Genomic DNA, 49,136 nt, shown 5'->3' with positions numbered 1-49,136 from the left:
GCGCGCCGACGAACCAATCATAAGGGGGAAAACTGTTACCTATGTATCCGGTTCAAACTGTTACCCATCTATCGGCTGGACAGCTCTCACCGTCGATTTCGCCAATAGCCAACCTTGCGGAAAAGGCGCCAGCGCTGCGGCCAGCCCCCCTCGCCCCGTTTACGGGGAGAGGATGCCGGCAGGCAGGTGAGGGGCGGCGCCAACGTTTGGAAAGGATGTGCGCAGCGCACCAGCCCTGAAGCGCAGGCCCTGCACGAAAACTGCACACGCTTGGGGAAAACCTCCTCGGATCCGCCCTGCCGTTTCCCAGCCGGCCTGCGAGACAGGCGGCATGCACAAGCGAGAAAAACCCCCTCTGCCTTACCGGCTGCGCAACGAAGGATGGTGGCTGGTCGATCAGCCGCGCGCGACGGTGATCCTCATCCCCTTTGCCCGCAGAGCCCGTCGGCAATCCGGCTGGGAGCCATCAGGAAAGCCAGGTCATGACATCGTTGTTCGCTGCCGCGCCGAGCTATTGCAGCCGCCTTGGTGTCGCCATCCTGGTGTGCGCGGCAGCGACGAAGGCTGGTATCGTACCCTCCAGCAGAACTGGCGGGCCTGGAGCTTTCGCGACTGGCGGCTGCTCGGGTATCTCGACAGCAAGGGGCCGTTCGTGGTTCCTCACCGTATCGAACCTTACCTGCCGGGCCGCTGATCGATGCCGCATCACATCCTCGTCGCCGACGATGATCCGCATATCCGCGAGGTGATCTGCTTTGCGCTGGAAAAGGCCGGCATGCGGACGCAGGCGGTGGCCGACGGTGCCGCCGCTTTGCAGGCGATCGGACGGCGGGCACCTGATCTGATCGTGCTCGACATCGGCATGCCGGAGATGGACGGGCTGGAGGTCTGCCGGCGGCTGCGGCACACATCCGATGTGCCGGTGCTGTTCCTGTCGGCGCGTGACGAGGAGATCGACCGCATCCTCGGCCTCGAAATGGGCGGCGACGACTATGTGACAAAACCGTTCAGCCCGCGCGAACTAGTCGCTCGCGTCAACGTCATCCTGCGGCGCGCCCGCCCGGCGTCGCCCCAACCGGCCGACGACAGGCAGTTCGCGCAGGGCAAACTGGCCCTGGTACCTGCCAGCCATGCCGCCAGCTTCGACGGTAAGCCGCTTGCCCTGACAGGGATAGAGTTCTCGATCCTGAAAGGGTTTCTGGCGCGGCCGACGCATGTGCTCGACCGCGACGCGGTGATGGCCAGTGCCTATGCAGGCAACATTCATGTCGCCGGCCGCACCGTCGACAGCCATATCCGCAACATCCGCGCCAAGCTGGCGGCGGTGGGTTGCCTGGATGCCATCGAGACGGTGCATGGCGTCGGCTTCCGGCTCGGCCGATGCGGCTGACGACTTCGCGAAAATGGATCGGCCGCAAATGGCGGCCTCGCCTCGCCACGGTCGTCGTCGCCATCCTGATCATGGTGATGGCCTTGCCACTGGTCGGCCTGTTCTTCTTCCGGCTCTACGAGAACCAGTTGATCCGCCAGACCGAGGCGGAGCTGATCGCGCAAGGGGCGGCCATCGCCGCCATCTATGCGCGGGAAGTGCGCGACGCCGGCATTGCACCGGACAAACTCGGCGCACCGATGCCGCGGGCGGGTGGGAGTTCAAGCCGAACTGCCGATTTGGACCCGCTGTACAGGCCGATCGAGCCGCGGCTCGATCTGGCCTCGGATTATGTGCTTCCGACCCGGCCGGCGGCGGTGGCTGCAACCGCCGATCCCGCCTTCGCGGCGATCGGGGTACGCCTGTCCGGCGTTCTCGACGCCACGCAGAAAACCACGCTGGCCGGCTTCCGGCTGCTCGACCCCCGAGGCGTCGTCATTGCCGGACGCGGCGAGGTCGGGCAGTCGCTTGGCGCGGTCGAGGAGGTGCGCGAGGCACTCAGCGGCCGCCACGCCAGCGCGCTGCGGCTGCGCATCCCCGACCAGCCGGCGCCGCCGCTCTATTCGGTCAGCCGGGGCACCAAGGTGCGTGTCTTCGTCGCCTTGCCGGTGGCCGTCGATGGCAGGGTCGCCGGCGTCGTCTATGTGTCGCGGACGCCCAACAACATCATAAAACATCTCTATGGCGAGCGCGGCAAGGTGACGTTGGCGGCCATCGCCATTCTCGGCGGCACGCTGCTCATCGGCCTGGTTTTCCTGCGCACCGTCAGCCGGCCGATCTACGCGCTGATCGACCGCACCGAGCGCATCGCAGCCGGCGACCGCGCGGCGATCCGGCCGCTCGACCACCACGGCACATACGAGATGGCGGAGCTGTCCGCCGCCTTCCTCGACATGGCCGAAAAGCTGCAGGCGCGCTCGGACTCCATCCAGACTTTTGCCACCCATGTCTCGCACGAGCTCAAATCGCCACTGACGGCGATCCAGGGCGCGGCCGAGCTGCTGCGCGATTCAGACAGCGCGATGGACGATACGGAGCGGCGGCGTTTCTCAAACAACATCGTCACCGACGCGGGGCGGCTCAATCTGCTGGTGCGGCGCCTGCTTGACCTGGCGCGCGCCGAAAACCTTGCGCCGAGCGGCGAAAGCACCTCGATTGGCGCGGCACTGGCGCTGCTTCCCGTCGACAACAGGCTGGCGGTTCGCGTCGAGGCCGGCGGCGATCTGGCTTTGCGCATATCGGCGGAGAACGCTGCAATCGTGCTTGCCAATCTCATCGACAATTCCGCCAGGCACGGCGCGACGCAGGTTTCGGTCACGGCAGCGAGCGCCGGTGGCAAGGCAACCATTCAGGTCGGTGACGACGGTGCCGGCATTTCGCCGAGCAACCGGGCGCGCATCTTCGAGCCGTTCTTCACCACGCGGCGCTCTACCGGCGGCACCGGCATGGGCCTCGGCATCGTGCTGGCCCTCCTGAAAGCGCATGATGGTATGATCGCGCTGGTTGACTCCGAGCGCGGCACGCGCTTCGAGATCATCTTGCCGGTCGCGTGAGGACGCGGGCAGAGGATCGGAGAAAAAAGTGCGCTACGACATCGTCATCATCGGCGGGGCCATCGTCGGATCCTCGGTCGCCTATTATCTGCGCGAGGAAGGGTTTTCCGGCTCGATCGCCTTGATCGAGCGCGATCCGCGGTTCGCCCACGCGGCAACGACGCTGTCCATGGCCTCGATCCGCCAGCAATTCTCGATCCCCGAAAACATCCGCCTGTCGCAGTTCACGCTAAAGCTGTTCCGGCGGCTGAAGGAAGAGTTCGGCGCGGACGCCGATATCGGCTTTCGCGAAGGCGGCTATCTCATCCTGGCCGGCGAGGACGGCTTGCCGATCCTCAAGAGCAATCACGAGGCGCAGATGGCCGAGGGCGCCGACATCGTTCTCGAGGACGCGGAGCAGCTGGTGCGCCGCTTCCCGTGGCTGTCGGCCGAGGGCATCACCGCCGGCGCCTATGGCCGGACAGGCGAGGGCTGGTTCGACGCGCACGCGATGCTGATGCTGTTCCGCAAGGCGCTGCGCGAGAAGAAGATCGATTTCATCACCGCTGATGTCACCGGCATTGCGCGCGACGGCAACCGCGTTACCAGCGTCAGCCTCGACAATGGCCAGACGCTGGAGGCCGGCATCGCTGTCAACGCCGCCGGGCCGAACGCCGGCAAGGTCGCTGCGATGGCCGGGCTGGCGCTGCCGGTCGAGCCGCGCAAGCGCAACGTCTTCGTTTTCGAGGCGCGCGAGAAATATGCCGACATGCCGCTGTTGGTCGATCCCTCCGGTATCTATGTGCGCCCGGAAGGCTCGGTCTATCTCACCGGCGGGGCCGAATCGGAAGAGGGTGACGGCCCGGCCGCCCCCGGGGATTTCGAGGTCGATTGGCCGCTGTTCGAAGAGGTGATCTGGCCGGTGCTGGCGACCCGCATTCCAGCCTTCGAAGCGATCAAGCCGACGCGGGCCTGGGCCGGCCACTACGACTACAACACACTCGACCAGAACGCGGTGATCGGCCCGCATCCCGAGGTCGGCAATTTCCTGTTCGCCAACGGATTCTCCGGCCACGGCCTGCAGCAGGCGCCGGCGGTCGGCAAGGCGCTGGCCGAGCTGATCGTGCATGGGGGTTATCGCACGGTGGATTGTTCCGCGTTCGGCTATGACCGGATTGCGGAAGGGCGGGCGTTCCGGGAATTGAATGTGATTTGAGCGAGGTGTTGCGGAACTGAACCTGTTCCGAAGCGATCCTTCCCGTCTCAGGCTGTTGCAAGTCAGGTGACTCCTTGCGGCCGAAAACCGGAGCCAATTTCGGGTGACATCCATCGTGGCTTGCGTCACCGCGCACAAACAGTTGCCTTTTATTTGCCGCCGGCTTTGTGTAAACCGGCGTCAGCAAATTCCCCCGCAACGAAAATACGGGCAAAAGCCATGGAAAAATTCACCAAGCTCACCGGCGTCGCCGCTCCGCTGCCGATCGTCAATGTCGACACCGACATGATCATCCCGAAGGATTATCTGAAGACGATCAAGCGCACCGGGCTCGGCACCGGCCTGTTCGCCGAAATGCGCTACAATGACGACGGTTCGGAAAATCCGGATTTCGTGCTCAACAAACCGGCCTATCGCAAGGCGCAGATCCTGGTCGCCGGCGACAATTTCGGCTGTGGCTCGAGCAGAGAGCACGCGCCGTGGGCGCTGCTCGACTTCGGCATCCGTTGCGTCATCTCGACCTCGTTCGCCGACATTTTCTATAACAACTGCTTCAAGAACGGCATCCTGCCGATCACCGTCAGCCCAGAGGATCTCGAGAAGCTGATGGACGACGCTTCGCGCGGCTCCAACGCCACGGTGTCGGTCGATCTCGAAGCCAAGGAAATCCGCGGACCGGATGGCGGCGTGGTCACGTTCGACCTCGACGACTTCAAGCGGCACTGCCTGCTCAACGGGCTCGACGACATCGGCCTGACCATGGAGAAGGCCGGCGCCATCGCTTCGTTCGAGAAGAAGAACGCCGAACAGCGCCCGTGGGCCTGAGCGGCACGCTCCAGGCGGATAGGCCCCGGCTGCTTTCAAGCCGGGTTCGTTGCGACTGAGTGGAGGGACGGTCATGACTCGTTCGCTTCTTGCCGGCACCTGCGGGCTGGCGTTTCTTCTGCTGACTGCCGTGGGCCACGCCCAGACACAGACGCCCGCCGCGCCGGCGGCCGAAAAGCCTGCCACGGATCAGGGGACAGACGCCGCCGACGCTTCGGATGACGACAAACAGGCGCCTGTGCCATTCGAGGGCGGCCAGCTGACCATCACCCAACCGGAGCAGGACGGTGAGAAGGTGCTTGTCTTCGACGGCAAGCAGCTGGCCACCAACTATGACGTCTTCTTCGACAGAATAGTCGAGGTCGGCGGCGTCAAGGTGGCGCTGTTCGATGTCGGCGATGGCGGCAATCAATGCGGGCCGGCGACAGTGATCGTCTGGAAGCCGGAAGGCGGCACCATCCAGAGCACCACGGTCGAACAGGACCAGTGCGGTGCGCCGCCATCGGCGGTGTCCGACAACGCCATCTATTTCGTGCCCTATCTGTTGCCGGGGGATCAGAAGCCGGCCTTGCAGTGGTCGCCGACGGACGGGCTGACGATTTCGGGCAATCTGAGCTACATGCCGGAACCCGGCACGGACTGGAAGGACATCGATCCGGAAAAGTACCAGAACATCATCGACGCCTTCCACAACGAGGCTGTCTACAAGGAAGCCGAAAAGCTGCTGGGCAAGGACATGCCCGACATGGCGACCAGCCTGCTGGTCGGCGGCGGCACGGAAAAGACAGCGTCGGGCGCCTTCTACGCCAGCGGCTGCGTGCCGCATGACTGCGGCGGCAATGACGGTTTCATGGCGGTCGACCCGGCCAAGCACAAACTCTATTTCGCCCGCCGCGGCGACGATGCCGAGCCGAACGCCTGGCCGCCGGTTGCGACATGGCCGGCCGATGTGAAGGAGGCGCTGGACAAGGCGCAGGGGTCGGCGAATTAGGTATTTTGCGCGACGGCGGCCGCACCGTCGTCGTGTTGCGGAAAGGAATTGTCCGCCGTGACCCTTCACACCCCCCTCTGCCCTGCCGGGCATCTCCCCCGCAAGGGGGGAGATTGGCAGCTTCGGCGCTCTGCCATCTCTGCAACGTTGGTAATTGGCGAAAGCATTCATGATATGCGATCTCCCTCCTTGCGGGGGGAGATGGCCGGCAGGCCAGAGGGGGGTGCTGCCCCGCCGGCATTGAGGTTTGCACCGCCGATCCCTCTGCGTTGGCCCATGGCCGGAATGGCATCTTGCCTGCAGAATGGCCGCCACAATTCTGTGAGGACACCCATGCGAAAACTGATCTCCACCGGCTCGCCGTTCGAAAAAACCGCCGGTTATTCACGCGCGGTGGTGCAGGGCGACTGGTGTTTCGTGTCCGGAACGACCGGCTACGACTATGCGACGATGACGATGCCGGATACGGTCGAAGCACAGACGCGCAATTGCCTGGCGACGATCGGCAAGGCTCTCCAAGACGGCGGCTTCGAAATGGCCGACGTGGTGCGGGCGCATTACTACATCACCGACCAGGCCTTCGTGGATATGGTCTTCCCGATCCTCGGCGAGACGTTCGGCGACATCAGGCCGGCGGCGACGATGATCGTCTGCCAGCTCAACAGACCGGAAATGAAGATCGAGATCGAAGTGACGGCGTTGCGGCGCACGGCATGAAAGGCGGGCGGATGAAAGTCCGGCGTATCGTCGCCAACATCGAGACACCTGATATCGCCGCGGCGAAGCGCTTCTACCAGGACGTGCTCGGCCTCGATGTGCTGATGGACCTTGGCTGGATCGCCACCTACGGTTCCGATGAAAAGATGCAGGTGCAGGTCAGCTTCATGGCGCAAGGCGGCTCCGGCACGCCGGTGCCGGATCTCTCGATCGAGGTCGACGATGTCGATGCGGCGCTCAATGCCATGAAGACCGCCGGCTTCGCCATCGAATACGGACCGGCCGACGAGCCCTGGGGTGTGCGGCGCTTCTATGTGCGCGATCCGTTCGGCCGGCTGGTCAACATTCTCTCGCATCGGTAGCCGGGCCACAGGACTCCCCGACGCTGGCGGGACAGCACCCCCCTCTGTCCTGCCGGACATCTCCCCCGCAAGGGGGGAGATTGGCAGTTTCGTCGTCCTACCCATTTCCACGCCAACGATTGGCGAAGGCCGAAGTAACATTCGATCTCCCCCCTTGCGGGGGAGATGCCCGGCAGGGCAGAGGGGGGTGTGAAGGATCTCGGCGCTCGTCCCCTTGCGCACGGGCCGCCTGGCGTTTAGCAAGGCCGCGGTTCAAATTCTTTCTGGGACGGTTCTCCATGGCAACGAAGCATCTTTTCCTGCTCCCCGGCGACGGCATCGGTCCGGAGGCCATGGCCGAGGTCAAGAAACTGATCGCCGTCATGAACGACAAGCTCGGCAGCGATTTCTCCACTGACGAGGGCCTGGTCGGCGGGTGCGCCTACGACGCGCATGGCGCGGCGATCTCCGATGCAGACATGGCAAAGGCAATGGCGGCCGACGCGGTGCTGTTCGGCGCCGTCGGCGGTCCGAAATGGGACGCCGTGCCCTACGAGGTGCGCCCCGAAGCCGGCCTGCTGCGCCTGCGCAAGGACATGGAGCTGTTCGCCAATCTGCGCCCGGCCATCTGCTATCCAGCACTTGCGGCGTCCTCCTCGCTCAAGCAGGAGGTGGTCGAGGGTCTCGACATCTTGATCGTGCGCGAGCTGACCGGCGGCGTCTATTTCGGGGAGCCGAAGCAGATCATCGATCTCGGCAATGGCCAGAAGCGCGGCATCGACACGCAGGTTTACGACACGTTCGAGATCGAGCGCATTTCGGGCGTCGCCTTCGAACTCGCACGCACCCGCAAGAACCACGTCACCTCGATGGAAAAGCGCAATGTGATGAAGTCGGGCGTGCTGTGGAACGAAGTCGTCACCCAGACCCACAAGGCGCGCTATTCAGACGTCAAGCTCGACCACATGCTGGCCGATGCCGGCGGCATGCAGCTGGTGCGCTGGCCGAAGCAGTTCGACGTCATCGTCACCGACAATCTGTTCGGCGACATGCTGTCCGACATCGCCGCCATGCTGACCGGCTCGATCGGCATGCTGCCGTCGGCCTCGCTCGGCGCGCCTGATGTGAAGACCAAGAAGCGCAAGGCGCTGTACGAGCCGGTGCACGGCTCGGCGCCCGACATTGCCGGCAAGGGCATTGCCAACCCGATCGCCATGATCGCCTCCTTCGCCATGTGCCTGCGCTATTCCTTCGGCATGGTTGATGAGGCCGACCGTGTCGAAGGCGCGATCGCCGCGGTGCTCGACGCAGGCCTGCGCACCAAGGATATTTTCTCCCCCGGCATGACCGAGGTTGGCACTGTCGAGATGGGCGACGCGATCATCGCCAAATTCCTGGGCTGATCCTATGGCGGTCGACGTCCGCTGGGCGACGATCGAGGACGCCGCGGCACTCGCGGCCATACTGTGCGAGATGGCGGAGCATTACCGGCAGCCGCCTCTCGATGCCGACCGGGCCCTATCTGCTGCACGCAAATGGCTTGGCGAGGAAAGCCCGGCCTATCCGCATTTCGCGCTCGCCTTCGTCGACGGCGAGGTCAGCGGCTTGGCGTCGGTGGCGATCGCACATCCAGGTATCGATCTTGAGCGGCTGCTGTTCCTCAAGGACCTGTTCGTGCGCGACAACATCCGCAACGCCGGCGTCGGCCGAGCGCTGATCGGCTTTCTCGCAGATCATTGCCTCAGCCACGGTATTGGCCGTATCGACCTGACCACCGAAGATTGGAACGAGGGCGCGTTGCGTTTTTACGAGCGGCTCGGCGCCCAACGCCACGGCCAGAAGGTATTTCTCAGGCTTTCGAACGACGACTTGAAGGCGATCGCCCCTAGACCCTGACGCCTGCCGGCACCTGGCCCCAGGGGTTTTCGCCCACCTGGGACTCGATCAGCCCGAAGACCAACAAGACCGCTTCGCCGATAACTGGGATGAAGCAGATCAAGACAAGCCAGCCACTCAGGCCGATGTCGTGAAGACGCCGCACGGTAAGCGCGATCCACGGCAGGCCGAATGCCAGGAGGAAGACAACGGCAGGTAGGAATCCGATCGACGTCCTGCCCGCATTGATGCCGAAGCCGTTGATGGCCAGATTGACGAGTATCCCGAAGCCAAGCAGCGTCACCAGCACAAGATTAAAGCATAGCCAAAAGCCCCAGAATTCCTTGCGGCGGGCGCGTCCGTTGAAATTGAAATAGTTCAGGCTCACCGTGTTCCCGAAGTATGCCCACAGTCCCGTGGAACGAGTGGACTGGTTTTCGTCGGTACGGCCGAGCTGGCCGCCGGGGGATGACGAGATCGTGGTCGAACTCACGGCCACGATATTGCGCGCCGTGCCGTCATCCGGCTGGAATTCGACGAGGGTGCCGCTGACGAGGGCCGCCCCCTGATTCAGATCGTTACGGACGAAGAAGTAACGCTTGCCGTCGACTCCATTGATGTAGCCGTAGTCCTGATCCTTGTCGTAGTGAAGCACCGCGCCCCGCATGCCCTACCCACATCCATGCCGCGATGAGAATACTATCCAGGGTTGCGATAGATTGCAATATGCACGCCAGATCAAACTCGGACGCCCGTGGGCACCGGCCCCCACTGGTTTTCCCGGGCCTGCGTCGGGATCAGCGCGAAGACCAGGATGATCAGGCTGCCGATGGTCGGGATGAGCACCACCAGATAAAGCCAGCCCGAAAGCCCGATGTCATGGATGCGGCGGACGGTCATGCCGAGGCTGGGCAGGAGGGTCACCAGCACGAAGGTGCCGCAAAGGCCAACGGTTACAGCCGCCGACACGCTGCTGTCGAAATTGCCCATTTCGTTGTCGGCGAAAAGGCCGATACCGCCGATGATCAGCAGCGAGACCACCCAGAACAGGAAATAGCCCCAATATTCCTTGCGGCGGGCCCGGCCGGCGAAATTGAAATAGTTCTGCGTCACGCCGCGCCAGAAATAGCCCCAGAGATCGGTGGGCTCGGCTGGCTCTGATGAGCGGCCGAAATGCCGCGCCTGGAAAGCGGAAGCTGCCGGTGCGTTGCCGGCTTGAGTCGATGCGGTGTTGATTCCGGCCTTCGGGGTCGGGGCCTCGGTGACGGTCTGGGCGCCAATCGAAAAGACGTCGCGCGCCTGGCCGCCACCCGGCTGGAACTCGACGACCGTGCCCTTGGGCATGGCGGTTTGCCGGCGCAGGCTCTCGCGGGTGAAGGTATAGCGGTTGCCATCGGCTCCGGTGATGAAGCCAAAAGCCTGCTCCTCGTCATCAAAAGCCTGCTCCTCGTCATAATGAAGCACTTCGCCGCGCATAGGCCACCCCTCTCGCCACGTCCCGGCCAAGGTGTGGCACACTGCCGAGCCGATGGGCAAGACCGGGCAGCATGGCTACCGTCTAGGCGGCAAATGAAGCATAAGACATCAAGTGCAACCGCCTTCGCCAAAGGCAGACCCAAAAGCAGATAATGACAGTCGAGCGTTCCGATGCCAGCGTCGTGACTGAGGACAAAGAGGTCACAAGGCCTCCGAGACTGGCCATCGATGCCACCGGCCTGATGTTCTGGCCGCCCGGCGAGGGTCTGGCAGGCATCCCACGGGTGGAAAGCTTTCTCATCAACGCGGCCCTGGCCGATCCCGACCCTCGCGTGGAGGTGGTGGCGTTCAGGTCGGGCCGGTTTCGGCCTCTGGCGCCTTTCGAACAGGAGCATGTCGCGACGGGCGAGATCTCGCCTTGGCGCGTCAAAAAATGGCCGGGAAGACGCATAGCGCTATCGGAAGCTTTCGAGGCGGTGAGGCAATATCCGTGGGGCAAGCGCGATACCGACCGTCACCTCGCCAGGACGGTGACCAACGGCAGGAAGGGAATTGGGTTCCAGGCGACAAGGCTGCTGATCTTCGCCTATCGCCTGTACCGGCGGGTCGGGTTGGGCTTGCGACTGGAGGCTGAGCCCCTTGCCGCGCGGGCGGAGCCGGGTCCGGTGCTCATCAGCCATCACATCCTGACCTCGGAAGACCGATCCGCCGTCTCGGGTGGCGCCGGCGACGTTGCTTTCCTTTGCCACGATCTCATCCCGGCATTGCGCCCGGACCTGCTCGGTGCGGGCACGCGCGAGACCCGCTTCGGATCCTATCTCGAGCACCTCGTCCGCTCCGGCGCGCCGGCGTTTTGCGCCTCCGACGAAGTCGGTGCCACGCTGACCGATCATATGCGCAAAGCCGGAATCGCCGCGCCGGTCGTGTATCGTTTTCCAATGCCCTCCATCCTGCACGAGACGGCATCGCGCGCCGGCAAGACTTCGCGCATCGAAGTCGCCGAGCCGTTCGTGCTCTATTGCTCGACCATCGAAGTCCGCAAGAACCACATCCTGCTGGCGCGGATCTGGCAGCAGGCGCTTGACGAAGGCGCCAAGCTGCCGAGGCTCGTCTGCGCCGGGCGCTGGGGCTGGATGATCGAGCCGCTGCGCGCTTTTCTCAAGGCCCATCCTAAGCTGCTCGAGCAAGTCACGTTCACCGGGCTGATCAGCGATGAGGAGCTCATCCGATACTATCGCAGCGCCTCTTTCGGCGTCTTTCCTTCGCATATCGAAGGCTGGGGCTTTGGAGCCTCCGAATGCCTCGACTTCGGCATTCCTGTCATCGTCTCGACGGCGCCGTCGCTGATCGAGGCGAGCGGCGGCCTGATGCCGGCAATCGATTCGCAGGACCAGCAAGGCTGGTATGCGGCGATCCGCAAGATGGCGGAGGACCATGCGTGGCGTTCCTCGCTGGTGGGGCGCATCGCCCAAAACCATCGGCCAACACCGGCGACGGCAAGCTGGGCCGCCATCAAGGCAGGCCTGCAGGCCAGCGCGTCCCGCCGATCAAGGTTTTAGGAAGGCCGCTTCTTCGCCTTCTTGTACTTTGGCGCGCCTGTGTTGTCGAATTTCGGCTTGCCCGGGTTTTTCGCCCACGGCTTTGCCTCATGCGCGGTCGCCGGACGCTGATCGGCTGAGGCCGGTGCGCGTTTCTCGAATTTCCGCTTCGGCGCGGTTGGGTCGAACGTTCCTTTGCCGCGATGTGGTTTCTTGTCGGGGCTCGGAGCCTGGTAGCCCGCGCGCGACAGGTCGGGCTGGCCGTCCAACCGCTTCACCAGAATGTTGCCTTGCAATTTGCGGTCGGGACCGATCGCGGCCAGGAAGCGGTCGGCCCAGTCGGCGGCGATCTGCACGAAGGTCTCTTCCGGTTGCATCTTGATGGCGCCGATCTCGCGCTTGCTGATGCTGCCGGTGCGGCAGAGCATTGGGATCAGCCAGCGCGGTTCGGCGCTCTGCCGGCGTCCGATCGACAGCGAGAACCAGACGCTGGCGCCGAAATCGTCGCGGCGGATGGGCGCTTCGTCGCGGCGTGCGAAACCTTCACCCGCCGGTCTTTCACGCGATGGCGTGAACGGCGCGATTTCCATGAGATCCTCGGGCGCCGAGCGGCTGGCGCGGCACTGGCGCACGAAGGCGGCGGCCACCTGTTCGGCGCCATGTTTGGCGAGCAGCGCGTCGATGAAGCCGCGCTCGTCCTCCTTCACCGACTCGTCGAAAACCGGATCGGCGAGGATGCGTTCGTCGTCGCGCCGCATGACGTCATCGGCCGAGGGGGGGCTCGCCCATGTCGCCTTGAGGCCGGCGTTCTGCAACAGCCGTTCGGTGCGCTTGCGGGCGCTGTTGGGCACGATCAGCGCGCTGACGCCCTTGCGCCCGGCGCGGCCGGTGCGGCCGCTGCGATGCAGCAGCGTTTCCGGGTTGGTCGGCAGGTCGGCGTGGATGACCAGTTCGAGGTTGGGCAGGTCGATGCCGCGCGCCGCCACATCGGTGGCGATGCAGACCTTTGCGCGGCCGTCGCGCATGGCCTGCAAGGCATGGCTGCGCTCGTTCTGGCTGAGCTCGCCGGACAGTGCGACAACAGAGAAGTTGCGGTTGTTGAAGCGCGCGGTCAGATGATTGACGGCGGCACGTGTGTTGCAGAACACCAGCGCGTTCTTCGCCTCGTAGAAACGCAGCACGTTGATGATGGCGTTTTCCCGGTCGGGCTGGGCGACGCTCAGCGCCCGGTATTCGATGTCGAGATGCTGCTTTTCCTCGCCGGCGGCCGAAATGCGCACGGCATCGCGCTGGTACCCTTGCGCGAGCGTGGCGATGGAGCGCGGCACGGTGGCCGAGAACATCAGCGTGCGGCGCTCGGCGGGTGCGGCGTCGAGGATGAATTCGAGGTCCTCGCGAAAGCCGAGGTCGAGCATCTCGTCGGCCTCGTCGAGCACCACCGCCTTGAGCGCCGACATGTCGAGCGAGCGCCGCGTGATGTGGTCGCGCAGCCGGCCGGGCGTGCCGACGACGATATGGGCGCCGCGCTCCAGCACACGCCGCTCCGAGCGCATGTCCATGCCGCCGACGCAGGACGCCACCGTGGCGCCGGTCAGCTCGTAGAGCCATTCCAGCTCGCGCGTCACCTGCAGCGCCAGTTCGCGCGTCGGCGCCACGGCCAGCGCCAGCGGTGCGGCGGCGTGGCCAAAGCGCTCCGCGCCGTCAAGCAGGGTCGGAGCCAGGGCAAGGCCGAAGGCTACCGTCTTGCCGGAGCCGGTCTGTGCCGACACCAGCGCATCGGCCTCACCGAGTTCGGGGGCAACAACCGCCTTTTGTACCGGCGTCAGCTCGGAATAGCCGCGTTTTTCCAGCGCCCTGGCAAGCGCTGGGACAAGTGCTTCGAAGTTGGACATCTTACTCTTTCGGAATTTAGGGTCTGCGCTCATCATGGAGCACATGCCGGGGCCGACCTCGCGCCAGCCAAAACAATCTTGCTCGTTCGTACTTCGCGCAGCCGCCATTGTACAGGGTGCGCGGGAAACCGAGGTCGCTCGGCAATTGACTCTTGACGCAAACCGCGTAAAAGCCGGCACCGAACAGGATAGTTTCGATGCGCGGCCTTTTGATGGCGGTTCTTGCATTCGATTTCCCCGGCCACGATGCACATCATTGGGCCGGGCGCGTCGGCGCGTCTCCTCGTTTCAGCAGCAAAACCGCGTTCTTGGCCAAAACGACCACCAAAACGGTCTGATTCCCTTGGCCTAACCACCCTCTCCCGGGTCCGGCCCGGGGGTTGAAACCCGCACCGGCCGGTGGGTTTTCTCCAAAAACCAAGCGGAGAGGGGACAGGAGATTTCTGATGAGTTTCAAGGTAGCGATCGTCGGCGCCACGGGCAATGTGGGCCGGGAAATGCTCAACATACTGGAGGAGCGCGGCTTTCCGGTAAGCGAGGTCGTGGCGCTGGCCTCGCGGCGCAGCCAGGGCACGGAAGTGTCGTTCGGGGACCGTACGCTTAAGGTGAAGTCGCTCGACCAGTATGATTTTTCCGACACCGACATCTGCATCATGTCGGCCGGCGGCAACGTCTCCAAGGAATGGTCGCCGAAGATCGGCAAGCAGGGCTGCGTCGTCATCGATAATTCGTCGGCCTTCCGCTACGACCAGGACGTGCCGCTGATCGTGCCGGAAGTGAACCCGGATGCGATCTCGCTGTTCACGCGCAAGAACATCATCGCCAACCCGAACTGCTCGACGGCGCAGCTCGTCGTGGCGCTGAAGCCGCTGCACGATTTCGCCACCATCAAGCGCGTCGTCGTCGCCACCTATCAGTCGGTGTCGGGGGCCGGCAAGGAAGGCATGGACGAGCTGTTCACGCAGACGCGCGCCGTGTTCGTCGCCGATGGCGTCGAGGTCAAGAAGTTCACCAAGCGCATCGCCTTCAACGTCATCCCGCATATCGATGTCTTCCTCGACGACGGTTCCACCAAGGAAGAGTGGAAGATGGTCGCCGAGACCAAAAAGATGCTCGACCCCAAGATCAAGCTGACGGCGACCTGCGTGCGCGTGCCGGTGTTCATCGGCCATTCGGAAGCGGTCAACATCGAGTTCGAAAAGCCGATCACCGCCGACGAGGCGCGCGATATCCTGCGCGAGGCGCCGGGTTGCCAGGTCTTGGACAAGCGCGAGGACGGCGGCTACATCACGCCGCTGGAATCGGCCGGCGAGGACGCCACCTTCATCTCGCGCATCCGCGAGGATTCGACCATCGACAACGGTCTGTCGATGTGGATCGTCTCCGACAATTTGCGCAAGGGCGCCGCGCTGAACGCGGTGCAGATCGCCGAGCTGCTGGTCGAGCGTGGCCTGATCCAGCCGAAGAAGAAGGCGGCTTAATCTCGCTCACGGGCTCGGCCTTCGGCCGATTCGCTTTCGCTCACGGGCCGTATCGCCGCTGCCGCGGCTGGCTCTCCGCGAGGGCGCCGGAAAGCCGGCGGCCCGCGGTCGCGGGCTCGGCCTTCGGCCGTTAGCCCCCTTCTCCCGTTCACGGGGAGAAGGTCCCGGCAGGGGGATGAGGGGCAGCACCGCCCTTTATTGAGAAGCGTTTATGAACGATCCCGTCAAGGTCTTCCTGCGTCCGGCCACTGGATCGGACGCCGCCGCCATCGCCCGGCTCATGCGGGCAGCGCTTGGCTCATTCGACTGGATGCCGGTCATCCATACACCGACCGAAGACCTCGCCTTCATCCGCGACGTCGTCCTGCCACGGCAGCAAGTGACGGTCGCCAAAGCTGGCAAGGCCACTGTCGGCTTCATTGCCGTCAGCGGCGAATGGGTGGAGCAGCTTTATCTCGATCCCGCCTGGACGGGGCATGGCATCGGCAGCCGATTGCTAATGGACGCGACCGCTGCGTTGGCGGTCGTGAAACTGCATTGCTTCCAAGCCAACACCGGCGCCGGACGCTTCTACGAGCGCCATGGTTTTCGCGCGGAGTCCTTCGGCGACGGCACCGGCAACGAAGAAGGCTTGCCGGACATTCTGTATGTCTGCAGGTACTGATCAAACATGCGTATGCTCTAATTTGGATCGAGCAAGGCATCGAGATGATCGCTCTCCGATGACATACGGCCGCTTGCGATTGCCTCAACATCCTCGCGCTGTAAATCCTTGGTCGCGAATGATTGCCTGGCTAGTTCCCGTAACAGCTCCATCGCCTCCTCCGCCCGCTCGGCCGGGACGAACAGATGGTCGTGGTAGAAGGCCGAGACCGGATTTACGCCCATGCCGGCCGCGGCGAGCCGCGTGGTGATGGCGGCGAGGAAGCCGACCGCTTCCAGCGACGAATGAATGTTCAGCGTCACCATACGACAGCGGAAGGAAGCGGTCAGGCCGGCTGTGCTGGCCGCCTCCTCGGCCACGATGAGCGTCACGCCCTCGCGCTCGCGGAACACCATCACCGGCTCGAGGCCTTCCGGCTGAGCGAGGTCAGGCGCCAGCCTAACGAAGACATAGGTGCCGGCGAGCAGTTCCGGCGTCATCGATGCCAGCAGTGTCTTCAGATCGGTTTCGCCGGTCATTCGTCTTCTCTCCTCCATAGAAAAGGGCCGCAGCCCGTGCTCCTCAATATCCGCGACCGGCGGGTGCCGATAGTCCGCGTGCTGCACAGGCGACATGGCTATGTCGCTGGCGGCCGGGCTTGCGGACCTGTTGCGTCGCACAATAAAGCAGCTGAGGACCAGCGCCGGTCCGCGAAAGGCCTTTGATGATCGTCCGCCCGCGCCCACGCCTTCTGCACCTGTTCTTCATCATGCGCGGCTCGGTGGTGCCGCGCATCCTGCCGCAGATCCTTGGCTTTGCGGCCTATGGCGCGCTTGTGGTGGTGATTACGCGGGCGCTGAAGCTCGACTTCGGCAATGCCGGCACCGCGCCATTCGCACTGCTCGGCGTGGCATTGTCGATCTATCTCGGTTTCCGCAACAACGCCGCCTACGACCGCTGGTGGGAGGCGCGCAAACTGTGGGGCCAACTCGTCTTCGACATCCGCAACCTGGCACGCGCCTCCGCCGGGCTGGTCGACGACCGGACGGAATTGCGCGGCCTGCTGATGGAGGCGATCGCCTTCTGCCACTTTCTGCGCGGTCTGCTCAGGCGCGTCGACGCGGCCCCGCAGGCCCGCGCTTTCATCGGTGACGAAACCGAGATCGTCGCCAAGGCAGCCAACGCACCGGACGCAATGGTGCGTGGCATGGGCCGCCGCATCGCCGCGCTGCGCAAGGCCGGCGCGATCGATGCGATCGGCTACCGCATCCTCGACGAGCGCCTGTCGGAAATCGCCGCCGCGCAGGCCGGATGCGAGCGCATCATGGGAACACCCCTGCCGTTCGCCTATACGCTGCTTCTGCAGCGCACCGCCTATATCTTCTGCCTGCTCTTGCCCTTCGGGCTGGTCTCCGCCGCCGGCTGGGCGACGCCGCTGTTCACGGCGCTGATCGCCTACACCTTCTTCGGCCTCGATGCGCTTTCGGAAGAACTCGAGGATCCGTTCGGCACCGAGGCCAACGACCTCGCCCTCGACGGCCTGTGCCGTGTCTGCGAGATCTCGGTGTTCGAGGCGCTGGGCGAGACCCCGCCGAAAATGCTAACGGCCGAGAAGTTCTATTTTTCGTAGGTGCCCGGCATGGACGGCACTCCCCTCGGAGATTGGCCGAGACGCCCCTCTCTCGTCATCCTAGGATCTGCGCCGCGTCGCTGTCTGCGCGACCCACGTGTGCGCGCGCTGATCCCGTTCAGCCGATAGACCGATGTCCCGCACGACGTCCACAGCCTGGGCCGGGCGCAATCCGAGCACCGCCCCTGCTGGAAGCCTGAATCCCCTTGCCGGCAATCTCTTTGGGATCAAATCGCCCAGTTGCGAGTTAGATATTGGCTTGGCGGCGGAGGCGGCTCCTAGCTGGAGAGGAACGACAATGAAGAAAACGATGCTTTTGATGGCCCTGCTGGTGCCGCTCGCCGCTTGTTCACAAACGGAAAAGGGCGCGGCTGTCGGCGGATTGGGTGGCGCTGCCGTCGGCGCCGCGGTCGCTGGCGATCCGGTTGAAGGCGCCGTCGTCGGTGGCGCTGTCGGCGCCGTGGCCGGTGCGTTGATCGGCCGGGCGAGCGAACCTGGCGAATGCCGCTACCGTGATCGTTATGGCCGCGTCTACGTCGACCGCTGCCCGAGCGGCTATTGATAGGGCCGCGTTCGAAAGTGAAGTCGATATAGCAAAACGGCGGGCCTTGGGCCCGCCGTTTTCCTGGATGCGATAGGGCAATATCTATTCGGCGGTAGCGGCTTCCGCCTCGGCCGGGGCCGCCGCGGCGGTCGCTGCCGCGGCAGCGGCGTCTTCCTGCGCCTTCTTCAAGAGCGCAGCGCGTTCCTGCGCCTTCTTGCCCGGCTCGGCCTTCTTCGGGTTGGAGCGGGCGTCGCGCTTGACGAGGCCGGCTTCGTCGAGGAAGCGCAGCACGCGGTCGGTCGGCTGGGCGCCATGCGCCAGCCAATGCTTGACGCGGTCGGCGTCGACCTTGACGCGTTCGCCGTCCTTGGGCAGCAGTGGGTTCCACGAGCCGATCGACTCGATGAACCGCCCGTCACGCGGCGAACGGGCGTCGGCGATGACGACGTGGTAGTAAGGACGCTTCTTCGAGCCCGCGCGGGCCAGTCGGATCTTCAAGGGCATTTCTTTTCTCCTAAAAACTCTAAGTTCGTTGATCGGGTTTCAGTTGGTTTTCATCACGCCGTTGGAAGCGGGGTCTTTGTCCCGCCGCTGCTCGAAGCGGCGATCTGTTCGTGGTGGCGGATCACTTCGCGGACGACGAAGTTGAGGAATTTTTCCGCGAAATCCGGGTCGAGATGGGCATCCTTCGCCAGCTGGCGAAGCCGGGCGATCTGCTGCTGCTCGCGCGCCGGGTCGGCCGGCGGCAGGCCATGCGTCGCCTTCAGCACGCCAACCGCCTTGGTGCAGCGGAAGCGCTCGGCCAGCATGTGGATGAGGGCCGCGTCGATGTTGTCGATCGAGGCGCGATAGTCGGCCAGGATCGTGCGTGCGTCGGCCATGTCCTTTTCTTCGTTCATGGCGTCCTCACTTCTTCTTGCCAAGGCCAGGCAGCCCGCCGCCCATTCCGGGCAGACCGGGAAGTTTCATGCCGCCGGGCAGCCCAGGCAGGCCACCGCCACCGGGAAGACCCTTCATGCCGCCAAGGCCGGATGCCTGCGCTTGCTTCTGCAAGGCTTCGAGCTGCTTGGGATCCATCTTCGACAGGTCCGGCATGCCGCCGCCCATCATGCCACCCATGCCGCCCGGCATCATGCCGCCGAGGCCCATCTTGTTGGCGAGGCCGCCCATCATGCCGCGCATCAGGCCGCCGCCTTTGCCCTTGCCGCCCATCGCCTTCATCATGTCGGCCATGCCGCGGTGCATCTTCAGCAGCTTGTTGATTTCGGCCGCGTCGGTGCCGGAACCGGCGGCGATGCGCTTCTTGCGCGAATGCTTGAGCAGATCGGGGTTGGCGCGCTCGGCCTTGGTCATCGACGAGATGATGGCGAGCTGGCGGCCGAACATCTTATCGTCGAGACCGGCGGCCGCCATCTGGTCCTTCATCTTGCCCATGCCGGGCATCATGCCCATGATGCCGCCCATGCCGCCCATCTTCGACATCTGCTGAAGCTGGCTGGCGAGGTCGTTCAGGTCGAACTTGCCCGACTGCATCTTCTTGGCCATCGCCGCCGCCTGCTCGGCGTCGATGTTTTCGGCGGCTTTCTCGACGAGCGAGACAATGTCGCCCATGCCCAGGATGCGGTCGGCGATGCGCTTGGGGTGGAATTCCTCCAGCCCGTCCATCTTTTCGCCGGTGCCGATCAGCTTGATCGGCTTGCCGGTGACGGCGCGCATCGAAAGTGCTGCGCCGCCGCGGCCGTCGCCGTCCATGCGGGTCAGCACGAGACCGGTGATGCCGACGCGCTCGTCGAAGCTCTTGGCCAGATTGACGGCGTCCTGGCCGGTCAGCGAGTCGGCGACCAGCAAGATTTCGTGTGGGCTCGACACCTTCTTGATGTCGGCCATCTCGACCATCAGCGGCTCGTCGATATGGGTGCGGCCGGCGGTGTCGAGGATGACGACGTCGTGGCCGCCGAGCTTGGCCGCCTGCACGGCACGGCGCGCGATGTCGACCGGCGACTGACCGTCGATGATCGGCAGCGTGGCGACCTTGACCTGTTCGCCGAGCTGGCGAAGCTGCTCCTGCGCGGCGGGGCGCCGCGTGTCGAGCGAGGCCATCAGGACCTTCTTGTTCTGACGCTCGGAAAGGCGCTTGGCGATCTTGGCCGAAGTGGTCGTCTTGCCGGAACCCTGCAGGCCGACCATCATGATGACGACCGGGGCCGGGGCATTGAGATCGATGGCGACGCCCTCGGCGCCGAGCATCTCGACCAGCTCGTCATGGACGATCTTGACGACCATCTGGCCGGGCTTGATCGACTTGACCACGGCGGCGCCGACGGCCTTCTCGCGCACCTTGTCGGTGAACGAGCGCACCACTTCCAGCGCTACGTCTGCCTCGAGCAGCGCACGGCGCACCTCGCGCAGCGCCGCCGAGACATCCGCCTCGGACAGGGCACCGCGGCCGGTGAGGCCGTTCAGGATCGAACCAAGACGTTCCTGTAGCGATTCAAACATTCTTTTTCCTTTTCCCAGGCAAGCGGTGCCCGAGAGGTAATGCGTTCGCGCCAAGTGTCCAAGGCTCGTGGCGAGCAAAAGCCAAAACCAAAAAGCACCCGGGGGCGCTCAGCGCTGCCGGGTGTTGGCCTCCAGGATCGATTTACAGCACTTCACCTCGAAGAGGTTTCGGCGTCCTGGTCGGCTTGCTCGGAGGGATACTCGTCGCGGAATTCGGGGCGTGTAGACAGGAAATCGGCGCCAGAGTCAAGACAAGCGCGGTTTCGCGTTGTCCCCTGGGCTGCAATCAGGCCGAGTTTGCCTCATCCGGAACCTCGGCGGCAACCCCGAGCGGCGAGCGCGGATGTAAAAGCAGCACGATCGTCAGCAGGCTGCAGGCGATGCCGATGAAGGCGATGAGCACCGCATCAGCTGTCGTCCAGCCTGGCCCTTCGAGCGGCCTGGCATTGAACAGGGCGAAGGAATTGTAGCTCTCCTGATGCGAGATCAGCAGGAAGCCGGTCAGATTGTTGCCGAGATGAGCACCGAGGGCGGCGCCGAGATTGCCGGTGGCAAAGACGACAACCGTCAGCAGCAGCGCGAAAGCGGCGATCGAGGCGAGCACGCAGGCGTTGATCGCGGCGGATGCGCCGGGGCTCCAATGCAGCGCGGTGAACAGCAGCGCCGGCAGCAGCGCCCAGATGAACGGGCTCCTGAACCGGTTGGCGAGACCGCGCAGCAGATAGCCGCGGAACAGCACCTCTTCCGACGATGTCTGCAGCCAGGTGAGCGCGCCGATCGGGATTGCAAACAGCAGCCAGGACGACAGGCTGATTGGACCGCGCGCGATCTCGGGCTGCAAGAGATAGAGCAGGATCTCGGAGACAAGCGAGGTGATCAGCACCGCGATCAGCCCCTTGAGGAAGCCCGATCGCGACACGCGGCGGCTGACGCCGAGCAGCGCCGACAGCTTCTCGCCGTGGACCCAGCGCATGGCGATCCACAGGCCGATCCAGATGCCGGCAAAAGACGCAAGCGCGGTGAGGATGCCGAGCGGCGAGGCAAGGAACCCATGCACGCCGGATGGTGTCGCCGCACCGTCCTGCCAGGCAAAGAATGCATAGATGCCGCCGATCAGCACGGCCACCGTCGTTGCGGCCCAGAACAGGATGACGATCGCGGTTCCCAGGAACAGGCGCGGCAAGGTCGTCCGGGCGTTGGGCGAGCGCCGATAGCGTTCGAAGGCGGCCGAGTCTATCGTCACGCTGGTTCCCTGCCGAATTGATTGCCTGTTGATCTATAGCATTTCATCGTTTCACGAAAACGGCGAACCGATCTAACTCTTTGTTTTGACGCAATTCCGGACGGAAAACCGCGTCACACTTTTCCTGGAATTGCTCTAGCCGAGGGCCGAGAAAATCGGAATCCATTTCGCAAGGGAGCATTCGCGTCTCGGAGATCGCACACGTCCATCGATGGCCCGCGTGGCAGCACTGCTCTGCCTGGCAGTCAGGCGACCGCTGAGGTTGCGGCCGCCTTACACAATTCCGATGTCAGCGTACCACGTACATGATGCGCCGCGTCTGTGGATCAATCAGCGCCCGCTGGCCGTTCACATAGACATAGCGGTAGTCGTAGTTCGGGATTTCGCGCAGCTCGACGGTGTCCGGCAAGATCGCGCCGGTCACCACCTCGCCGTCGAGATAGACTGGATCGAGGCGATGCGTGTCGACATAGGTCCGGACTTCGGCGGGAGGCGGGGGAAATTCATCGACGACCGGATCGCTGGCGATGATCGCGCCGGTATAGTCGGTCGAATAGTCGCCGATGTCGTCCGGCGGCGAGACGACAGCAACGCTGGAACGCCGTTGCGTCAGCACCACCCGGCTGCCGCCGAAATCAGCCGTCACATAGTCGGAATAGACCCAGCCCTGGCCGCCGGCCTCGGCGATGGTGCACCATTTGCTGTTTTCGATGCAGCCATTGAGTGTCGCCGACTGGCCGGCGGCAAGCACGCCGATGACAGGATATTGCGGGCCGGGCCCGGCGCGCACGTTGAGGTCGGTGACGGCGGAGACGGCGGTGTCGGCAAGCGCGGCGCCCGACATCGCGGTCAGCAGTCCCGCGACTGCGGGGAACAAAAGGGATTTCATGGGTTCTCTCCGTTTTCATGGTCCCTCGCCAGCGAAAACGGGTCAGTGGCTTATGCGGTTCCCCCTAAAACGCCTGCGCCAACTCACGATTTGTTCCCTTTTCTTTCGGCAAACCGGTCAGAAGTTCGTGAACGAAGGCCAATTTCCGCGCTGTGACGTCCGAAATGACGAAGGGGTAGAGGTCGGGCAGGCCCATGCAGCGGTTGATCGAATTGGAGGCTTCAGACAGCACCAGCCAGCGGGCAAGGATCTTGTCGAAAGGCTCGGGCACGGTCGCCGGCTCCGAAGGTGCCGCTTGCAGCCCGCCGCCTGTGTCGCCCCGCGGCAAGTCGTTGGCCTCCACCGTCTCCAGCCGGCCGAGCGGGAAGTTCAGCGCATGCACCATCGCCAGAGTGTCGGTGATGTGCAGATGGTGGGCCCAGGTCTCGGCCCAATCCTCCCATGGATGCGAGGTGGCATAGGCCGAGATGTGGCCTTGCTGCCAGTCGGGCGCGGCGCCATTGGCATAATAGGACTTCAACGCCTGTTCGTAGTCGGGGCGCTCATCGCCAAAGAGCGCACGGAAAGCTTCCAGTCTCCGCGGATCGTCGCGGATCAGGCGGTCCCAATAATAATGGCCGAACTCGTGGCGGAAATGGCCAAGCAAGGTGCGATAGTTCTCGCCCATCTCGACGCGCCGCTTCTCGCGCTCGGCTGAATCCGCCTCGGCGACGTTGAGCGTGATCAGGCCATTGTCATGGCCGGTCAGGATGCGCTCGCCGCCAGGCCCGCCGCGGATCGGATCGGCGAGGAAGTCGAAGGCCAGCCCGACCTCGTCGGCAGGGTTCAGCTTGGGCGCAACCGGCAGCCCGAAGGCCAGCAGCGAATAGATGGCGCGCTTCTTCGCCGCCTCGACGCGAATCCAGCGGCGGCGGTTGCCGTCGACGGAAAGATCCGGGATCAGCTGGTTCAGCACGCAGGCGCGGCAAAACCCCCGTCCGGGCTCGGCCATCCAGTTGCAGGCGCATTCGTCGGCATTGGTGCACTGGAAGACGCCGTCGAGGTCCGACAGCGCAAAACGGGCGTGCTCTGGATCGTAGAGCACGAGACTCCCGCAGTTCAGGCACTGGGCGTTCTCGAAATAGAGGCGGTGGCCGCAATGCGGACAGTCGAAGAGTTTCATGTCGGTCCCTAACCTTCAGAGCCAGCATATCAGGGCGGCAGGTGCCCAACGCGAACCGCCCACCGGCGTTCCCATATATCGAGGCTATTTCGCCGCAAGATGCCCGCCGCCAGCAGGGCCTGGCTGTGGTAATACCCACCGGACCGGCGCCGATGATCACGACATCGACGTCTTCCATTGGGCCCCTTGCCACAATAATCACTTGATCGTAGGCAAATTCCACGGCATTCGCCAGCAATGCAGCGGCGACAGTGACAAGTGCGTGTTTCGCTGGCAAGTTCGCAATTGGGACGTGATTCAGGCAACCAGGAGAACAACATGGCATTTCTTGCCAAGGGAAAGATGTTTGCAGCGACCATAGTGGTGGCGGTGCTTGCGCTGGCAACGGGCGCGCAGGCGGGGGCCAGCTGCGGCAAGACCGGCGCCGGCTTCGAGGCTTGGAAGCCGGAGTTCGCCGCGCAGGCCAAGTCCGAAGGTGTGGGCGCCAGGGGTCTGGCCGCCCTGGCTGGCGCGACCTACGCAACAAGGACGATCTCGGTCGACCGCGGCATCCACAAGGCCTTCAGCGGCTCGGTGGACGATTTCATGAAGCGCCGTGGCGGGTCCGCGATCATTTCCAAGGGCCGCGCGCTGAAGAAGGCGAATGCGGCACTGTTTTCCAAGATCGAGGCGAACTACGGCGTGTCGCCGGGTGTGTTGCTCGCCATCTGGGGCATGGAAACCGGCTTCGGTGCCTCCATGGGCAACCAGAATACGGTCTCCGCCATTCTGACGCTTGCCTATGATTGCCGCCGCCCTGAATTCTTTTATCCGCATGCCATTGCAGCCCTGAAGCTGGTTGATCGCGGGGCGTTGACAGCCTCGTCGGTCGGCGCTGCCCATGGCGAGATTGGCCACACGCAGTTCCTGCCCGGAAATGTCTTGAAGTATGGCGTCGGCGGCGGAAACCTGCGCGACAAGGCCACGGCATTGGCTTCCACCGCCAACTTCCTCAAAGGTCATGGCTGGCGTGCCGGCGCGAGCGCGAGTGCGAATTTGGGCGCGATCGCCGGCTGGAATTCCGCGAGCGTCTATCAGCAGGCCATCGCCCGCATCGCCACGGCGATCGACGGCGACTGAGAGCTGGAATCTTCGACAGGAGGCCCGGCTATGCGCCGGGCCAACTGAGGCAATCGCTTCAGTTTGAATTGGCGGGGCGTCGCCGGCGCCGACAATAGGTCCCGGCGAGGACGGCGGTTTGTTTTGAGGCGAACAGGTTGAAGATCAGCTCTTGCGGCTGCGCGCGGCAAGCGTCCTCAGCCGTAGCGCGTTGAGGCGGATGAAGCCGGCGGCGTCCTTCTGGTCGTAGGCGCCGCGGTCGTCCTCGAAGGTGACCAGCGCGTCGGAATAGAGCGTCTTCCTGGACTTGCGGCCGGTGACCATGACGTTGCCCTTGTAGAGCTTGAGGCGCACCGTGCCTTCGACGTCTTCCTGGCTCTTGTCGATCATCGCCTGCAGCATCAGCCGCTCGGGTGCGAACCAGAAGCCGTTGTAGATCAGCTCGGCGTAGCGCGGCATGAACTCGTCCTTGAGGTGGGCGGCACCCCGGTCGAGCGTTATCGATTCGATGGCGCGATGCGCCGCGATCAGGATGGTACCGCCGGGCGTCTCGTAGACGCCGCGCGATTTCATGCCGACGAAACGGTTCTCGACCAGGTCGAGCCGGCCGATGCCGTTGTCGCGGCCGAGATCGTTGAGTGCCGCCAGCATGGTCGCCGGCGACAGTTTCTTGCCGTCGAGCGCGATCGGGTCGCCCTTGAGGAATTCGATCTCGATCTCGGTGACCTTGTCCGGCGCGTCCATCGGCGAAACGGTGCGCTGGTGGACGAATTCCGGCGGCTCGGTCCACGGGTCTTCCAGCACCTTGCCCTCGGAAGAGGAGTGCAGCAGGTTGGCGTCGACCGAGAATGGCGCGTCGCCCTTCTTGTCCTTCGGCACCGGGATCTGGTGCTGTTCGGCGAAATTGATCAGGTCGGTGCGCGACTTGAACGACCAGTCGCGCCACGGCGCGATGACCTTGATGTCGGGGTTCAGGGCGTACGCCGAGAGTTCGAAGCGAACCTGGTCGTTGCCCTTGCCGGTGGCGCCGTGCGCGATCGCGTCGGCGCCGGTCTCCCTGGCGATCTCGACCAGATGCTTGGAGATCAGCGGCCGCGCGATCGAGGTGCCGAGCAGATAGGTGCCTTCATAGACGGCATTGGCGCGGAACATCGGGAAGACGAAGTCGGCGACGAATTCCTCGCGCACGTCGACAACGCGGATATCCTTGATGCCCATCATCTCGGCCTTGCGGCGTGCCGGCTCGAGTTCGCCGCCCTGGCCGAGATCGGCGGTGAAGGTCACGACCTCGGCGCCGAGTTCGGTCTGCAGCCATTTCAGGATGATGGAGGTGTCGAGGCCGCCGGAATAGGCGAGCACGACCTTCTTGACGTCTTTGGTCTTGGACATTTGGCGGTTCCGCAACTGAGTTCTTGGCGGGCGAGGTATCACGCCGTTTCCGGGCTGCGCAAGAGATGAACGCCGCGGATCATGGCCGGGCGGCGGCCGGACAGGCGATTCAGGCAAGTTGGATCAGCGTTTCAACCACCCAGCCGCTGGCAACCACGGGCCGTATCCTCTAAAGCCTGCGTGTCCGAGCCAAGGGGCCGCCCATGTCCTTCATTCCAGACACCGCCACGCTGATCCAGTTCGCCATCGCCACCGTCATCCTGGCGATCACGCCGGGGCCGGACATGACCTTGTTCGTCTCGCGCACGCTGAGCCAGGGCCGCGCCACCGGCTTTGCCTCGATGGCCGGGGCACTGTGCGGTACGCTGATCCACACCACGCTGGTGGTGGTCGGCGTCTCGGCGCTGATCGTCGCCTCGCCGATGGCCTTCTTCGTTCTGAAGATCTTCGGCGCCGGTTATCTCGTCTTCCTGGCCTGGCAGGCGGTCACCAGGGGCTCGGCGTTTTCGCCGGAGAAGAAGACGGGTCCCGAGATTTCGCTGTTGCGCAGCTGGGCGGCGGGGCTTGGCGTCAATCTGCTCAACCCGAAGATCATCCTGTTCTTCATGACCTTCCTGCCGCAGTTCGTTTCCGCGCATGACCCGAACGCACCGGGAAAACTGTTTTTCCTGGGCACGATGTTCATCGTGCTGGCGATCCCGGTGACCGTGCCGATGGTGCTGGCGGCGGAAAAGTTCTCGGCGGCGATGAAAGCCAGCCCGCGCGTCACGCGGGTGGTCGATTATCTCTTCGCCGGCGTTTTTTCGGCCTTTGCCCTCAAGATCCTGACGGCCCAGGCGAAGTAGGGGCGTTCTCGTCCCTCCACCAGCTGCCGGCCCAGCGCCCGGCGCTGAGCCAGTAGAAGATGCCGCCGACCATGCCGCCGCCAATCACCGCCATGATGGCGCTGGTATCGGCAAGCGCGAAGGCATCGCCGGAATGGTCGACGAGGCCGAGGAAGACGGCCGCAACCACGGCGCCCGCCAGCGCATAGAACAGCCAGTCGCGCCGGCCTAGGATTTCGGCGACCAGGATGACGACGCAAGCCGGCATCAGCGCGAAATAGGCGACGAACAGGGCGACGAAGGGAATTGAGAAATACAGCGAAGCCGTCGCCGTCGGCTGTGCGTGCTCCGGCGTGTAGCCCAGCGATGCCAGGAACAGGACGTTGAGGAACGCGCTCGCCGCCAGCGAGGCGACGGCGTAGCCGAACAGGATAACGGCGAAGCGGACGAGATAGCCGACAAGACGGGTCATCCCAAATCTTGGCCCAAATCTTGGCCCAAATCTCGGCCCAAATCCCAGCGCATGCCGGACTTGCGTCCAGCCAGAAGCCAGTAGACCGAACCGGCGGCAATGCCGGCCGTGGCCAGGAAACCGAGAAAGCCCGGATTGAAAACAAAGCTGCCGGCCGAGCGCGGCATGGATACGCCAAAGGCGATGGACGTGATCGCACCCGTGGCGGCAAAATAGAACCATCCCCGAAGCGAAAATCGTTCGGCGACAAAGAGCGCGGGGCCGACGATCAACAATGCGCCGATCATCACGGTCAGCACGGCGAGGGGGAAGGAGCCCAGCCAGTCGAAGGCGAAGATGATGGACCAGTTGCCGTCTTCTATACCTTCCAGAAGAGCGATCAGCAGTACGGGGACCAGGATCGAGGTCAGCACAGCGGCGAAATAGCCGACTGCCATCATGGCGAGGCGCTTAAGCCAGGCGAGGCGGCGGCTCACGCCTCGCCGTGCCCCGCTATCATCATCGCCTCCAGCGCCAGCCGGTCGACCTTGCGCATGCGCTCGGAGTCGGACTTGAGCTGGCCGCAGGCGGCGAGGATGTCGCGGCCGCGCGGCGTGCGGATCGGCGAGGCATAGCCGGCATTGTTGATGTAGTCGGCGAATTTCTCGATCGTCTCCCAGTCCGAGCACTGGTAGTTGGTGCCCGGCCACGGGTTGAACGGGATCAGGTTGATCTTGGCCGGAATGCCCTTGAGCAGCTTGATCAGGCCCTTGGCGTCCTCGATGGAATCGTTGACGTCCTTCAGCATCACATATTCGAAGGTGATGCGCTTGGCGTTCGACAGGCCGGGGTAGGCGCGGCAGGCGGCGATCAGGTCCCTCAGCGGATACTTCTTGTTGATCGGCACCAGGAGGTCGCGCAGATCGTCATTGGTGGCGTGCAGCGAGATCGCCAGCATGACGCCGATCTCCTCGCCGGTGCGGAAAATTTCCGGCACGACGCCGGAGGTCGAGAGCGTGATGCGCCGCTTGGACAGCGACAGGCCATCGCCGTCGGAGGCGATCAGCAGGGCCTTCTTCACCGCTTCGAAATTGTAGAGCGGCTCGCCCATGCCCATCATCACGACGTTGGAGACTTTACGGCCCTCGGCGGGCACGATGGCGCCGTCGGGCGTGTCGCGGTCGGGAAAATCGCCGAGCCGGTCGCGGGCGGTGAGCAACTGGGAGAGGATTTCCTCGGCGGTCAGATTGCGCACCAGCTTCTGCGTGCCGGTGTGGCAGAACGAGCAGGTCAGCGTGCAGCCGACCTGCGAGGAGATGCAGAGCGTGCCGCGGCCTTCCTCGGGAATATAGACGGTCTCGATCTCGACCGGCCGGCCGGCACCGCGCGGCGGAAAGCGGAACAGCCATTTGCGCGTGCCGTCCGAAGAAATCTGTTCCTCGACGATCTCGGGCCTGGCGATGGTGAAGTGCTTGTCCAGTTCGGCGCGCAAATCCTTGGAGATGTTGAACATGCCGGCAAAGTCGGAGACACCGCGCACATACATCCAGTGCCAGAGCTGCTGGGCCCTCATCTTGGCTTGGCGCTCCGGCACGGTGCCCGAAGCGACGAGAGCCTCGCCGAGCTCAGCGCGCGTCAGGCCGATCAGCGACAGCTTTTCGGGCGGCGCTGTACGGGCACGCAACGCGTCACGGGCGCCTTCGGTGGTGAGGTCGAATGAAAGGGTCATGGTTGCACTGATATAAGCGGTTTGCGGCCGATTTCACGCATCGTGCCCGACATGAAGCGCGGCGCATAGCACAGGTTGGAGGCAGAGTCATGCGGTGGGAATGCAAACCATGGATGCCGGCCGACGGTCCGCCATGGCGATCTGGCAACCTTGTCCTGTCCCTCCCACTGCACGGGGAGCGATCACATCATCGTGTTTGCGTAACGATTCCCATCGCGCCGTCGAAATCCGAAGGGGGCAACTATGCCTCTACAAAATGGGAGTACGCAGAATGAACTCTATCAAGCTAGCCCTCATTGCCGGCCTCGTCGGTGTTTCCGCCTCGCAGGCATTTGCCGAAGACGCGATGGGCACAATGACCATGATGAAGGGTGGAGAAGTGATGGCGATCATGCCGGACGGGCATATGGGCACCATGATGCCGGATGCAAAGACGAGCGCCGAGATGATGAAGATGGCAAAGCCAATCAAGCACTGCATGATGATGATGACTGACGCCAAGGGCAAAGCCTTCATGATCGATACGTCGACCAAGAAAGCTCAGGCCGAATGTGAAAAAATGGCCATGTAAGACTGAACCCGTCAAGATCGAGATCCGCCGGCACACGCCGGCGGGTCATTCCGATACGGGTCCAACTCCCCGCCGGGCCTTTTGATCCCGTTACCATCATTTGACCGGTGCGGTCCGGCGGCGAAGGGCCACGCTGGAATCAAACGCAATGCCCGGCCTCCGGGTGGCGAACTTCGCTATTGCGCCATAGACTATCGGGGTGGGCGCCAGCCTATTTGCACTTGGCGATCGATGTCAGCGCCGCCGAAATGCCCTTCAGCGAGAAGACATAGGAGGTCGGGTTGCCGCGGCCGGACTTCGCCGTCACCTTCATGTCGGTGCCAGTCTTCATGGCGGCGATCAGCACCGGTTCCTCGGCGGCGTTCTCGACCCAGGCCGACTTGCCGCGCGTGAACATCGAGAACGACTTCTTGTCGATGGTGACGGTGGCCTTGGAGCCTTCCTGGAAATTGTAGCCGGCGATGAATTGCGGCTCGTAGGACACTTGCTGGCCGGGCCGCTGGCTGACGAAGAAGAACATGTCGCCATGGTCGAGCGTCGGCGGCTGCTTGTCGGTCGGCACGGTCAGGACATAGCAGACCTTGCCGCCCGATGCCTGGTAGCTGTAGGTGCCCCAGGCATTGTGCTGGCCGATCTTGGTCGCCGACTGCGCCAATGCCGGCGCTGCCGTGGCGACCAGGACCAGGCTCGAAACTATAGCAATCAATCCGCGCATCGTTTTTCCCGTATTCCAAAGGTGCGGCGGCAGGCCGGCTCGGCGTCCTGCCCGTCGCTTCATTTTGATTTAATCTGGGTTACCAAACGGTGAATTTCCTTTGAGAAAGGAACCCCACCCCGAGGAAACCGCCGCCATTTCGCGCGCCGCCGCCTTGCGAGCGGGTGGCGCGACGTCCCTTTGGTGACTTGGAGGCCACGAAAGCGGCAAGAGTTTGACTTTTCAAACCAGCTCCCGCAGCCATCCTGGCTTCCGAAACACGTGACGAATTTCCCTCCAAGCGGTAGGATGCCTGCGTTCGCATCCAAGGCGCTCGGCCCGGGCACCTCATTGGTGGCGTATGGGAGATTTCGGTTATGGCCATTTCCGAGACGGTCCTGATCCTGGCGGGCGGCACTGTCGTCTTGTTGATCGTGTTCGGCATTCGTGTTGCCATGCGGGCGATGGCCGGCGGCGCTGCGGCGGTGCCGCGATCGGATGGCGGGGAGGCTGCAGGCGGATCGGGCGCGCCCGACGTGGCTGGGGTCATCGCGCTGCCGCCTTTGATCTTTCTCGGCTTCCTGGCGGCGGCAGCGGTCCTCGAGGCCGTCGTTCCACTCCCGACTCTGGCTGTGCAGTCGCCCGTCCGCTATCTGGGCGGAGCCGTGCTCGCGGCGTGCGGCTTCGGTATCATCTTCATGGCGGCGGGGCGCTTTCACGCCGCTGGCACCAATATTCCACCGACCCTGCCGACGACGGCGCTGGTCGTCGACGGCATCTACCGGCGAACCAGGAATCCGTTTTATCTGGGAACGACCCTCGTCTACTTGGGCCTAGGCGTCGCGGCGGGAAGTTTTTGGGCCATCGCGCTGATCGTCCCGCTGCTGTGGGTGATCAATACCGGCGTCATTGCGCGGGAAGAGCACTATCTGGAGCGGAAATTCGGCGATGCGTATGGTGCCTACAAGGCGCGGGTGCGGCGGTGGATTTGATCGGCCGCAACCGCCCGAGTCTCGTGCCACTCTTTGCCCCGCGCCGGCTCAGCCCTTGTCGGCGATGGCGTCCTTGGCGGCCTGCCGGTGCGCCGGGGTGATGTGGGCACTGACGGCGGTGATCGCGGCGGTGAGCACGGCGATGTCGTCGGTGAAGCCAAGCCCGAGGACGAAGTCGGGGATGACATCCACCGGCAGCACGAAATAGCCGAGCGCGGCCAGCAGAATGCCCTTGGCGCGCAGCGGCGTGTTCTTGTCCATGGCGCAGTAATAGGACGCCACGACCTCTTCCATGAAGGGGATCTGCCGCGCGGCCTTCTTGACTGTCCGCCAGAATTTCTCGCGCACTTCGTTCTCGTCACCGAGCTTGCCGCCAAAGCCGAAGAAATCAAAACCGGATTGTCGCGCCATCAGTGTCTCCTAGGGCTCATGCGCAACCCGGCGCATGCCGCGAGGCAAAATGTGGTGAAAGGCGACCCCTACTGCAAGATACCGGCGCCGATTTGGGTTTGCCGCCGTATCGTGGACGTCGCAACGCCCTGGGCGACAGCGGGCGTCAGCCGCCGGCAAAGCGGTTCATCTTCTTGGCCAGATCGATATCGAGTGCGGTCACACCGCCGGCATCGTGGGTGTTCAGCGTCACGTCGACGGTCTTGTAGACATTCGACCAGTCTGGATGATGGTCCATCTTCTCGGCGGCGAGCGCGACGCGGGTCATGAAGGCGAAAGCCTCGGAGAAATTCGCGAAGGTGAATGTGCGCTTGATGGAGGCGCCATCCGCCGCCGGTGCCCAGCCTTCGAGCCCGACCAACGCCGCGGCGATTGCGTCCTTGCCCAGTTTTTCTCTCGTCATGTCAGCTTCCCGTGCTATTTCGGCTGAGAGACTGTTTGGAACCCTAGCGAGTTTCGAAACCGTCTCTGGAGTCCCTCACCATAGCGTCGGATCGATGAGCGCGAAGCCCATAAATTCCATTCTTTTCGTCTGCCTCGGCAACATCTGCCGGTCGCCACTGGCGGAGGGCGTCTTTCGTGCCGTGCTGGCGGAGCGTGGGTTGGGCAGGAATATGCTCCTCGATTCAGCCGCCACCAGCGGCTGGGAAGTCGGCGCGGCGCCCGATCCACGCTCGATCGCGGTTGCGGAGCGTCACGGCATCGACATTTCCCGACAGAGAGCGCGCAAAGTCACGCCGGAGGATTTCTCCCGCTTCGACCTGATCCTCGGCATGGACCGGTCGAATGTCGCCGACCTGAGAGCGCTGGCGCCGGCGGCCATGCGCGACCAGGTGCGGCTGTTTCTGGAATTTGCCCACGGCAAGGCAGGTGACGTGCCGGATCCCTACTATGATGGCGCAGGAGCCTTCGCTTCGGTCTACCGCATGATCCGCGAGGCGTCGGAGGCGCTGGCGACAAGGCTGGAAGCGCGGGCGTCCGTGCCCGACAGCGGCCAGGCTTCCTCGACGATGTAGGGGCCGCCGCCGACCGAATCGCGCGACGACATCAGCACGAAACGGCCGATGCGGAACGGCAGCGTCGAGAAATTGCCGCGCGCCGACAGATATTGGGCGACGTCCAGCGGGGTCGAATTGCGCAGCCTTGCAAGTGTGACATGCGGCATGAACTTGCGCGGGTCGGCGGGGATGCCGAGCCGCTGGCAGATGCGGTCGATCTCGCCCTGAAGGGCGGCAAGATCGGGCGAGGCGGAAGCGCCCGCCCACACTGCGTGCGGTTTCTTCTGGCCGAAAGCACCGACACCGGACAGGGCCAGCGAAAAGGAAGGTCGGTGGACACGGTCGAGCGCGTTGGCGATCTCGTCGGCGACATGGCCTGGGACATCGCCGATGAAACGCAGCGTCAGATGGTAGTTCTCGACGTCGATCCAGCGGGCGCCGGGCAGGCCGCCCCGCAGCAGGGACAGCGAAAGGGCGGCGTCACGCGGTATTTCGAGGGCGGTGAAAAGACGCGGCATGAAAAGCCTCCCTTCCTCGAATCGAACTGTACCCCTAGCGAATCATCGATAGTCAAACGGGGCAAGAGGTTTGTTGGTCACAGTCCTTGCTAAAAAGTTTCCCCAACGGAAACAGCTCCAGTTCCGGCTTACGAACCGCCCGGCACCGCCGCGATGGCCTTCTCGACGGTGGGCAGGATGCGTTCGACAATCTGATCGACGCCTTGCGGGCTCGGATGCAGGCCGTCCTCGAGCTGCATGCCGGGCCGGCCGGCGACGCCGTCGAGAAAGAACGGATAGAGCGCAACGTCGTATTTGTCGGCCAGGTCCGGAAATATGGCGTCGAAAGCGTTCTGGTAGTCGGCGCCGAGATTGGGGGCGGCGCGCATGCCGGCCAGAAGCACGGCGATCTTGCGCTGTTTCAGCCTGCCCAGCATCTCGTCCAGGTTCTTTTTGGTGATGTCGGGCGAAACGCCGCGCAGCATGTCGTTGGCGCCGAGTTCGAGGATGACCAGTTGCGTGCCGTCCGGCACCGACCAGTCGAGCCGCGCCAGGCCGCCGCTCGTCGTGTCGCCGGAGACGCCGGCATTGGCGACGGTCACATCATGGCCCTTGGCGGCAAGCGCTGCCTGCAGCCTGTCGGTAAAGCCCTGGTCCGGCCCGAGGCCGAAACCCGCCGTCAGACTGTCACCGAAACCGACGATCTTGAACGGCTCGGCACGCGCCGACGAAATGGCGCCGCAAATGGCGAGGAAAACGATCAAGCCTGCGGCAATACTGCGTTTGAAAGACATGCGGCAGGCCCCATATGAGCAAGGAATTCTTCCGGCGACGGCTTCCGGCAAGCAGAGCCTTCATCCTCCATATAGGACGCTTTCATTTTGACAGAAGCCGTCATTGCGCTGAAAGATGTATCGCTGACCCTTGGCGAGGGGGCTTCATTGGTCCATGTGCTGAAGGACGTCAGCCTCGATGTGGCGGCCGGCGAAGCGACCGGCATCATCGGGCCCTCGGGCTCCGGCAAGTCGACATTGCTGATGGTTCTGGCAGGCCTGGAAAGGGTCGATTCGGGTACGGTCCGAATCGCCGGCGAGTTGCTCAACGGCAAAAGCGAGGACCAGATTGCTTCGTTTCGTGGCCGAAACATTGGCATCGTGTTTCAATCGTTCCATCTCATTCCCAACATGACGGCGCTCGAAAATGTCGCGGTGCCGCTGGAGCTGGCTGGCCATGCCGATCCGTTTTCGGTTGCGGCGCGCGAGCTGGCGGCGGTTGGCCTCAATGACCGCGTCACTCATTATCCCGGCGAATTGTCGGGGGGCGAGCAGCAGCGCGTGGCGATCGCCCGCGCACTGGCGCCGTCGCCGCGCATTCTGATCGCCGACGAGCCGACCGGCAATCTAGACCAGGCGACGGGGCGGCAAGTCGCCGATCTTCTGTTCGCCAAGGCTGCCGAACGCGGCATGACGCTGGTGCTGGTCACCCATGACCCGGCCCTTGCGGCGCGCTGTTCGCGCCAGGTTTCGATGCGGTCGGGCCGGATCGAGGCGCCGGCGTCCGTCAAGGTGACGGCCTGATGCCGTTGTCGCGGATGCTGAGGCTCGCGGTTCGCTTCTCGCTGCGCGAGATGCGCGGCGGCCTGTCCGGCTTCCTGATCTTCCTCGCCTGCATCGCGCTCGGCGTCGCGGCGATCGGCGGCGTCAACTCGGTGGCGCGTTCCATCAACGCCGGTGTCGCCAATCAGGGCCAGACGCTGCTGGGCGGCGATCTCCGCTTCCAGGTCAACCAGCGCGATGCCAGCCAGGCCGAACGCGGTTTCCTCGACGAGCTGGGCGCCGTTTCGCGCACCGCCAGCATGCGCTCGATGGCGCGTCTCGCCGACGGATCCGACCAGGCGCTGGTCGAGGCCAAGGCGGTCGACGATGCCTATCCGCTCTACGGCGCGCTGGACACCGAGCCGGTACTGTCGAAGCAGGAGCTGTTCGGCGAAGAGTTCGGCGTTTTCGGCGCCGCGGCTCCCGATTTGCTGTTCGAGCGGCTGCATCTCAGGATCGGCGACAGGCTGAAGCTCGGCACCGCCACCTTCGAACTGCGCGCCAGGCTGGTCACCGAACCGGATGCCGTCTCCGAGGGATTCGGCTTCGCGCCAAGGCTGATGATCTCGACCGAAGGGCTGGGGGCCACCGGACTGATCCAGCCGGGCAGCCTGGTCGAGAATGCCTACAGGATCCGCTTGCCGGCAGACGCCGACGAGGCAAGGCTGAAGGCCATCCAGGATCAGGCGGCCAAGGATTTTCCCGAAGCCGGCTGGTCGATCCGCACGCGCAGCAATGCGGCCCCGGCGCTGTCGTCCAACATCGAACGCTTCTCGCAGTTTCTGACCCTGGTCGGGCTGACGGCGCTGGTGGTCGGCGGCGTCGGCGTTGCCAATGCTGTTCGCGCCTATCTCGACGGCAAGCGCGGCGTCATCGCCACCTTCAAGAGCCTGGGCGCTTCTGGCGGCTTCGTCTTTACCGTCTATCTGGTGCAGATCCTGATCATTGCCGCGCTCGGCATCGTGCTCGGACTGGTGCTGGGCGCGCTGATGCCGTTCGTGGCGAGCGCTGCCCTTCATCAGGTCATCCCGGTACCGGCGGAAGGCGGCTTCTATCCCGGCGCGCTCGGCATGGCGGCGCTGTTCGGCCTGCTGGTGACGCTGGCCTTCGCGCTGCTGCCGCTCGGCCGCGCCCGCGACGTGCCGGCCACCGCGCTGTTTCGCGAGATGGGGCTGGAGGGGCGCGGCTTTCCGCGCGCGGTCTATGTCGCGGCGGCCATCGGAATCGCACTGCTGCTGGCGGTGCTGGCAATTCTATCCTCGGGCGACCAGCGCATCGCCTCGATCTTCGTCGGCGCCACCATCTTCGCCTTCCTGGTGCTGCGCCTTGTCGGCGCGCTGGTGCAATGGGCGGCCAGGAAGAGCCCGCGCGTGCGCTTCGTGGCGCTGCGGCTCGCCATCGGCAACATCCACCGGCCAGGCGCGCTGACGCCGTCGGTTGTGCTGTCGCTGGGACTTGGGCTGACGCTGCTGGTGACGCTGGCGCTGATCGACGGCAATCTCAGGCGGCAGATCTCCGGCAGCCTGCCGGAACGGGCGCCGAACTTCTTCTTCGTCGACATCCAGAGCAGCGATGTCGATTCCTTCTCCGCGCTGATCGGCAAGGAGGCACCGCAGGGAACGCTGGCCAAGGTGCCGATGCTGCGCGGCCGGGTGATGGCGCTGAACGGCGTCGATGTCGGCAAGGTGAAAGTGCCGGCGCAAGGCGCCTGGGTGCTGAAGGGCGATCGCGGCTTGACCTACGACGCCAGGCAGCCGGAAAACGCGACGCTGACCGAGGGCAGCTGGTGGCCGAACAACTATAGCGGCGAGCCGCTGGTCTCGTTCTCGGCCGTGGAAGGCAAGGAGATCGGGCTGAAGCTCGGCGACACCATCACCGTGAATGTGCTCGGGCGCAATGTCACGGCCAGGATCGCCAATTTCCGCCAGGTCGAATGGGAGACGATGGGCATCAATTTCGTCATGGTGTTCTCGCCCAACACATTCGCCGGCGCCCCGCATGGCTGGATGGCGACGCTGACCGAAAAGAATGCCTCGACGGCCGACGACGCCCGCATCCTCAACGCCGTCACCCGCGCCTTTCCGGCTGTGACGACGGTGCGGGTCAAGGACGCCCTCGAAATCGTCAACCGGCTGGTCGGGCAGCTCGGCACGGCGATCCGCGCGGCGGCCGGCGTGGCGCTGATCGCTTCGGTGCTTGTGCTGGCCGGCGCGCTTGCCGCGGGCAACCGGGCGCGCATCCATGACGCGGTGGTGCTGAAGACGCTGGGCGCGACACGCAGGACGCTGATATCGGCCTTCTCGCTCGAATACATGCTGATCGGATTGGCCACCGCGATCTTCGCCCTGGCCGCGGGCGGTGCCGCTGCCTGGTTCGTCGTTGCCCGCATCATGACGTTGCCGTCGCATTTCATGCCCGAGGTGGCGGTGGCGACCATTCTGTTTTCGCTGGTGATCACGGTCGGCATTGGCCTCGCAGGTACCTGGCGGGTGCTCGGCCACAAGGCCGCGCCGGTGCTGCGCAACCTGTGATCTCGGGTCCGGAGCGGCCATCCCGGATTAAATCTTGGTAAGAATGCCGTCCGGAAAGCCGAGAAATCGGCACTTCGTTGTCTCACGAATCGTTACATCTGGTTATGGTCTTGTTCTTGACGCGAATAACCATCATATTTCGCCACAGGCATGCTGGAGCCCTGCCAGCGGCGCCTGGGTCCGGATGGACCTGACACCGGACGGGGCAGAAGCAAATAGAGGACTACAATGGCTGATCCCATTCGCAACTACCAGACGCGCGCCGTGCCCGGCGTCGGCGTCGGTGCTGACATCGACCAGGGCCTGCGCGCCTACATGGTCAAGGTCTACAATCTGATGGGGCTTGGCCTCCTCATCACCGGTCTTGCCGCTGTCGGCACGATCATGCTGGCTACCACCACCGATCCGGCTTCGGCTGTCGCGACGCTGCCGAGCGGCGAGATGCTGACCTCCTTCGGCTATGCGATCTTCGGCTCGCCGCTGAAATGGGTAGTGATCTTCGCCCCGCTCGCCGCGGTGATGTTCCTGTCGTTCCGTGTTCAGTCGATGAGCGTTTCGGCGGCGCAGACTACCTTCTGGGTCTATGCCGGCCTTGTCGGCCTGTCGCTGTCGTCGATCTTCCTGGTCTACACCACGGCCAGCATCTCGCAGACCTTCTTCGCCACCGCCGCGGGCTTCGGCGCGCTGTCGCTCTATGGCTACACGACCAAGCGCGACCTGACCGCGATGGGCTCGTTCCTGATCATGGGCGTGTTCGGTCTGATCATCGCAATGATGATCAACATCTTCCTGCAGTCGTCGGCGCTTTCCTTCGCCGTTTCGGCGATCGGCGTGCTGATCTTCGCCGGCCTGACCGCTTATGACACGCAGAAGATCAAGGAGATGTATTTCGTGGGCGACGCTTCGGATGTCGCCGGTCGCAAGGCGATCATGGGCGCGCTGAGGCTCTATCTCGACTTCATCAACCTGTTCATGTTCCTGCTGCAGTTCATGGGCGATCGCCGCTAATCAGTAGCGCTGGACCATCGAGTTCCAGAAGGGCGGCCCAACGGCCGCCCTTTTCTTTTGTGCTGGCCTTTGCTGTTATCGAAGCAGACAAAGGGTTTGCGTAAAGAATGAGCAATATCACGATTCGGCCCGCGACAGCGGCCGACCTCGACCGGATCACGGAAATCTATGCCGACGCGGTGGCGCAAGGCACGGCGAGCTATGAGCTGGAGGCGCCCAGCCGCGCCGAGATGGGCGTCCGATTCGACAGTTTGATGGCCGGCGGCTTTCCCTATCTGGTGGCGCAGAAGGACGGCGCCGTGCTCGGCTATGCCTATGCCGGTGCCTTCCGGCCACGCCCGGCCTATCGCTTCATCGTCGAGGATTCGGTCTATATCGCGCCCGAGGCCAAGGGCCAGGGCGTCGGGCTCAAGCTGATGCAAAGCCTGATCGAGGCGGTGGAAGCAGCGGGCTTTCGCCAGATCATCGCGGTGATCGGCGATGGCCATGCCGACAGCGCCTCGGTGCGGCTGCACGAGAAACTCGGCTTTCGCCATTCGGGACGCCTTGAAGGCTCCGGCTACAAGCACGGGCGGTGGCTGGACACGGTCTTCATGCAGCTGTCGCTGAATGGCGGAGCATCGGCGCCGCCTGACCCCGAATCGCTGCCGGAGCAGAAGTTCCGCGAGGGCCTTGGAGGGAAATGAACTGAGGAATTGAAGAATTGATGAACTGAAGAATAAAAGAAACAGCGGCTATATATAGTGCTGCGGGCCTTTTCTCCCACTCATCAGTTCTCCAGTTCTCCAGTTCTCCAGTTCTTCAATTCCCCTTCTTCAATTCCCCGCTCAGGCCTCAACCAGCTTCAGCTTGCTGTCGAATATCCCAAGCACGCGGCCGAGTTCCTGGCCGCGCTTCAAGATGCGGCCACCGGCGGCAATGACGGCAAAGGCGCCCTGCTTGCGGGCCAGCTTGGGGTCCTTGACGATCTGGAACAGCGGCACTTCGCTGGTGCGGCGGAACACGGAAAACACAGCGCGGTCGGTGAGATGATCGATGGCGTAGTCACGCCATTCGTTGGCGGCGACCATGCGTCCGTAGAGCCTGAGGATCTGGTCCAGCTCACGCCGGTCGAACCGCACCGGCTGATCGAGGCGCTCGCGTCGCGCCTCGTGCAGCGGGATCAATATTGCGGATGCGTCCCCATCCCCCATCCCGCCGCTGTCATCGGTCATGCCTCGATCCTTCAAAATGAATCTTTGCCACCCAAAGTTGGCGTGTTCGCGGCTGAATTGCAAGACCCGGCGAAGCAGGGCGGTGCCGCGCTGTTTTCGCAACGTCCAGTCACTTTTATGAAACGCCTTGTTGGAATTGGTGATGCTTCGCCACATTTCTGCCTTTTTTTATCCGCGCTCATGCCCCAATGTCCGACGAATTTACCGGCGTTGCCTGAGACGGTTCGGTCCGGCACCGGCTCGTAAACCCCAAGCCCCCCGCCCACGGGTCTGCGTCGGATCGAACCAACCTCGGCTCTTCCTCGGAAGAACCGGGTGCGACGATCCCAAAACCTAAATGACCGACGTCAGAAGCAAGCTGACGTCGGTTTTTTCATATCTGGGCACTTTCCTTCTCCCCTTGTGGGCCCACAAGGGAGAAGGAAAGTGGCCTCTATGGCTTGTGAATAAACGCAGCGCCAAGAATGGGACCGGGCATGCCGTCCTTGCCGACCGACTGCAGCAGCACGGCACAGCCGCCCTTCTTGGCGATCTCGCTCATCGGCAGTTCGTAGCGCTGTGCCTTGCCGTGCCACATGCCGGCGGTCTGGATGCCGGTGACCGCATTCCAGTAGGTCATCATGCGGCCGGTGTTCTCGCCCTTGCCGATCTTGATCGTCCGCGGCGGGTCGAAATAGACGATGACGACGTGGGCATCGCTGGGGCCGCTGCCGGCATCGCCGGCGTCGATCATGACGCGGTCGCTGGTGCGGCTGACCTTGATGGCGACGCGCATGCCTTCGCCACTCTTGGCCATGCGGGCGAGCGCGCCATCGACCTCGACGCGGCTGGCGCCGTTGACGTGGACGCGGCCGTTGATGACGGCCTGCGGTGTATAGACGGAGCGGCTGCCGAAGGCGCGCATATAGTCATATTGCCGCTCGGTGTTCTCCTTGCGGCTCAGCGTGTCTTGCCAGCCGAGATAGTCCCAGTAGTCGACATGATAGGCGAGCGCGACGATGTCTTCCTTGGCAACGAACTCGGCGAACAACGCATCGGCCGGGGGGCAGGAACTGCAGCCCTGACTGGTGAACAATTCGACCACGCCCAATGGTTTGTCGATCTGAGGCTTGTCAGCTTCGCCGGCATGCCCGGCGCCGGCAAACGCCGAGAGGGCCAGCGCAAGGGCTGCCAGCCACAATGTTTTTCGCGAGGCCATGGTCATTCCGATTCCCGCCGGTGGTGCCGGCTTTGTCTTGATTGCTGAAATATGTGGCAGAACCGGAAGTCAACGGGAAGTCACGTTGCGGTGAAATTTTGCCATTGCGGCCGACAGCAACAGGAAGCTCCGCGCTTCAGGATAGAAACCGATTCGGGCGGCAATCACGATGTGGCAAACCCTTTTGGCGCCGGTCGATCCCTATTGCGAGCGGACGGGGCCGGAATTCTGGTCCGAGCCGGTCAATGCCCTGACGAACCTCGCCTTCATAGCCGCCGGCCTGTGGGGCGTGCGCGAGGTGCGTAGGCTGGGCACCGGAACCTTCGCCGAAGTGCTGGCCTGGTGGGTGGTGGCAATCGGCATCGGTTCGACGATCTTCCATACCTTTGCCGCCAAGGGCACGGTCTGGACCGACGTGCCGCCGATCGCCGGTTTCACGCTCGCCTACACGTTGTTCAACCCGCGCCGTTTCCTCGGCATGCGATGGGGCAAAGGCGATCGCCGAAGACAGGCAGTAGGCAGTAGGCAGTAGGCAGTAGGGGTGTCTATTCCCTACTGCCTAGTCCCTATTCCCTAAGCCGCCAGATCGCGCAGCACGTATTGCAGGATGCCGCCGTTCTTGAAGTAGTCGAGTTCGTCCAGAGTATCGATGCGGCAGATGAGCGGTACGTTCTTCACCGTGCCGTCGCCATAGGTGACCTTGGCGATCATCGTCTGGCGCGGCTTGATGGTGCTCAAGCCATCGATCTCGACCAGTTCGTCACCCCTGAGATTGAGCGAGGCCCAGGACGTGCCATCCTTGAAGACGAAGGGAATAACGCCCATGCCGACCAGATTCGAGCGATGGATACGCTCGAAGGACTGGGCGATGACCGCGCGGACGCCAAGCAGATTGGTTCCCTTGGCCGCCCAGTCGCGCGACGAACCGTTGCCGTATTCGACGCCGGCGAAGATGACCAGCGGCACGCCTTCCTTCTTGTATTCCATCGCCGCGTCGTAGATCGATTCCTCTTCCTTCGACGGGTAGTGGATGGTGTAGCCACCCTCACGGCCGTTCTCGCCCAGCATGTGGTTGCGGATGCGGATGTTGGCGAAGGTGCCGCGCATCATCACCTCATGGTTGCCGCGCCTTGTGCCGTACTGGTTGAAGTCGGCGACGCCGACGCCGTGGTCGGTGAGGTATTTGCCGGCCGGTGAAGCCGCCTTGATCGAGCCCGCCGGCGAGATATGGTCGGTGGTGATCTTGTCGCCGAACAGGCCAAGAACGCGGGCGCCCTTGATGTCGCCGATCGTGCCGAAACCGGCGGTCATGCCGGCGAAATAGGGCGGGTTCTGTACATAGGTCGAGTTGTCGTCCCAGGCATAGGTCTGGCCTTCCGGCGCCTTGACGTTCTGCCAATACTCATCGCCCTTGAAGACGTCGGCATATTTGCGAGCGAACAGCTCGCGGGTGACGTTCTTCTCGATGAACTCCTGGATCTCGGCCGAGCTCGGCCAGATGTCCTTGAGGTAGACCGGCTTGCCGTCCTTGTCCTCGCCGAGTGGCTCCGTCGTGAGATCCTTTGTCACAGTGCCAGCCAGCGCGTGCGCGACGACCAGCGGTGGCGACGCCAGATAGTTGGCCTGCACGTCGGGCGAGACACGGCCTTCGAAGTTGCGGTTGCCGGAGAGCACCGCGGCGGCAATCAGGCCCTTGTCGTTGATGGTCTTGGAGATCGGCGCGGGCAGCGGGCCGGAATTGCCGATACAGGTGGTGCAGCCGAAGCCGACCAGGTTGAAGCCGATCTGGTCGAGTTCCTTCTGCAGGCCGGATTTCTCCAGATATTCGGCGACCACCTGGCTGCCGGGGGCCAGCGAGGTCTTCACCCACGGCTTCTGCTTCAGCCCGAGGCGGTTGGCGTTGCGGGCCAGGAGGCCGGCGCCGATCAGCACGCTCGGGTTCGAGGTGTTGGTGCAGGAGGTGATGGCGGCGATGACGACATCGCCATGGCCGAGATCATGATCGGTGCCTTCGACGGCGTAGCGCTTGTGGATCTCGGCCGCCTTCCTGTATTCGGTCTCCATCGCCTTGGCGAAGCCTTCCGGAATGCCTTCCAGGGCAACGCGTCCTTCAGGCCGCTTGGGGCCGGCCATCGACGGCACGACGGAGCCGAGTTCCAGTTCGAGCTGGTCGGTGAAGACAGGGTCCGCCGAGCCGGTGTCGCGCCACAGGCCCTGCGCCTTGGCATAGGCCTCGACCAACGCGATGCGGTCTTCGCTGCGGCCGGACATTGTGAGGTAGCGGATGGTTTCCGCGTCGACCGGGAAGAAGCCGCAGGTGGCGCCATATTCGGGCGCCATGTTGCCGATGGTGGCGCGGTCGGCCAGCGTCATGTTGGAGAGGCCCGGACCGAAGAACTCGACGAACTTGCCGACGACGCCCTTCTTGCGCAGCATCTGGGTGACGGTGAGCACGAGATCGGTGGCGGTGACGCCTTCTTTCAGCTTGCCGGTGAGGCGGAAGCCGATGACCTCGGGCAAAAGCATGGAGACCGGCTGGCCGAGCATGGCCGCCTCGGCCTCGATACCGCCTACGCCCCAGCCGAGCACGCCAAGGCCGTTGATCATGGTGGTGTGCGAATCGGTGCCGACGCAGGTGTCGGGATAGGCTGTGGTTTCGCCATCCTCGGTGTTGGTCCACACCACCTGGCCGAGATATTCGAGATTGACCTGGTGGCAGATACCGGTGCCGGGCGGCACGACGCGGAAGTTGCGGAACGCCTGCTGCCCCCATTTCAGGAACTTGTAGCGTTCCTCGTTGCGCTCATATTCGAGCTCGACATTGCGAGCGAACGCCATCGGCGTGCCGAATTCGTCGACGATGACGGAATGGTCGATGACGAGGTCGACCGGCACCAGCGGGTTGATCTTCTGCGGATCGCCACCGAGCGAGGCCATGGCGTCGCGCATGGCGGCAAGGTCGACCACGGCCGGAACGCCGGTGAAATCCTGCATCAGCACGCGGGCCGGGCGATAGGCGATCTCGACGCCGGCGGTGCCCTTGTCGGTCAGCCAGCCGGCAACCGCCTGGATGCTCTCCTTGGTGACGGAGCGGCCGTCCTCGTTGCGCAGCAGGTTCTCCAGCAGCACCTTCATCGAATAGGGCAGCTGGGAGATGCCGGTAAGCCCGTTCTTCTCGGCCTCGATGAGGTCGAAATAGGCATATTCCGCGCCGCTTGCGGTCAGCGTGCGGCGGCAATTGAAACTGTCGAGGGATTTTGACACGTGCGATCCTTGTCTGTTCAGCCTGAAAGGGAACGGACGCCGATGGCATGCAATCACGCGCAAAGGTGCGGGTACGGCCATTTCCGCTGTCCGTTCCCAAGCAACCCGAGCCGTTCAAGGCGGCGCGTGCGCTGGTTCGGCGCTAATTCTGTTCCCGCGCCGACCGCTGGCACGGATGCACCGCATATAGAGAATTTTCTGGAATAGTTCTAGACAGTTGGAAAGCAAATTTGTGCGATGCGGCAGCTGCCGCGACACATGGTTTTCAGGGCAGGCGAGGGATGCGGCTGATCGCCGAAAATCTGGGCGGCGAACGCGGCGGCGACACGGTGTTTTCGGGCATCGGCTTTGCCTTGGAGGATGGTCAAGCGCTTGTCGTCACAGGGCCGAATGGGTCGGGCAAATCGACCTTGCTGCGGGTCATCGCCGGGCTGCTTCCGGTGGCGGAAGGCAGCGTGAAGATCGAAGGCGTTATGACGATTGAAGACGGGGGCGAGGCGTTTCCGTCGGTCGCGTCGGCCTGTCATTACCTTGGCCATCAGAATGCAATGAAGCCGGCGCTCAGCGTGGCGGAGAATTTGCACTTCTGGCGCGACTTCAACGGCGATGGGCAGCTCGGCGTCGAAGAGGCGCTTGAAACGGTCGGACTGGGCGGCATCGGCCACCTGCCGTTCGGCTATCTCTCGACAGGGCAGCGGCGGCGATCGGCGATCGCCAAGTTGTTGGTCAGCCATCGGCCGCTGTGGCTGCTCGACGAGCCGACGGCGGGGCTGGACAAGGCTTCGGAGGGGCGGTTCGCGGGGTTGATGACGCGGCATCTCGAAGGCGGAGGGATGATCGTTGCGGCGACGCATCTGCCGCTAGGGATTTCGAGCGCGGCGGAATTGGTGATGGGATAGTGCGGTGATGTTGGCATTCCGTCCCACCCCCCTCTGTCCTGCCGAACAGCTCAAATCATGCTAGCGCTCTTCCTCCGCGACATCCGCCTCAACATCCGTGCCGGCGGCGGCGCGTTGACCGGCGTCATCTTTTTCCTCGCCGTCATCGCCACCATCCCGTTCGGGGTAGGGCCGGATCTCAAGCTGCTTGCCCGCATCGGCCCGGCGATCCTGTGGATCGGCGCGCTGCTGTCTTGCCTGCTTGGGCTCGACCGGCTGTTCCAAGCCGACCGCGAGGACGGCTCGCTCGATCTCTTGGTGCTCGGCAATGACCGACACATGCTGGCCTTGACGGTGCTGACGAAATGCCTGGCGCATTGGGCGGGCAGCGTTTTGCCGCTGGTCATCGCCGCGCCCTTGCTCGGGCTGTTCATGAATATGGAACCACTCGGCATCGGCGCCACGGCGCTGACCCTTCTGGTCGGCACGCCGGCAATCACCTTCATCGGTGCAGCCGGTGCCGCGGTGGCGGTGGCGCTGCCGCGTGGCGGGCTGCTGATCTCGGTGCTGGTACTGCCGCTGACCATTCCGGTGCTGATCTTCGGCGTTTCGGCGAGCTATGGCGCGACGGCCGACCCCGATCCGTTTCTGCAGCCCTTCCTCATTCTTGCCGCGCTGACCCTGTTTCTTGGCGTGCTGGGCCCGGTCTCGGCGGCGCTGGCACTGCGCCACGGAACGGATTGAAGTGGCGGCATGAGCGCGAAGGCTGCGGCGCGGCGACCGATTGCGAAGCAGACGAGGCGAGGCTAAGGGAAGGCATGTTCGAACTGGATGTAATGATCGGTTTGGAAGGTCGCACCTTGGCGGGGGCTGCCGTATGAGCGCGCATGCACTCTACGTGACCGCAGCCTATGGTGTCACCGCCGTGGTGCTGATCGGGCTGATCGGCTGGATCCTGATAGACCAGCGGGCGCGCAAGCGCGAACTCGCCGAGCTTGAAGCGGCCGGCGTGCGACGTCGCTCCGACAAGGCCGCCAAGCCATGAGCACCGAAACGGAAACGCCGCCGCCGCGTCGCCGCCTGTTCGTGCTTTTGCCGCTGCTGATTTTCCTCGGCTTGGCGGGACTGTTCCTGTCGCAGCTGTTGTCGGGGCGCGATGTTTCGGAAGTGCCGTCGGCCCTGATCGGCCTGCCGGCACCGCTGACCAACCTGCCGGCGCTGGAGGGCTTGAACTTGCCAGGGCTCGATTCGAAAGCCTTCGCCGGCAAGGTCACGCTGGTCAATGTCTTTGCGTCGTGGTGCGCGCCGTGCCGCGAAGAGCATCCGGTGCTCTTGGCGCTGTCGCAGGACAAGCGTTTTGTCATGGCGGCGCTGAACTATAAGGACCAGCCGGAAAACGCCCGCCGGTTCCTCGGTGATCTCGGCAACCCGTTCCAGGCGATAGGGGTCGATGAAGCCGGCCGTACGGCGATCGACTGGGGTGTCTACGGCGTGCCGGAAACCTTCGTCATCGGCAAGGACGGCAAGATCGCCTACAAGCATGTCGGCCCACTGACACCCGAGACGGCGAGGGATCTCTTGCTGCCACAGATTGAAAAGGCGCTGGCGGTGCCGGGTTGACGGTCACTCGCTTTCGTCATCCTAGGGCAAAGCAAGGAGCGGAGCGACGCGGCGAAGACCCTAGGATCCATGCCGCGACATTCGCCCGGAAATGCGGCGGTCCGAAACGCGCGCTTTTTAGCGCGAAATCACGGGTCATCGCAAAACAAATTCTGCACCGCTGTGGTGCTCGAAAATCACGGCATGGATACTTGGGTCTTCGCTCCGCTTCGCGTCGCTACGCCCAAGGATGACGAACGTGATAGGTCGACCGAATACTACTCAGCCGTAGATCTGCTTGTGGATCTGGTAGAGCATTTCCGAGCGGTCGGCGCGCATGTCGGCCAGATCGCGGCTGGAAAAGCTGTCGATTTCGGCGACAAGGCGGTTGTAGTGCTTGCGCTTGGCAATGCTGTTGCGAGCGCGGGTCATGAGACTGTCGAGGATCATAGCAAGGTTCCTTTTGGCGCCGCATTTGCGCGGCCGTTATTCCTCCCTTGATCGATACGAAGCATGACATAGTAATGGTGCATTGCAAAAAGAAGATGTTGCAATGCACCATTGCGTCTGGCGCATAGCCGGTTAAGCCCGCTTAACCTGGGTTAAGCCTGCTTAACCCAGGTTAAGAGCCATTAACGCGGCATTCCTCGATCACGTCCGCAGGAGACCGCCGACGATTTCACCGATCGATCTTGCCATATCGATCGCCGGCTGGCTTGATCCGATCTCACCTGATGCCGGGAGGAAAACTATGGCGGCCGCAGACTATTATGAAATTCTCGATCCACGCTTCGCGCGCCTGTTCAACGGCAACGCCCAGGTGGAGAAGCTGTTCACCGGATGCCAGTGGGCGGAAGGACCGGCCTGGTTCGCCGCCGGCCGCTATGTCGTCTGGTCCGACATCCCCAACAACCGCATGCTGCGCTATGACGAGACCGACGGCAATGTCAGCGTCTTCCGGCAGCCATCCGGCAATTCCAATGGCAACACTGTTGACCGGCAGGGCCGGCTGGTCACCTGCGAGCATTCCGGCCGCCGGGTCAGCCGCACCGAGTTCGACGGCTCGGTCACCACCATCGCCGCCAAATGGAAGGGCAAACGGCTGAACTCGCCCAACGACGCGGTGGTGAAGTCGGACGGCTCGATCTGGTTCACCGATCCGAGCTACGGCATCGACACCGACTATGAAGGCGACAAGGCCGAGAGCGAAATCGGCGCCTGCCATGTCTACCGGGTCGATCCCGGCACCGGCGAGGTCGAAGCCGTCATCACCGACATGGTCAGGCCCAATGGGCTGGCCTTCTCGCTCGACGAGAGCAAGCTCTATGTCGTCGACACTGGCCGCACGCACGGTGCGCAGAACCCGGCGCATATGCGGGTGTTCAATGTCGGCAAGGGCGGCAAGAAGGTGTCGGGCGAAAAGGTCTTCGCCGACTGCACCGCCGGCCTGTTCGACGGCTTCCGGCTCGACGAGGACGGACGCATCTGGACCAGTGCCGCCGACGGCATCCATTGCTACGATCCGGACGGCACGCTGATCGGCAAGGTCAAGGTGCCGGAAGTCACCGCCAATTGCGTGTTCGGCGGCAACAAGCTGAATTGCCTCTACATCGCCGGCACCACCTCGCTCTACATGGTGCGGCTGATGGTCAACGGCGCCAAGACCTATTGAGACAAAGCACTGGCGACCGTTCGATAGTTTCGTCGAAGCGGCTCGCGAGCACGAACATCCCCGGGAGGACAAAATGCCATTCGTCAACATCCGCATCGTCAAGGAAGTGATATCAGCCGATCCGGCGGGCAAGAAGGCGGATATCGCCAAGAAGGTCACGGCGGCCATCATGGAGGCCACCGGACTGGGTAACGACGATGTCTGGGTGGTCTTCGAGGAGGTCAACGCGCGCGATTGGTATGTCGGGAAGACGGATGTGGAGACGCTGAGGGGGAAGAAGTAGTTCGAAGACGTGGTGGCCCAGCCCCACGCCTTCGTCATCCTAGGGCGGAGCAGTCGCGAAGCGACGTCGCGGAGACCCTAGGATCCTGCCGCGACTTTCGAGCACGACAACGGTGCAATTCTGTTTGTTGTACGGCTCGCGGAATGTCGGGCTATCTTGCGCCCCTCCTGAACCGCAGCATTCTCCGGCAAAGGTCGCGGCATGGCAACTGTGTTCATGCGAAAGCTTTTTTGTCTCGAATGATGGCGTTTAGGACGACGAGAAGCTTCCTTGCGACG

The 49,136-nt window shown here is 63.7% G+C and carries 53 protein-coding genes and 2 pseudogenes; 32 read left to right on the top strand and 23 right to left on the bottom strand.

Annotated features, from left to right (window positions below):
* The first annotated feature begins 331 nt into the window (after window positions 1-331).
* From NKH03_RS25605 to NKH03_RS25560, 10 genes are all read left to right on the top strand, one after another.
* A complete protein-coding gene (locus NKH03_RS25605) occupies window positions 332-694 on the top strand; it encodes a hypothetical protein (protein WP_352971389.1) in 363 nt (120 codons plus the stop codon).
* Window positions 695-697: 3 nt separating this feature from the next.
* Window positions 698-1,390 carry a response regulator transcription factor gene (locus NKH03_RS25600; protein WP_352971386.1) on the top strand — a complete coding sequence of 231 codons (693 nt, stop codon included), beginning with the start codon at window positions 698-700 and terminating at the stop codon, window positions 1,388-1,390.
* Window positions 1,381-2,982 (top strand): ATP-binding protein, encoded by a 1,602-nt coding sequence (locus NKH03_RS25595; RefSeq protein ID WP_352971384.1) that lies wholly within the window; start codon window positions 1,381-1,383, stop codon window positions 2,980-2,982. Before NKH03_RS25600 ends, NKH03_RS25595 begins: the two co-directional genes overlap by 10 nt.
* Window positions 2,983-3,010: 28 nt before the next feature.
* Entirely contained in the window at window positions 3,011-4,177 is a 1,167-nt protein-coding gene (locus NKH03_RS25590) for an NAD(P)/FAD-dependent oxidoreductase (RefSeq protein ID WP_352971382.1), read from the top strand.
* A gap of 219 nt (window positions 4,178-4,396) precedes the next feature.
* Entirely contained in the window at window positions 4,397-5,002 is a 606-nt protein-coding gene (leuD, locus tag NKH03_RS25585; RefSeq protein WP_352971380.1) for a 3-isopropylmalate dehydratase small subunit, read from the top strand.
* 73 nt (window positions 5,003-5,075) lie between these two features.
* Window positions 5,076-5,993 (top strand): Ivy family c-type lysozyme inhibitor, encoded by a 918-nt coding sequence (locus NKH03_RS25580; protein WP_352971379.1) that lies wholly within the window; start codon window positions 5,076-5,078, stop codon window positions 5,991-5,993.
* 333 nt (window positions 5,994-6,326) lie between these two features.
* The gene (locus tag NKH03_RS25575) at window positions 6,327-6,710 is read left to right on the top strand and encodes a RidA family protein (RefSeq protein ID WP_352971377.1); all 384 of its coding nucleotides are present in this window, start codon (window positions 6,327-6,329) and stop codon (window positions 6,708-6,710) included.
* Window positions 6,711-6,721: 11 nt separating this feature from the next.
* Window positions 6,722-7,072: a VOC family protein gene (locus NKH03_RS25570; protein ID WP_352971375.1), complete on the top strand. Its 351-nt coding sequence runs from the start codon at window positions 6,722-6,724 to the stop codon at window positions 7,070-7,072.
* 278 nt (window positions 7,073-7,350) lie between these two features.
* Window positions 7,351-8,454: a 3-isopropylmalate dehydrogenase gene (gene leuB / locus NKH03_RS25565; RefSeq protein ID WP_352971373.1), complete on the top strand. Its 1,104-nt coding sequence runs from the start codon at window positions 7,351-7,353 to the stop codon at window positions 8,452-8,454.
* Between the two features lie 4 nt (window positions 8,455-8,458).
* Window positions 8,459-8,947: a GNAT family N-acetyltransferase gene (locus tag NKH03_RS25560; RefSeq protein WP_352971371.1), complete on the top strand. Its 489-nt coding sequence runs from the start codon at window positions 8,459-8,461 to the stop codon at window positions 8,945-8,947.
* Here the strand turns inward: NKH03_RS25560 and NKH03_RS25555 are convergent.
* A complete protein-coding gene (locus tag NKH03_RS25555) occupies window positions 8,937-9,593 on the bottom strand; it encodes a DUF805 domain-containing protein (RefSeq protein ID WP_352971369.1) in 657 nt (218 codons plus the stop codon). The two genes, NKH03_RS25560 and NKH03_RS25555, sit on opposite strands and share 11 nt — an antisense overlap.
* A 71-nt stretch (window positions 9,594-9,664) precedes the next feature.
* Complete coding sequence (locus NKH03_RS25550) at window positions 9,665-10,402, bottom strand: DUF805 domain-containing protein (protein WP_352971366.1); 738 nt, start codon at window positions 10,400-10,402, stop codon at window positions 9,665-9,667.
* Between the two features lie 152 nt (window positions 10,403-10,554).
* On the opposite strand from NKH03_RS25550, the gene NKH03_RS25545 reads away from it, so the two are divergent.
* Window positions 10,555-11,961 (top strand): glycosyltransferase, encoded by a 1,407-nt coding sequence (locus NKH03_RS25545; RefSeq protein WP_352971364.1) that lies wholly within the window; start codon window positions 10,555-10,557, stop codon window positions 11,959-11,961.
* Here NKH03_RS25545 and NKH03_RS25540 read toward each other — a convergent pair.
* The gene (locus tag NKH03_RS25540; protein WP_352971363.1) at window positions 11,958-13,832 is read right to left on the bottom strand and encodes a DEAD/DEAH box helicase; all 1,875 of its coding nucleotides are present in this window, start codon (window positions 13,830-13,832) and stop codon (window positions 11,958-11,960) included. The two genes, NKH03_RS25545 and NKH03_RS25540, sit on opposite strands and share 4 nt — an antisense overlap.
* A gap of 197 nt (window positions 13,833-14,029) precedes the next feature.
* On the opposite strand from NKH03_RS25540, the gene NKH03_RS25535 reads away from it, so the two are divergent.
* The 3 genes from NKH03_RS25535 (at window position 14,030) to NKH03_RS25525 (ending at window position 15,977) form a co-directional block, all read left to right on the top strand.
* The gene (locus NKH03_RS25535; RefSeq protein WP_352971360.1) at window positions 14,030-14,170 is read left to right on the top strand and encodes a hypothetical protein; all 141 of its coding nucleotides are present in this window, start codon (window positions 14,030-14,032) and stop codon (window positions 14,168-14,170) included.
* Window positions 14,171-14,278: 108 nt separating this feature from the next.
* Window positions 14,279-15,313 carry an aspartate-semialdehyde dehydrogenase gene (locus NKH03_RS25530; RefSeq protein WP_352883041.1) on the top strand — a complete coding sequence of 345 codons (1,035 nt, stop codon included), beginning with the start codon at window positions 14,279-14,281 and terminating at the stop codon, window positions 15,311-15,313.
* Window positions 15,314-15,524: 211 nt separating this feature from the next.
* Window positions 15,525-15,977, top strand: coding sequence for a GNAT family N-acetyltransferase (locus tag NKH03_RS25525; protein WP_352971358.1), 453 nt, complete (start codon window positions 15,525-15,527; stop codon window positions 15,975-15,977).
* 119 nt (window positions 15,978-16,096) lie between these two features.
* Here the strand turns inward: NKH03_RS25525 and NKH03_RS25520 are convergent.
* Window positions 16,097-16,495 (bottom strand): annotated as a pseudogene (locus NKH03_RS25520) (ACT domain-containing protein); the annotation flags it as partial.
* 185 nt (window positions 16,496-16,680) lie between these two features.
* On the opposite strand from NKH03_RS25520, the gene NKH03_RS25515 reads away from it, so the two are divergent.
* On the top strand, window positions 16,681-17,586 hold the full coding sequence (locus NKH03_RS25515) for a bestrophin family protein (RefSeq protein ID WP_352866438.1): 906 nt from the start codon (window positions 16,681-16,683) through the stop codon (window positions 17,584-17,586).
* 298 nt (window positions 17,587-17,884) lie between these two features.
* The gene (locus NKH03_RS25510; protein WP_352866435.1) at window positions 17,885-18,148 is read left to right on the top strand and encodes a YMGG-like glycine zipper-containing protein; all 264 of its coding nucleotides are present in this window, start codon (window positions 17,885-17,887) and stop codon (window positions 18,146-18,148) included.
* An 84-nt stretch (window positions 18,149-18,232) separates the two neighbouring features.
* On the opposite strand, the gene rpsP is transcribed toward NKH03_RS25510, so the two are convergent.
* From rpsP to NKH03_RS25480, 6 genes are all read right to left on the bottom strand, one after another.
* Complete coding sequence (gene rpsP / locus NKH03_RS25505) at window positions 18,233-18,634, bottom strand: 30S ribosomal protein S16 (RefSeq protein ID WP_352971356.1); 402 nt, start codon at window positions 18,632-18,634, stop codon at window positions 18,233-18,235.
* A gap of 53 nt (window positions 18,635-18,687) precedes the next feature.
* On the bottom strand, window positions 18,688-19,029 hold the full coding sequence (locus NKH03_RS25500; RefSeq protein ID WP_352662441.1) for a chorismate mutase: 342 nt from the start codon (window positions 19,027-19,029) through the stop codon (window positions 18,688-18,690).
* Between the two features lie 7 nt (window positions 19,030-19,036).
* Window positions 19,037-20,629 carry a signal recognition particle protein gene (ffh, locus tag NKH03_RS25495; protein WP_352883035.1) on the bottom strand — a complete coding sequence of 531 codons (1,593 nt, stop codon included), beginning with the start codon at window positions 20,627-20,629 and terminating at the stop codon, window positions 19,037-19,039.
* 286 nt (window positions 20,630-20,915) lie between these two features.
* Complete coding sequence (locus NKH03_RS25490; protein ID WP_352866424.1) at window positions 20,916-21,872, bottom strand: CPBP family intramembrane glutamic endopeptidase; 957 nt, start codon at window positions 21,870-21,872, stop codon at window positions 20,916-20,918.
* Window positions 21,873-22,161: 289 nt separating this feature from the next.
* The gene (locus NKH03_RS25485; protein ID WP_352971354.1) at window positions 22,162-22,761 is read right to left on the bottom strand and encodes a DUF1236 domain-containing protein; all 600 of its coding nucleotides are present in this window, start codon (window positions 22,759-22,761) and stop codon (window positions 22,162-22,164) included.
* Between the two features lie 64 nt (window positions 22,762-22,825).
* A complete protein-coding gene (locus tag NKH03_RS25480; RefSeq protein ID WP_352971352.1) occupies window positions 22,826-23,923 on the bottom strand; it encodes a zinc-binding metallopeptidase family protein in 1,098 nt (365 codons plus the stop codon).
* 318 nt (window positions 23,924-24,241) lie between these two features.
* Here NKH03_RS25480 and NKH03_RS25475 point away from each other — a divergent pair, with 318 nt between their 5' ends.
* Complete coding sequence (locus tag NKH03_RS25475; protein ID WP_352866414.1) at window positions 24,242-25,042, top strand: lytic murein transglycosylase; 801 nt, start codon at window positions 24,242-24,244, stop codon at window positions 25,040-25,042.
* Between the two features lie 144 nt (window positions 25,043-25,186).
* On the opposite strand, the gene NKH03_RS25470 is transcribed toward NKH03_RS25475, so the two are convergent.
* Window positions 25,187-26,410 (bottom strand): argininosuccinate synthase, encoded by a 1,224-nt coding sequence (locus NKH03_RS25470; RefSeq protein ID WP_352883029.1) that lies wholly within the window; start codon window positions 26,408-26,410, stop codon window positions 25,187-25,189.
* 203 nt (window positions 26,411-26,613) lie between these two features.
* Between NKH03_RS25470 and NKH03_RS25465 the strand changes: the two genes are divergently transcribed.
* A complete protein-coding gene (locus tag NKH03_RS25465) occupies window positions 26,614-27,255 on the top strand; it encodes a LysE family translocator (RefSeq protein ID WP_023758943.1) in 642 nt (213 codons plus the stop codon).
* Here NKH03_RS25465 and NKH03_RS25460 read toward each other — a convergent pair.
* Genes NKH03_RS25460 through rlmN form a run of 3 tightly spaced genes read right to left on the bottom strand, consistent with a single transcriptional unit; the run spans window position 27,227 to window position 29,414 of the window.
* Window positions 27,227-27,706 carry a hypothetical protein gene (locus NKH03_RS25460; RefSeq protein WP_352866409.1) on the bottom strand — a complete coding sequence of 160 codons (480 nt, stop codon included), beginning with the start codon at window positions 27,704-27,706 and terminating at the stop codon, window positions 27,227-27,229. The two genes, NKH03_RS25465 and NKH03_RS25460, sit on opposite strands and share 29 nt — an antisense overlap.
* Window positions 27,703-28,146: a hypothetical protein gene (locus tag NKH03_RS25455; RefSeq protein ID WP_352971350.1), complete on the bottom strand. Its 444-nt coding sequence runs from the start codon at window positions 28,144-28,146 to the stop codon at window positions 27,703-27,705. Before NKH03_RS25455 ends, NKH03_RS25460 begins: the two co-directional genes overlap by 4 nt.
* A gap of 32 nt (window positions 28,147-28,178) precedes the next feature.
* Entirely contained in the window at window positions 28,179-29,414 is a 1,236-nt protein-coding gene (rlmN, locus tag NKH03_RS25450) for a dual-specificity RNA methyltransferase RlmN (protein WP_352971348.1), read from the bottom strand.
* Between the two features lie 271 nt (window positions 29,415-29,685).
* Here rlmN and NKH03_RS25445 point away from each other — a divergent pair, with 271 nt between their 5' ends.
* Window positions 29,686-29,985: a hypothetical protein gene (locus NKH03_RS25445; RefSeq protein WP_352866402.1), complete on the top strand. Its 300-nt coding sequence runs from the start codon at window positions 29,686-29,688 to the stop codon at window positions 29,983-29,985.
* Between the two features lie 211 nt (window positions 29,986-30,196).
* On the opposite strand, the gene NKH03_RS25440 is transcribed toward NKH03_RS25445, so the two are convergent.
* Complete coding sequence (locus NKH03_RS25440; RefSeq protein WP_352866399.1) at window positions 30,197-30,700, bottom strand: invasion associated locus B family protein; 504 nt, start codon at window positions 30,698-30,700, stop codon at window positions 30,197-30,199.
* A 356-nt stretch (window positions 30,701-31,056) separates the two neighbouring features.
* On the opposite strand from NKH03_RS25440, the gene NKH03_RS25435 reads away from it, so the two are divergent.
* Window positions 31,057-31,671, top strand: coding sequence for a methyltransferase family protein (locus NKH03_RS25435; protein WP_352866397.1), 615 nt, complete (start codon window positions 31,057-31,059; stop codon window positions 31,669-31,671).
* Between the two features lie 48 nt (window positions 31,672-31,719).
* Here NKH03_RS25435 and NKH03_RS25430 read toward each other — a convergent pair whose 3' ends face one another.
* Together NKH03_RS25430 and NKH03_RS25425 are read right to left on the bottom strand one after the other, a co-directional pair.
* Entirely contained in the window at window positions 31,720-32,082 is a 363-nt protein-coding gene (locus tag NKH03_RS25430; protein WP_352866394.1) for a YkvA family protein, read from the bottom strand.
* Window positions 32,083-32,227: 145 nt separating this feature from the next.
* The gene (locus tag NKH03_RS25425; RefSeq protein ID WP_352883022.1) at window positions 32,228-32,524 is read right to left on the bottom strand and encodes a 4a-hydroxytetrahydrobiopterin dehydratase; all 297 of its coding nucleotides are present in this window, start codon (window positions 32,522-32,524) and stop codon (window positions 32,228-32,230) included.
* A 94-nt stretch (window positions 32,525-32,618) separates the two neighbouring features.
* Between NKH03_RS25425 and NKH03_RS25420 the strand changes: the two genes are divergently transcribed.
* Window positions 32,619-33,137: a low molecular weight protein-tyrosine-phosphatase gene (locus tag NKH03_RS25420; protein WP_352971346.1), complete on the top strand. Its 519-nt coding sequence runs from the start codon at window positions 32,619-32,621 to the stop codon at window positions 33,135-33,137.
* Here the strand turns inward: NKH03_RS25420 and thpR are convergent.
* Together thpR and NKH03_RS25410 are read right to left on the bottom strand one after the other, a co-directional pair.
* A complete protein-coding gene (gene thpR, locus NKH03_RS25415; protein ID WP_023811312.1) occupies window positions 33,041-33,637 on the bottom strand; it encodes an RNA 2',3'-cyclic phosphodiesterase in 597 nt (198 codons plus the stop codon). The two genes, NKH03_RS25420 and thpR, sit on opposite strands and share 97 nt — an antisense overlap.
* 128 nt (window positions 33,638-33,765) lie before the next feature.
* A complete protein-coding gene (locus NKH03_RS25410) occupies window positions 33,766-34,410 on the bottom strand; it encodes an arylesterase (RefSeq protein ID WP_352971344.1) in 645 nt (214 codons plus the stop codon).
* An 87-nt stretch (window positions 34,411-34,497) separates the two neighbouring features.
* Here NKH03_RS25410 and NKH03_RS25405 point away from each other — a divergent pair, with 87 nt between their 5' ends.
* The 4 genes from NKH03_RS25405 (at window position 34,498) to NKH03_RS25390 (ending at window position 39,436) form a co-directional block, all read left to right on the top strand.
* Window positions 34,498-35,193 carry an ABC transporter ATP-binding protein gene (locus NKH03_RS25405; protein ID WP_352971343.1) on the top strand — a complete coding sequence of 232 codons (696 nt, stop codon included), beginning with the start codon at window positions 34,498-34,500 and terminating at the stop codon, window positions 35,191-35,193.
* Window positions 35,193-37,742, top strand: coding sequence for an ABC transporter permease (locus NKH03_RS25400; RefSeq protein ID WP_352971341.1), 2,550 nt, complete (start codon window positions 35,193-35,195; stop codon window positions 37,740-37,742). Before NKH03_RS25405 ends, NKH03_RS25400 begins: the two co-directional genes overlap by 1 nt.
* 228 nt (window positions 37,743-37,970) lie before the next feature.
* Window positions 37,971-38,750 carry a Bax inhibitor-1/YccA family protein gene (locus NKH03_RS25395; RefSeq protein ID WP_352971339.1) on the top strand — a complete coding sequence of 260 codons (780 nt, stop codon included), beginning with the start codon at window positions 37,971-37,973 and terminating at the stop codon, window positions 38,748-38,750.
* A gap of 107 nt (window positions 38,751-38,857) precedes the next feature.
* A complete protein-coding gene (locus NKH03_RS25390) occupies window positions 38,858-39,436 on the top strand; it encodes a GNAT family N-acetyltransferase (RefSeq protein WP_352866375.1) in 579 nt (192 codons plus the stop codon).
* A gap of 141 nt (window positions 39,437-39,577) precedes the next feature.
* Here NKH03_RS25390 and NKH03_RS25385 read toward each other — a convergent pair whose 3' ends face one another.
* Both NKH03_RS25385 and NKH03_RS25380 read right to left on the bottom strand, forming a co-directional pair.
* Entirely contained in the window at window positions 39,578-39,964 is a 387-nt protein-coding gene (locus NKH03_RS25385; RefSeq protein ID WP_352883015.1) for a DUF2794 domain-containing protein, read from the bottom strand.
* A 433-nt stretch (window positions 39,965-40,397) separates the two neighbouring features.
* Window positions 40,398-41,168, bottom strand: a complete 771-nt coding sequence (locus NKH03_RS25380) for a DUF1223 domain-containing protein (RefSeq protein WP_352866370.1) — start codon at window positions 41,166-41,168, stop codon at window positions 40,398-40,400.
* Between the two features lie 163 nt (window positions 41,169-41,331).
* Here NKH03_RS25380 and NKH03_RS25375 point away from each other — a divergent pair.
* A pseudogene (locus tag NKH03_RS25375) lies at window positions 41,332-41,655 on the top strand (ceramidase domain-containing protein); the annotation flags it as partial.
* 80 nt (window positions 41,656-41,735) lie between these two features.
* On the opposite strand, the gene acnA reads toward NKH03_RS25375, so the two are convergent.
* Window positions 41,736-44,426, bottom strand: coding sequence for an aconitate hydratase AcnA (gene acnA / locus NKH03_RS25370; protein ID WP_352971337.1), 2,691 nt, complete (start codon window positions 44,424-44,426; stop codon window positions 41,736-41,738).
* Window positions 44,427-44,707: 281 nt separating this feature from the next.
* On the opposite strand from acnA, the gene ccmA reads away from it, so the two are divergent.
* The 4 genes from ccmA to NKH03_RS25350 all read left to right on the top strand — a co-directional run bounded on the left by ccmA (window position 44,708) and on the right by NKH03_RS25350 (window position 46,924).
* Window positions 44,708-45,325, top strand: a complete 618-nt coding sequence (gene ccmA, locus NKH03_RS25365) for a heme ABC exporter ATP-binding protein CcmA (RefSeq protein WP_352971335.1) — start codon at window positions 44,708-44,710, stop codon at window positions 45,323-45,325.
* A 57-nt stretch (window positions 45,326-45,382) separates the two neighbouring features.
* Complete coding sequence (ccmB, locus tag NKH03_RS25360) at window positions 45,383-46,048, top strand: heme exporter protein CcmB (RefSeq protein ID WP_352971332.1); 666 nt, start codon at window positions 45,383-45,385, stop codon at window positions 46,046-46,048.
* 133 nt (window positions 46,049-46,181) lie between these two features.
* The gene (ccmD, locus tag NKH03_RS25355; RefSeq protein WP_352971330.1) at window positions 46,182-46,349 is read left to right on the top strand and encodes a heme exporter protein CcmD; all 168 of its coding nucleotides are present in this window, start codon (window positions 46,182-46,184) and stop codon (window positions 46,347-46,349) included.
* Window positions 46,346-46,924 (top strand): DsbE family thiol:disulfide interchange protein, encoded by a 579-nt coding sequence (locus NKH03_RS25350; protein WP_352971329.1) that lies wholly within the window; start codon window positions 46,346-46,348, stop codon window positions 46,922-46,924. Before ccmD ends, NKH03_RS25350 begins: the two co-directional genes overlap by 4 nt.
* Before the next feature lie 261 nt (window positions 46,925-47,185).
* Here the strand turns inward: NKH03_RS25350 and NKH03_RS25345 are convergent, their stop codons facing one another.
* Entirely contained in the window at window positions 47,186-47,353 is a 168-nt protein-coding gene (locus tag NKH03_RS25345; protein WP_013528833.1) for a hypothetical protein, read from the bottom strand.
* A 301-nt stretch (window positions 47,354-47,654) separates the two neighbouring features.
* Here NKH03_RS25345 and NKH03_RS25340 point away from each other — a divergent pair, with 301 nt between their 5' ends.
* Together NKH03_RS25340 and NKH03_RS25335 are read left to right on the top strand one after the other, a co-directional pair.
* On the top strand, window positions 47,655-48,575 hold the full coding sequence (locus NKH03_RS25340) for an SMP-30/gluconolactonase/LRE family protein (protein WP_352971327.1): 921 nt from the start codon (window positions 47,655-47,657) through the stop codon (window positions 48,573-48,575).
* 73 nt (window positions 48,576-48,648) lie between these two features.
* Window positions 48,649-48,858 carry a tautomerase family protein gene (locus tag NKH03_RS25335; RefSeq protein WP_352866351.1) on the top strand — a complete coding sequence of 70 codons (210 nt, stop codon included), beginning with the start codon at window positions 48,649-48,651 and terminating at the stop codon, window positions 48,856-48,858.
* Window positions 48,859-49,136: the final 278 nt, after the last annotated feature.

The organism is Mesorhizobium sp. M1406, assembly GCF_040317555.1.
In the GTDB taxonomy this organism is placed as follows: Bacteria; Pseudomonadota; Alphaproteobacteria; order Rhizobiales; family Rhizobiaceae; genus Mesorhizobium.
Note: the sequence above shows the minus strand (reverse complement) of the source record. Positions and strands in the feature narration are given on the sequence as shown.

Coding starts and splice junctions, on each gene's coding strand:
- NKH03_RS25475 (WP_352866414.1), top strand. CDS start 24,242: ATGGCATTTCTTGCCAAGGGAAAGATGTTTGCAGCGACCATAGTGGTG.
- NKH03_RS25345 (WP_013528833.1), bottom strand. CDS start 47,353: ATGATCCTCGACAGTCTCATGACCCGCGCTCGCAACAGCATTGCCAAG.
- NKH03_RS25545 (WP_352971364.1), top strand. CDS start 10,555: ATGACAGTCGAGCGTTCCGATGCCAGCGTCGTGACTGAGGACAAAGAG.
- NKH03_RS25340 (WP_352971327.1), top strand. CDS start 47,655: ATGGCGGCCGCAGACTATTATGAAATTCTCGATCCACGCTTCGCGCGC.
- NKH03_RS25515 (WP_352866438.1), top strand. CDS start 16,681: ATGATCGTCCGCCCGCGCCCACGCCTTCTGCACCTGTTCTTCATCATG.
- NKH03_RS25385 (WP_352883015.1), bottom strand. CDS start 39,964: ATGACCGATGACAGCGGCGGGATGGGGGATGGGGACGCATCCGCAATA.
- NKH03_RS25530 (WP_352883041.1), top strand. CDS start 14,279: ATGAGTTTCAAGGTAGCGATCGTCGGCGCCACGGGCAATGTGGGCCGG.
- rlmN (WP_352971348.1), bottom strand. CDS start 29,414: ATGACCCTTTCATTCGACCTCACCACCGAAGGCGCCCGTGACGCGTTG.
- leuD (WP_352971380.1), top strand. CDS start 4,397: ATGGAAAAATTCACCAAGCTCACCGGCGTCGCCGCTCCGCTGCCGATC.
- NKH03_RS25535 (WP_352971360.1), top strand. CDS start 14,030: ATGCGCGGCCTTTTGATGGCGGTTCTTGCATTCGATTTCCCCGGCCAC.
- NKH03_RS25580 (WP_352971379.1), top strand. CDS start 5,076: ATGACTCGTTCGCTTCTTGCCGGCACCTGCGGGCTGGCGTTTCTTCTG.
- rpsP (WP_352971356.1), bottom strand. CDS start 18,634: ATGCCCTTGAAGATCCGACTGGCCCGCGCGGGCTCGAAGAAGCGTCCT.
- NKH03_RS25465 (WP_023758943.1), top strand. CDS start 26,614: ATGTCCTTCATTCCAGACACCGCCACGCTGATCCAGTTCGCCATCGCC.
- ccmA (WP_352971335.1), top strand. CDS start 44,708: ATGCGGCTGATCGCCGAAAATCTGGGCGGCGAACGCGGCGGCGACACG.
- NKH03_RS25400 (WP_352971341.1), top strand. CDS start 35,193: ATGCCGTTGTCGCGGATGCTGAGGCTCGCGGTTCGCTTCTCGCTGCGC.
- NKH03_RS25445 (WP_352866402.1), top strand. CDS start 29,686: ATGAACTCTATCAAGCTAGCCCTCATTGCCGGCCTCGTCGGTGTTTCC.
- NKH03_RS25460 (WP_352866409.1), bottom strand. CDS start 27,706: ATGACCCGTCTTGTCGGCTATCTCGTCCGCTTCGCCGTTATCCTGTTC.
- NKH03_RS25470 (WP_352883029.1), bottom strand. CDS start 26,410: ATGTCCAAGACCAAAGACGTCAAGAAGGTCGTGCTCGCCTATTCCGGC.
- thpR (WP_023811312.1), bottom strand. CDS start 33,637: ATGCCGCGTCTTTTCACCGCCCTCGAAATACCGCGTGACGCCGCCCTT.
- ccmD (WP_352971330.1), top strand. CDS start 46,182: ATGAGCGCGCATGCACTCTACGTGACCGCAGCCTATGGTGTCACCGCC.
- NKH03_RS25540 (WP_352971363.1), bottom strand. CDS start 13,832: ATGTCCAACTTCGAAGCACTTGTCCCAGCGCTTGCCAGGGCGCTGGAA.
- NKH03_RS25395 (WP_352971339.1), top strand. CDS start 37,971: ATGGCTGATCCCATTCGCAACTACCAGACGCGCGCCGTGCCCGGCGTC.
- NKH03_RS25430 (WP_352866394.1), bottom strand. CDS start 32,082: ATGGCGCGACAATCCGGTTTTGATTTCTTCGGCTTTGGCGGCAAGCTC.
- NKH03_RS25390 (WP_352866375.1), top strand. CDS start 38,858: ATGAGCAATATCACGATTCGGCCCGCGACAGCGGCCGACCTCGACCGG.
- ccmB (WP_352971332.1), top strand. CDS start 45,383: ATGCTAGCGCTCTTCCTCCGCGACATCCGCCTCAACATCCGTGCCGGC.
- NKH03_RS25500 (WP_352662441.1), bottom strand. CDS start 19,029: ATGAACGAAGAAAAGGACATGGCCGACGCACGCACGATCCTGGCCGAC.
- NKH03_RS25335 (WP_352866351.1), top strand. CDS start 48,649: ATGCCATTCGTCAACATCCGCATCGTCAAGGAAGTGATATCAGCCGAT.
- NKH03_RS25425 (WP_352883022.1), bottom strand. CDS start 32,524: ATGACGAGAGAAAAACTGGGCAAGGACGCAATCGCCGCGGCGTTGGTC.
- NKH03_RS25570 (WP_352971375.1), top strand. CDS start 6,722: ATGAAAGTCCGGCGTATCGTCGCCAACATCGAGACACCTGATATCGCC.
- NKH03_RS25435 (WP_352866397.1), top strand. CDS start 31,057: ATGGCCATTTCCGAGACGGTCCTGATCCTGGCGGGCGGCACTGTCGTC.
- NKH03_RS25350 (WP_352971329.1), top strand. CDS start 46,346: ATGAGCACCGAAACGGAAACGCCGCCGCCGCGTCGCCGCCTGTTCGTG.
- NKH03_RS25410 (WP_352971344.1), bottom strand. CDS start 34,410: ATGTCTTTCAAACGCAGTATTGCCGCAGGCTTGATCGTTTTCCTCGCC.
- NKH03_RS25420 (WP_352971346.1), top strand. CDS start 32,619: ATGAGCGCGAAGCCCATAAATTCCATTCTTTTCGTCTGCCTCGGCAAC.
- NKH03_RS25480 (WP_352971352.1), bottom strand. CDS start 23,923: ATGAAACTCTTCGACTGTCCGCATTGCGGCCACCGCCTCTATTTCGAG.
- NKH03_RS25560 (WP_352971371.1), top strand. CDS start 8,459: ATGGCGGTCGACGTCCGCTGGGCGACGATCGAGGACGCCGCGGCACTC.
- NKH03_RS25555 (WP_352971369.1), bottom strand. CDS start 9,593: ATGCGGGGCGCGGTGCTTCACTACGACAAGGATCAGGACTACGGCTAC.
- NKH03_RS25510 (WP_352866435.1), top strand. CDS start 17,885: ATGAAGAAAACGATGCTTTTGATGGCCCTGCTGGTGCCGCTCGCCGCT.
- NKH03_RS25605 (WP_352971389.1), top strand. CDS start 332: ATGCACAAGCGAGAAAAACCCCCTCTGCCTTACCGGCTGCGCAACGAA.
- NKH03_RS25525 (WP_352971358.1), top strand. CDS start 15,525: ATGAACGATCCCGTCAAGGTCTTCCTGCGTCCGGCCACTGGATCGGAC.
- NKH03_RS25485 (WP_352971354.1), bottom strand. CDS start 22,761: ATGAAATCCCTTTTGTTCCCCGCAGTCGCGGGACTGCTGACCGCGATG.
- NKH03_RS25455 (WP_352971350.1), bottom strand. CDS start 28,146: ATGATGGCAGTCGGCTATTTCGCCGCTGTGCTGACCTCGATCCTGGTC.
- leuB (WP_352971373.1), top strand. CDS start 7,351: ATGGCAACGAAGCATCTTTTCCTGCTCCCCGGCGACGGCATCGGTCCG.
- NKH03_RS25575 (WP_352971377.1), top strand. CDS start 6,327: ATGCGAAAACTGATCTCCACCGGCTCGCCGTTCGAAAAAACCGCCGGT.
- NKH03_RS25600 (WP_352971386.1), top strand. CDS start 698: ATGCCGCATCACATCCTCGTCGCCGACGATGATCCGCATATCCGCGAG.
- NKH03_RS25595 (WP_352971384.1), top strand. CDS start 1,381: ATGCGGCTGACGACTTCGCGAAAATGGATCGGCCGCAAATGGCGGCCT.
- NKH03_RS25550 (WP_352971366.1), bottom strand. CDS start 10,402: ATGCGCGGCGAAGTGCTTCATTATGACGAGGAGCAGGCTTTTGATGAC.
- NKH03_RS25440 (WP_352866399.1), bottom strand. CDS start 30,700: ATGCGCGGATTGATTGCTATAGTTTCGAGCCTGGTCCTGGTCGCCACG.
- NKH03_RS25380 (WP_352866370.1), bottom strand. CDS start 41,168: ATGACCATGGCCTCGCGAAAAACATTGTGGCTGGCAGCCCTTGCGCTG.
- ffh (WP_352883035.1), bottom strand. CDS start 20,629: ATGTTTGAATCGCTACAGGAACGTCTTGGTTCGATCCTGAACGGCCTC.